Source organism: Streptomyces aurantiacus JA 4570 (assembly GCF_000414115.1).
GTDB lineage: Bacteria > Actinomycetota > Actinomycetes > Streptomycetales > Streptomycetaceae > Streptomyces > Streptomyces aurantiacus_A.
Window position 1 is genome coordinate 1 of record NZ_AOPZ01000063.1, and the last position, 53,617, is coordinate 53,617.

Sequence of the window (53,617 nt, forward strand, 5' to 3'; positions counted from 1 at the left end):
CTGTGTGTGGTGGGTGAGTTAGTGGGGCTCGGAGGGCTTGGAGAGTCGGCCCCTGCCGGGGCCTGGGGTGCGGGGGGAGGGGTCGTACCGGTGCGGGGGGCGAGCGGGGTGAGGTGGGTGCGCGCCCCTGACGGGGCGTGGTACAAACAGCGGGCGATGCTTTGGTGAGCGTTTCGTCTTGTCGGCCTTTCAGCGTGGCGACGAATTACCATTTCCGGTGACGGCACCACGTAAAACTCAGGTCTGATATCGAGACACGTACAGGCAGTATAGACGAACGCACGCGCCGATCCCCGAGCACACATCGAATTCCTCATGTCGCCACATGACGCCCCCTCAGGAACACAAAATCTGACTAGCCATCAGACACTCTCTAGTTCCACAAAAAACGTGCTCTCTTCCAATAGTTGAAACACAAGGGGCACCAAAGCAGGAAGGACCCTTTCGGGCCCATTCCTCTCAAAGGTTCGAGAATCTATCGGGATCACGCTTGACTTCTCTGCTCTATTGGACTTGAAGAATTCCCTTGCCTCATAGAGGAGTTCGAGCGTTAATCACCCTTTCCGGTATGTCTCGCTCTACAGCTTCCTGATGCTCGGTCAGGTGGTGGCTTGTTCTTCCCTCATGGTTGGCCTGAATGTGATTGTCTGCCACTGGGATCAAGTGCGATACTTTTATTTGTCAGGAGGTAGCGCTCCTGGCAAGCCAAAAGATCATCAACCGAAAGGAGAGCTGTCATGGCTCCCACGTTCGAGAACCTGTTCGTCACCCCGGCGCGTGTGGTCGTCCCGGAGGGCACCGCCCGGTACCAGGAAAAGCCGGAGGGCACCGAGGACCAGGGTCACCGCGACGAGAACTGAGGTCGCATCACCTCATGAACTGGCGGGCCCCGGGATTTACCCCGGGGCCCGCCCCCTTCGGATGGGAGGCATGTGATGATCAAGATCTCTGTTTCGCTCCGCGACTTGGCCGGAGAGTGGACCAATTCCGGCGCCCGGTGGTCCTGCGGCGCGAGTTGGATTGAGCCCTTCGTGCATCCGCTGTTGGAGGTCCTCACGGCGACCGATGGGACGTCGTGGGCGCTGACCGTGCGGGAGCGTCGGTCGGGAGTGTCCCGGGCCGGTGGTGATCCGCTGGTGATGTCGAGGCGTGGGCTGGAAGCCATGCTCGCTGAGTGGAGGGCGTGGCCGCTGGGGGCGGTCGTGCTGGTTGTGCGGGCTGACCGGCTCACGGTCAGTGCGGGAGCGGGGGGTGCGGCTCCGCTCCATCTGGTGTCGGCTGGTGGTCGCTTGGTTGCGTCGTGGGACCTGATGGACCTTCGGTCATTCGTTAGCAGTGAGCGGCTGGTGGGCCGTGAGGTGGCGCGGATTCTGTCGGGGCACTCTCGCTACGGGCACGACACGATGTTCGCGGGCGTTCATCTGCTGACAGTCGGGTCGGTGGCGGACTTCTCGGCGAGCGGGCTGGAGTTGCGGTATCCGGCTGCGGTGGGCCGGGATCAGCCGCGTGAGCTGGCCGAGGATGCGGACCCGGTAGCCGCGTTCGAGGAACTGCTGGCCTGGGTGTTGGAGCAGCGCCCGATGCGCGCGGACCGCGTGGCCGTTCAGCTCTCGGGTGGTCAGGACAGTGCCACGGTGGGGCTGTCGCTGGGCGCGCTGTATCCGGATGCGGTCACCGCGTGTGCGATGGAGTTGCCCAGCGCGGCAGGGGTGCAGCAGATGGAGCGGCGCGCCCTGTTGGCGGGGGCGTGTCGGTTAGCTGGGGACTGCACTGTTTCGGCCTTGGAGTATCTGCCGCTGCATCCTGCGGGGGCGCGTCGGGGCGGGCGGTGTTCGGTGTACGAGGAGCCGTATACCGAGCTGCTGGAGGCGTCGTTGGCTGCGGTCGTCGCGCGTGGCGTGGTCGCCGTGGTCACCGGGTTTGGGGGTGATGAGCTGATGGCGGTTGCGGGCCAGGGCTCGTCGCGTCCAGCTCGGGTGCGGGCGTGGCTGGGTCCGGCGGCGCGTGAGGCGGAAGCCGAGCGGGACGCGGGGATTGCCCCGGCGACGGCCGTGCCGGAAACGGCGCTGTTGGCGCTGCGTACGGTGAGTGCCCCGATGCTGCGGGCGGGGGTGTGGCCGGTGGCGCCGCTGACCGATCCGCACATGGTGCGGTTCACGCGTCAGTTGCCGGAGGTGTGGCGGGCGGATAAGGCGCTCATGCGGGAGCGGCTCATCCGTCACGGGCTGCCGTCCCGCGTTGTGCGGCCGGTGCTGCGCGAGACCTTCGCGGAGGTCATGGCGACTGCGGTGCACCGCTACGCTCCGGCGCTGCTGCGGGACATGGCTGCTGACTCTCCGCTCGTGGACGCCGGGTTCCTCGACGGCCGGGCGCTGTTGGCGGTGGCTGAGGACTGCGAGCGAGGAGTTCGGGGCGCGGCGGAGCATTCGGCGGTCTACACGCCGATCGCCCTGGATCTCGCGGTGCGGTCCCTTACGTAAGGGGGCTCACGGGGTGCTCGCCCGGTCGGACGGGCGAGCACCCCTGACCGGGGGGGGCGGTGCGGAGCAGCGCAGCATCTCGCCGCGTGAGCGGCGGCCGATGGCGGGCGCGGAGCGCACGGCGAGGCGATCTGTGCGGCGCGGAGCGCCGCAGCACCGGACCGCCGCGTAGCGGCGGCGCGTCGTGACTGCGGAGCAGGCCGCGCGCAAGAAACGGGGCGCGGGGGCCGTGCCGCGCGCTGCGCTGCGCGTCTGGGCAGCGCTCCACCGGCAAGCCGCTGCGTGGCCTGCTCCCTTGGGGCACGGAGCTCCCGGACTCCTGCTCGCGGAGGTTGGGGTCGGCTGCCGAGTCCGGCCAACTGCGCGCACCAGGCGGCCGTACTTCGGCTCCCTTGGCCCCGTTGATGTAGGCGCCGGGTGAAGCCCGGATCTGTGTGTTCGGGCACCGACGAGACGACAGGATGAGGATCGATGACTACTTCTTCGCAGGAACCTGCCGGTGCGCCTCAGACCGTGGCAGCGCCTGTGATGCGGCTGCGCTCGGATCCCTACGCCGAGGCGTCGGCGCGCATGACGACCTGGTCCATGGCGGCCCGGGTCCCTCGTACGGTGCGGGCCGCGCTGCGCCTGGGCTGGCGTACGGACCGGCGGGCTGTGGTGCTGTGGCTGGGCAGTCAGGTGCTCGCGGCTGCGGCCTCGGCCGGCGTCCTGGCGGCCACCGGTCGTTTGCTGCAGACCCTGCTGCCCGCCGGCAGTCAGGAGGGAGCCGTGGACGGCGCGGTACTGCGCGGGGCTCTGTCGACCGGGCTGGTGCTGGCCGGCGCCCTGGCCGTCAGGTACGGCCTGAATGCCACGGCGCAGCTGGCGGCCGCGCGGCTGGCGCCGAAAGTGGCGCGGGAGGCCGACCTCGAGGTGTTGGACGCTGCCGCTGGGGTGGAGCTGATGGCCTACGAGGATCCCGGCTTCGAGGATGCGCTCGAGGCGGCCGACAAAGGGGCGAATGCCACGCGCGAGTTGGTGATGGCGGCGCAGGCCCTGATCGCGGCAGCGGCGACGCTGGCGGGCTCGGCTGCCTACCTGGGCGTCCTGCATCCGGCGCTGCTGCCGCTGCTGGTGCTGGCGGTCGTCCCGCGGGGCTGGGGGGCGATCCGGGCCGCGCGGGTCGAACACGCGGCGGCGCACCGCATGCTGTCGGACAGCCGGCTCCGCAGTGTGTGGCGTTCCTACACCGCGGGCCGGGCCAGTGCGGACGAGGTGCGGGCCTCGACGATGGCCGACTTCCTGCTGGGCCGCTACCGGGCGGTGTCGCAGCGGCTGGAGGCCGAGGACCTGGCCGCGGCGCGGCAGGCGATGACGGTGCGGTGGCTCGGCGACGGCGGTGCCGCGCTGGGCTTGTGCCTGACCTGGGCCGCGCTGTTGTGGTTCGCGGTCGAGGGGGTGTTGCCGGCGGCAGCGGTGGGTGCGGCCGTCGTGGGCGTGCGGTCCTGCGCGGGGGCGCTGGATGCGTGGGTGCGCGCGGGGGCCCAGCTGTTTCGAACGGCGCTGTACCTGGAGGACTGGGCCGGGTTCCTGCGGCGCGCGGCCGAGCTGCGCGCCGTGCGCGGGCCGGCCGTGGTCGGGCCGGGCGGACCGGACGTGATCCGTGCGCGGCAGGTCAGCTTCACCTACCCCGGAGCTGCGGCACCTGCTGTGCACGGGGTGGACGTGGCACTGAGGCGGGGCGAGGTGGTGGCGCTGGTCGGGGAGAACGGCTCGGGCAAGACCACCTTGTCGAAGCTGCTCACCGGGCTGTACCTGCCGGGTACGGGGTCGGTGTCCTGGGACGGGGTGGACCTGGTCGGCGCGGATCCGCGGCGGGTGTGGCAGCAGGTGGGAGTGGTGCCACAGCAGTACACGCGCTGGCCGATGACGCTGCGGGACAACATCACCCTGGGGCAGGACCGCGGTGGCCGGGAGGCCGAGCATGCGGTAGCCGCGGCCGCCGAGGCCGCCGGCGCCCGCCAGTTGGCCGACGCGTTGCCGGATGGGTGGCAGACGCTGCTGGCCCGCTCGTGGTGGGGAGGGCAGGACCTGTCCGGCGGGCAGTGGCAGCGCATCGCGATCGCGCGCGCGTTCTTCCGGAACGCGCCGGTGCTCGTCCTGGACGAGCCGACCTCCGCGCTGGACGCGCGCGCCGAGCACCACGTCTTTCAGCGGCTGCGCCGCCTGGCGGCCGGGCGCACCACAGTGTTCGTCACGCACCGGCTGGCCAACGTGCGCCTGGCCGACCGCATCATCGTCCTGGAGAGCGGACGGATCGTCGAGGAAGGGGACTTCGACTCCCTGCTCGCGGCCGGCGGGCTGTTCGCCGAGCTGTACAAGCTGCAGCAGGATGATCCCGTTGCATCGCTCAAGGAGGAGGAACTCTCATCGTGATCCGCGCCGGCCGCGACCGTCAGGTCCGCAGGCTTGCCGACCTCGCCGCGAAGGCGGGGAAGACGGCGAAGTCGTTCAGCAACCAGAAGCTGCACCAGGTGCCCGGGCACCCCAAGCCGATCAGTTCTCCCGAGGCGCGGGTGCTGCTGTGGGACGGTGAGCAGGTCGACGCCTTCCACGCGGGCAAGCCCGTGCCGGCCTTGCCGACGAAGGAGAGCCGGGGTGATCTCCTGGACCGTAACGAGGCCGCCGAGTTGGCGGGCGTGGAGCCGCGGACGTGGGACCGGTATGGGAACCTGCCGCGCATGCGGCCGCGCCCGGACCCCGTCGTCGTGGCGGGGGTGGACCACTGGCGCCGCGGCGAGGTCCTGGACTGGCTCGCCGACCGCCCTGGCCCCGGGTCCTCCCCCGGCCGGCCCGTCGGCAGCCGCGAGGCGGCGCCTCGCAGCAGCATCGCCCCGCGGGCGGCACGGTTGTTGGAGCGCGAGCCGGCCATCACCGCCGCCGCGGCGGCGGCCGAGCTGAGCGTCACCGTCGACACCGCCCAGCGCGCCCTCGCCCGGGCCCGAGCAGACGCGGTACGCCGGCTACTTCAGGATGATGCCGAGTTGACCGCCGAAGGGATTCGCCAACGCCTCGGGTACCCGCTGTGGGCAGCCGAACGCACCTTGAAAGCAGCGAAGGAAGCGTCTGAAGGATCTGCTGCAGGCGGCCGGCCCACGAACACGTCGGTCCGCGGGGAGCAGGGTTAGCAGCCCTCCCAACCGGCCGCCGCTGAGGCGCCTGGCCGCCAAGGCGATCATCACACCCAAAGCCAAACGCCCACACCACACTAACCCTGATCAGTCACCTGGCCGCTTGAGAGGCCCACGCTGGACTCTTGTGGCCAACTCGTACACCGTCGAGGGAAGCGTGGTGCTGGCCGCATCGCCTCAGTGCCCATGAAGTCCGAGTGGTCGGGCACGGCCATCACCTTGGCAGCTCCGTGTCGAAGAACTTGACTACCGAGGTAACCAGCATGAGGGCATACACAGCGTTGATGCGTGAGTATTGGTTCCGGGAGACGCCGTGTGTGCTGGGGTGGCGGCCGAACGTGCGTGGGATCGGGTCGCCATTCTTGGGGTAGTACTTGGCGTGTGCGTACCAGACCGGTGCGAAAACACAGGCCACCTTGAACTTGTAGTCATCCAGCTTGAACTTGATTCCCTTGGACTTGAAATCATTGTTCGTGAGTGCAAGGCGCGTGGCCTTGTCGAAGTAGCGCTGGAGCACAGAGTCGAGCAGATTGGTGGCCAGGGCCTGGGCCGGATTGATGTGACCGGCGCGCAGGGCTTCCACGACGTCCAGGGCGAAGCTGCGGGCATCCTGCAGGGCCGGGTGCTCGACGTCCTCGAGAATGGTTTCGCAGTCGTTGGTGATGCCCTTCCAGCGCCGACCGACCGTGCGCCGGCGGGCGGCGGCATCCGGCGCATCCAGCAGGGCACGCACCGTCTCCGGTCCGGGCACCCACATGAGCGGAATGCCTTCCTCTACCAAGAGCTTCTCCAGGTCGTCGATCCCGGGGGCAGCTTCACGCAGGTTCTCCGGGTAAAGCCGCCTAATGGTGTCGCCGACCGACGCGAGGACGTCGTGCCACGGCGGCCGATAGGTCTCGGTGAACGGCTGCAATGCACGACGGACCGTGTCGTTGAAACCGGTCAGGGCAGCCATCTGCCTGCGTAGCCTGTCTGCCGCAGTTGTCATTGGGAATACCGAGGGGGGAACGCCAATCCGCGGGAGATAGGGACGCATTTGCATCAAGGGCGATTCAGCAAGCATCTTGCTGATCCACGTGTTCTGGGCAGGCGTATAGCCCTGGAAAGGCTTGAACGTCGCCGTAAAGAATCGCGACAGATCAATGAGCGCTCTGTCGTCCTCCGACGGCTCCTGGTCTTGGGACTCCTCGGGATCCTCACTGTCTGTCATGACCCGATCGTCCCACGCAACAACACCGCCTCGGGGGAAGCATTTTGCCCCGGAGTCTCGGTTGGCCTGCGGCCGCCACGGAGGGCATCGACGGTCAGGCCGATCCAGGGAACCCCGTTGAGCGGGCAGGCATGCCCAGCGACCTCGCCGAGGAGCACCCGACAAGCGGCGATGCCTCAGGCCCACGCGTGGCAGATGAGACAGAGCTGCCAGGCAGGCCGGGGGTTGCTACTGGGCTGAGGGCTGCTGCTCCCCGTGGCCGTGCCCGCATCGCTATGGCTGGCTGGGGAGGGGCGGCAAGTCCCATGCTTCCCGAAACTGCTGGATCATGAGGCGTGCGCTGGCCGGTGACACGCTCAGCTCCATCCGTGCCGTGGCCAGCCGCTGCAGGTTGCCGTGGTCCTTCTCCACGTGCTGCTCGCGCCGTTGGGTAAAGGACGGGGGCGTGAAGACCTGGAGGAGGGTGAGCACGAACAAGGCGTAGGTGGATAGTTCTTCCCAGTGCGCGCTTGCTTCGTCAGTGTCCGGGCTGGTGGGGACGACGGCAAGCCGGGTGACTTCTGTTTCGGCCGTCAGGAGTTGTTGTCGCGGGGCGCGTTGGTCGTCGTCCTGGTGCAGGATCGATGTCGCCTCGCGGAGGCGGTGGAGGGTCTGGCCCCACTCGGCGGTGCGGTCGTGTGTGCCGAGGAGCACGCGGAAGCTGGACAGGGTGTGGGCGAATTCCTCGAGCAGGAGGTGGCGGGCGAGCGTGGGTAAGTCGGTCTGGTCGGTGCGGTGCCGTAACTCGACGAGCTTGCGGGTGTAGCGGATGAGGTCGCGCGGGATGCCGCCGGCCAGGGCGTGGACGAGGGCGACGAAAGGGTCGGTCACGCCCGGTAGACGCGTCTGGAGGAGTTGCTGCGCTTCTTCGAGGGTGCGAGGTTCGACATGCAGGACGTCCTCGAGGGAGCTGTCGCTGACGTCTCGCGTCGGCATGCCTCTGCGGATGAAGGTGGCACCGATGTCTTCGGATACGGACAGCAGGAAGTACACGTTGGGTATGTCGAAGATGGCCTTGATCTCTGACAGGAAGTCGCGGGCTTGTTGGGCTGACCCGAGGCGGTCGAGCTCGTCGATGCCGATGAAGACCTTCCAGCCGTCCCGGCGCTCCTCTGCGCTGATGCGGGTGAGGAGGTCGCGGAACTGGGCGACCAGTTCCGGGTACGTCAGGGTGCGCGACGAGGCCCCGGTGGTGCGGGTGAGCAAGAGGCCGGCCAGCCGCGGCACGCCGATGGTGGCCGATGCTCCTGTGATCTGGACGTGCTGGAGCAGGTGCAGGTAGTTGTGACAGTCCTTGATCAGCAACCGCAGACGTCGGCTCGCGAGCCATCGGAGGACCCGCGGACGCCTCCTGTAGAGGATGGCGAGGCCGGTGATGGCCGCGGCAGCCTGCGTGAGGGCCTGGTGGTTGCGTGCGAAGCCGTGGGCCCAGGAGAGAGCCGGATCGCTCCAGCCCTGGGCTGTGGAGCGTGCGTCCGAGGTGATCCACGCGTAGACGTCCTGAGCAACACTGCTCATGCCGAAAGCCAGGAGGGCTAGCCCTGTTGCCAGCCAGATCAGGGCCGGCAAGGAGCGGATCAGCCTGCGTGTGACGTCAACGGGCCGCGAGCGGACGAGGAAGAGCCCACGTCCCCGGCGCCCGTAGAGGGTCAGGTAGCGGCGGCAGACGTCTTGAAAGAGGCTGAGCAGGAATTCCTCAGGCCGGTAGTTGGCCGGGGTCTGGACAACGACGTGGAAATGGAAGTTCGTATGGGGGTACCGCAGGCGTGCTCCACATGCCTTCTTGAGCAACGTCGTTTTGCCCACCCCGCGGGGGCCGCAGATGGCGATCGCGCCGCCATCCATCTGATCCAGCTTGCGCTGCAGGTCAGTCTCCGTCTGGTTGGCCACCCAGTACTGCGGGTCGTTGGCGCTGACGAGACCAGCCATTCCTTCAATGACCAGGAGCGACTCGTGGTCAGGCCCCAGCAGCCGGGCGATCTCCCTGCGCATGACGGGGATGAGGGTCCGCCGCAACCTGTGTCTGCGCCTGGACCACCGATAGGTCTCCAGCTCCGCAGTGAGGGCGGCGGGAACCCAGTGAATCACTGCTAAGGCTACGGAAAGGATCTGGATGAAGTTATCGCGGTTTCGCTTCTCGCTGTACCAGACGTACGCGACAGTTCCCGGGAAAGCTAGAAGGGGAAGCGATACCCACCACTGGATATTCACCGCTGCCCCAATGATCCAGTGAAGGAGAGCGAAAACGAATAGTATTCCGAGGAAGGCATCGTACTCGCATTTTTGTGCGCCCTGTTGGAGGCTCGCTAGCCTCTCATCGCTGACCTTTCCTGGGGTTTCCACTAAAGAGTATGAAGGGTCCAGGCGAAGCACGTCGGCTACGACGTGGGGTTCCCGCATGACCGAGAGTAGGCTATCGCCGTCGACGTCCTTCTTGAGATTCAGGTACGGAAGGACCTGCGGGCTGTAGAGCGCCGGGAACAGAGCATTGCCGTAGCCCCGTTGCGCGCAGCGGGGGACCGTGGGGTTCCCTCTCCACCAGTAGAGCACCGGTTGTCCCGCCCTTTCACCTAGTCGTGCAGGTTTGCGCTAGCGGGGTGAACGGGGCGAGGCAGCAGGTTGCGCAGGAGTTCGGCGGTTTCGGCTTCCATGTCGGCGCCGCCGAGGAGTTGTTCGTTGATGCGGGCCAGTCGGGCGGCCGCGTCGCGCAGCGCGTCGAGATCGTCTGCGGCGTGGTGGGCGAGGAAGACCTGGCGGTGCAGGATCTCGCTCTCCTCAGCGGCGAGCATGCCCCGGTGGGCGGCCCACAGGGCGGCGGGGATGTCACCTGCTTCTCGTCGGCGTGAGGAGAGTTCGTACGCGACGTCGACGATCGCCGAGACCATCTCCTGGATGGCGGGCTCGGCCCAGGCGTAGCGCTGGGGATCGATCCCGGTGAAGGGTCGGCCGCGGACCAGGGCAAGCGCGCGGCGCAGCATGAGGTCGCCGTCTTCGTCATGGCGGGCCAGGCCGGCGCGGGCCAGACGTTGGAAGCGGGTCCAGTCGCAGGTGACGGTGGGTCCCAGGCGGTAGCGGCTGTCTCCGGTGTCCTGGACGCGCGGCAGATGGGCCTTGCCGTCGGGGTCCTTGCCCAGCCACGAGCGGGTTCGGGAGATGACCGCGTTGCGCATCTCCTTGCCGACCAGGCGGCCGGGCCAGAGGGCCTCGTCGATGGCGTGGTGGTCGACGCCGGGGTTGAGGGCGAGGAACGCGGTCAGCTCGATGCCGACGCTGCGGCGGCTGGAGTCGATCCGGCCGGTCGCGCCGTCGATGCCGATGGGTCCCAGCAGCAGGACGGAGGGTGCGTCTTCTGCGGGTTCGGCGGCTGGTTGGGGCGGTGTGGTGTCGGGTGCGTGCGCTGCCGCGGGTGCGGGGATGGTTGCCTGGTCGGCGTGTGTGCCGGTGGCGGGGGCCGGTGCGGGCAGGGTGATGTGGACCGCCGTGGCCTCCGGCGGAGCGCAGGGGCTGGTCGGAGCAGCCATGGAGCCTGTGGGGTCGGGGGCCGGAGCGTCGGCTTCGTCGTTCGTGCTGCCTGGCTGCGCGTTCTGTTTCGGCTCGGCGGGGTCGTCATGGAGGAAGCCGATGTCCAGGACTTCGGCGAGGGTGGGGCCGGTGGGGAGTTTCTCCTCCTGGCCCTGCTCGCCTTCCTCGTCGGGGTAGGGCTCTGCCGTGCTGGGGGCGGCGTTGTCGGCCTGGCTGCGGGGCTGTGGCTCGTCGGGCTCGGCGGTGGTGGTGAGTTCGAGGTCGGCGTATTCGGCGGGCAGGCCGTCCTCGTCCGCTGCCGCGGTGGGCACTGGTCCGGTTCCGTAGTCGGGTTCCTGGTGCTCGTGCTCGGCGTCGTCGTCCTGGCCTTCGTCGTGTGGGCCGTCGGGGTCGGATCGGGTCCAGTCGGGGGCGGGGACGTCGGTGTCGCTGGCGGCGAGGGTGAGCAGTTCGACGGCGTCGGCGTAGTGGTCATCACTCAGGCCCTGCAGCTTCACGGGGAGGTTGGAACCGGGCAGGGCGATGGTGTGGTCGGGGCCCTGGCAGTCGAGGGTCCATGCCAGGTCCGGGAGTTCGGCGGAGGGCTCGGCGGTGATGACGGCGCCGGCCGCGCGGGGCTCGTCGGTGAGGGTGGCGAAGAGCTCGCTTCGCTCGCTGCTGTCCGGCAGGGCTTCGGCGAGCAGGATGTGCGGTGTCCAGGCGCCGCCAGCGTCGTCCATGAGGCGGGCGGTGCGCAGACTGTCCGCGCCGATGGCGGCCAGAGTGCGGCGCTGGTCGTCTGTGTGGCTGGTCAGTTCGGCGGTGGCGGTGGCGAGGTCGTCGATGCGGACGACTCGCGCGGGGGCGGCGGCGTCGAGGCCGGGCGCAGTACCGGCCAGGGCGGTGACTTCGAGGTGGCCGGGCAGCGGCGTGCTGGTCAGCTCGACAGCGATGGCTTGCAGGACGTGGCGGGCGAAGTCGCTGTCGCCCGCCAGGTTCAGAATGCCCACGTGTTCGAGGTCGACCAGGACGAGGTGGCCGGCGCCATCCCAGCCGATGGAGACGAGGGCCGGGTACGGGGCCTCGGCGTCCTGGAGCTGTTGGACGTCGGCGAGGCTGGGGCTGGAGACGGAGCAGACCCAGACATCCTCGCGGCCGGCCGCGGCGGTGAAGGGCTTCATGGGTGTGGTGTCTGCGGCGAGGTGCAGTTCCACCTTGGCTTCGTGGAGCACGACGGCCTCGAGGACGGGCAGGTCGCGGTCGGCGGCGGCGAGGTTGAGGGCGAGGGAGCGCAGGGCGGTGCTCAGCAGGTCGAAGCCGCTGGGGCGCTGGGCGGCGCGCAGGCCTTGTTCGGTGGCGGCGGCGCGGCCGACGGGCATGGGGATGCGGCGGCCGGGACGGCGGCGGCGCTGCTGCAGCATCCGGCGGGTGGCCAGGGTGGTGACCAGCGCGGCCGCCAGGGCTCCGGCGCCGGCCCACACGGCCACCGGTGCGAGGGCGGCGTCGCTGTCGCTGGCGGGCTGGGCGGCGGGCGGTGCGGTGCGGGAAGGCGTGGCGGTATCCGCAGAGGGGGCGGGTGTGGCGGGCGGGGTTGGCTTGCCGGCCTCGGTGTCCTTGTCGGGTGTCTTGTCCGGCGCCGGTTTCTCGCCGGGCTTGTCCTTCGATGTGTCCGGCGCCGGCGGGTCGTTGTGGTCGGGCGTGGCGGGGGCCTCGTCGGCCGGGTCGCTGGGGGGCAGGTCGAGTTTCTGGCCCGGCACGATCAGGTTGGGGTCGGTGAAGCGGGTGCCGCCGGGCTGGAGTTCGCCCTTGTTCTCCTCGAAGATGGCCGGCCAGTCGGTGGGGTCGCCGTAGCGGTCGGCGATGTCCCACAGGTTGCCGTCGTCCTGCACGGTGACACGCGCGGGCCGGTCGGTGTCGTCCGCGCGGTCTGCGCGCGGCGTCGAGCGGCCGGTCTGGCTGGTCTCGGCGGCTTCCGTCGTGGCTGCACGGCCGGTTTCGTCGGCCGTGTTGGAGGCTGACGGGGCCGGAGCGGGGTCGGTGGGGGGTTCGAGGCGGGCGTCGGCGGGGAGCTTGAGGACGGTGCCCTTGGGCACGTAGCTGTCGCCGGTGGTGAGTTCGGGGATGCCCGGGTTGAGGGCGGCGATGTCCTTCCAGCGCTGCCAGTCGCCGAGGTACTTCTCGGCCAGGCCGGCCGGGGATTCGGTCGCCGAGGACACCGTGTGCCGGGGCCAGTTGGCGTCATCCTTGTCCCGCCCGGCCTGGTCGTCGGATTGAGCGGCGGGCGCGGCGGGACTGTGCGGACCGGGGGCGGCCGTGGCCGCGGCGACGGTGGGCGCGGTGGCCGCGGACGCGGCGGTGGGGGCCAGCAGCACGATGCCGCCGATGAGGGCAGAGGCGAAGCGCTGCATGCTGCCCAGGCCCTTGATGCGCGGGGCGGCACGCCGGCGGGCCAGGGCGATGGTCTCGATGAGGGTGGCGGCGGCGAAGGCGGCCCAAGCGACCCAGCCGATGCCGGTGAGGGCGGTGAGGAAGAGTCGGCCGTCGTCGGGCTGGGTCAGGACGTCCAGCCCGCCGGGCAGTTCCATGACGCCGAACGTGAGCAGCAGCACGGGCGTTGCGGCGATGACAGCGGCGAGCACGGCGAGGCCGAGCAGCGCGCGGACCAGGGCGGCAAGGGTACGCAAGATGCGTGGGGCCATGGCTCAGTCTCCCGCTTGGGTTTTCAGGTGCGCGGTCGCGGTGCCGGTCACGGAGATGGAGCCCTGGCCGACGAGTTGGGCGAACATTGTTTGGTAGGTGTCGTGGACGGTGACCGTCATGGTCGTGCCGCCCTCGGAGATGGCGACGGAGCCGTCGACGCCGCGGGCGGCGAGGTAGTCCTCAGCGGCGCTCTGTGCCGCGCCGGGGTCGATGGTGATCGCGGTGCCTTCGATGGCCTGGCCTGGGTCGATTTGCTGGCCCGCGGTGCGGGCGGCCTCCTGGGCGAGGCTGGTGGCCCGGTTGCTGGCGTTCAGGGCACCGCCGCCGTCCACGAGCAGGCCCATCACCAGCAGGATCGCGACGCCGGTGAGGGCGAAGAACAGCGACATGCTGCCCTGGTCAGTGCGGGCCGCGAGGGCCGCGTTTCGGTGGCGGATCCAGGTGGCGGGGGTCATCAGCGGGCCCGGTACGTGTCGATGGGACTGGTCCAGGAGGCGGAGAGGGTCTTGGCGCCGGGCAGACCGGGCAGGGCGATGTCGGACAGCGGCGCGGTGCAGGAGATGGTCGCGGTCACGGTGGCGGCTTCGCCGACGGCGGTGGCGTAGCCGGAGGTGTCGATGGCGACCTGGGAGGCGCGGCAGGTGATGCCCTCGCCGGTGAGGCTGCGGTCCACGGCGGCCTGTGCTTTGGCCTGGGCACTGCCGGCGTCGCGTTCGAGTGAGGCGGCGCGGGCGGCGGCGTGCGCGGCCGCGTCCACGGCGCCTTCGGCGTCAGTGACCCGTCCGAACGCAATCATCAAACCAAGGAGGGCAATGAGGACGGGGGCGAGGATGGCGGTCTCCAGTGCGTAGGAGCCCTGGTCATCCTTCGGGTCCCAGCGGGTGCAGCGGCGCGGGAGTGCGCGAGGGCGGCGGGTCATGGCGTGGTCCAGCGTTCGATGGGCCCGTCGGCGTGCTGGGTGACGTCCAGGTCCAGGCCCGGGACCAGGGTGGCGACGGAGCCGGTGACGGTGATGCGGATCTGCTGGGCGCTGCTGCCGGACGAGGAGACCTGGGCGCCGCGGACCGAGCCGCCGTAGCGGGAGAGGTACTGCTGGGCCTGGGCGACGCCGTCGCCGCTGGTGGCGCCGAACTGCCGCCCTGCGTCCACGCCGTGTCGGGCAGCGGACTGCGCCACCTTGCGAGCGTGGTAGTAGAGGCCCACCTGGATGATGGTGAAAGCCAGCAGGAGGACGACCACGGCCAGTGTGGCCAGCTCCACGCTGCCCACGCCGCGGTCATCGCGCCGGCGGGCGGCCGGCGGGCGCCTGCTGTGCTTCAGGCGCCGCATGGTGATGTCATGCCTCTCCCCCATGGTTCGTCGTGTCCGGTGCTCGGTTTCAGCCGCCGTTGATGATGCCGATCTTCTCGCCGAGCTTGGTCCGCAGGGCGGCGACGAGCAGGCCCGCTCCGACGAGGAGGGCGCCGGCGATCACGGCGAGCTCGGTGCTGGTGGCTCCGGCATCGCGGGCGGCGCGCAACTGCGCGTAGCGGCCGCGGATCCATGCGGCGAGCAGTTGGATGTCCATGGGCGTTCTCCTTCGTGCTGGTGGTCAACTGGCGAGGATGGTGGCGACGACGGGGATCATCACGAAGGCCAGCATGAGGATCACGCCGAAGGTCACGGGCAGGACCATGCTCGCGCTGGCTTCGTTCGCTTGGGCTTTGGCGTCACTGATCAGGGCGATACGCAGTTGTCGGGCCTGGGCCTGCAGGGTGGTGTAGACGGCGGCGCCTTCACCGGCGAGGGCGAGAGTGTCGGCGGGCCTGGTGAGTTCGGGGATGTCGAGTTCGTCGCCGAGCTGGCGCAGGGCGTCCCAGGGAGTGACGCCGGCGAGTTCCGCTTGATCGAAAACGACCCGCATGCGTTCGAAGATCCAGCCGTCGCCGACGTCGGCGGTGTCGGTCAGGGCCTGGCCGGCGCCGGAGTTCGCGATCCGGGCCAGGGCGACGCGTTCCAGGTAGGAAGCTGCGGCGTGGCGGACCACGAGGCGGGCGGCCGCGGCGTCACGTTTGACGTCCCGGCCCGGGCTCAGCCAGAACACCACGGCCATGAGCAGCGACAGGCCGGTGGGCAGGAGGAAGGGCAGGGGGGCTCCGCCCAGGGCGAGGGTCGCCTGGAGCAGTTGTGGGGAGAGCAGCCCGAACAGGGTGAACAGCACGCGTCGGCCGAGGTGTTCGGCCGGGGAGATCCGCAGCAGGGCCAGGTCCTTGTGGGGCAGCCGGATCCGCAGCCCGAAATCGGCCAGGAGGCGGGCGCCGAGTTTCTCCGCGAGCGTGCCGGCCGCCGTGGTGGGGACGGCGCCGGTCAAGGCGGCGGGGTAGTTGCGGGCATTCAGCCGGTCCAAGGCACTGGCGAGGTCAGGCTTGGCGGGCACGGCGGCGCGTACGGCGAGGCCGATGAAGATGCCGCAGGCAGCGGCCGGCAGCACCGCGGTCATGGGGATCATCGCGGCGCCTCCCCCAGGGGGCTGGTGGCGGTCAGGTGGGTGGGCATCGGGTCCAGCAGGCGGGGGTCGGGCTGGGTGTGGGCGATGCGGCGCAGCCACGCAAGCGTCCACACGAAGAGCCCGCCCAGCCCGGTCAGGACGAGCTGGCCCAGCGGTGAGCCGTACCAGCCGGACCAGGCTGGGTTGAGCATGCAGCCGGTGACGACGACGCAGATGACGACGGAGACCTGTCGGGATGCCTTGCGGACCGAGGCCCGGTCGGCCTCGACGTCGCGGGCGTCGGCGGCCTGCTGGTGGATGGTCACGGCCAGTTGCTCCAGGGCGTCGGCCAGGCCCGGTCCTTTGTAGACGGCGTGGGATTGGAAGAGCAGCACCACGTGATCGCTCACGCCGTCGGCGAGTTCGTCGGCGAACAGGCGCAGGGCGAGGTCTGCGTCCATGCCGGCGCGCAGTCGTTCGGCGAGTGCGCGCACCTCCCTCGCGAGGGGGGCGGGGGCGGCTTTGGCTGAGGCCCGGATGGTCTGGGTCAGGGAGATCCCGGCCGTGTGCACGCCGGCGAGGTGATTGAGCCACTGGCCGAGCGCCTCCAGGCGCTCGATGCGGGCCTGCGCGGCGACGCCGGGGTGCAGCACGAAGGGCAGGCCGAGCACGGCTGCGCCGGCGAGCAGGCCCTGGACGGGCCAGCCCGTGTACGCCCACACGACCAGCGTGACAGCGGCGGCCGCCATGACCAGGTAGCGCCAGCGGCTCCGCCATCCCTCGGGCAGACCGGCCTTGGCGCGGCGGAAGCGGGTGGCCAGCTGTGAGGGTGGCTTGATGGGGTCGGGCTCGCGGCCGCGCAGTTCACGCACGGCGGCGGCCAGGGCGAGCACCATCGCCACGGCGCTGATCGCGGCGAGCAAGGAGTACTGGGCGAGGGTCACGTCGCCACCCCCTGCGGGTGCTGGCCGCGCAACAGGTGCAGGGGCGGGCCCCAGGCGCCGGTGGCGTTGTCGGTCAGCCACTGGCGGGCGAACAGGCCGGTGAGCTCGAGGTCCTCGATGAAGGACGGCATGTTCTGGAAGACCGCGCGCGGCTCGTCCGGGGTGGGAGCGAACAGGGTGGTGATGGTGGGGCGTCCGGCCTCGCCGACGACGTCGTGGACCTCGTAGATGTGGGAGACATAGCGGTGCTTGCGGCCGCCGATGCCGGTTTCGTCGCGGTAGGTGAGGTAGACGACGACGTCGATGGATGAGGCGATGAGGTGGTGAGCGGCCTCGGTGGCCATGCCGGCCTCCGTGCACAGCTGCACCAGGCGGCTGACGATCGCGTGCGGGCGCCTCACGTGGATCGTGCACATCGAGCCGGAGCCGCCCGCGGACATGGCCTGGAGCATCGGCAGGATCTCGGTGGAGCGGACCTCACCGACGATGACGCGGGTGGCGTTGTAGCGCAGGGCGGTCGCGAACATGTCGGAGATCGAGATGGCGCCGGCCGTGGCTCCGGCGCGGACTTCGCCGTTGGACTGGCGGGCTTCGAAGGCGAACGTGACCGGGCCCGGCTTGGGTCCGGGTTCATCGAGGTAGAGCTCGCGGTCGGATTCGAGGGTCACCAGGCGCTCGGCCTCGGGGACCGCGCGTCCCAGGGCGCGCAGCAGGGTGGTCTTGCCCGCGCCCATGTCCCCGACGACCAGCACGTTCAGGCGGGCGTGCACGCAGGAGAGGAGGAACCGCTCGAGCAGGGGGTTGACCGCTGCCCACTGGACGAGTTCAGCCAGGCCATGGTCCTTGATGCGGTGCTTGCGGATGACCACCGAGGGGCGGCTGGTCAGCAGGGAGGCGGTAACGCGGGAGCCGTCGGGCATGCGGAAGCCGACCATGGGGGTTGCCTGGGTCAGGGAGCGCTCGCCGTGCCCGCTGATGGCGGCCATGCGGTTGACCCACGCGATCAGTTCGTCGTGGGAGTCGGCGACCTTGTCGATGGTCCGGCGGGGCTTGTCGTAGTACTCCACGTGCGCTTGCAGCCCGTCGACCATGACGTCCTCGACGCCTTCTTCGTCGAGCAGCGACTGCAGGCGCCCGCCCCGGTACATCGCGTCGAACACCGCGGTGGCAACGCGCGCCTCGTCGTCCTCGGACAGGGGGGTGTTGCCTTGCGCGTACTTCGTGGCCCAGGAGGCGACGGCGTCCGAGGTCAGCTTCCGGGCCAGGGCGCGCCGGTCGGCCGGGTCGAGGGTGCGCTGGGGGTCCTGGCTGCTCAGCTCGGCGGAGACTTCGGACTGCAGGGCCTCGATCACCTCCCAGGCCACCGGCAGTTGTCCGGGCAGGCCGGCCAGGCGCGGCACCGCGCCAGCGCTGCCCACCGAACTAGGGGCGGCAGGCCGCGGGGGCGTACGGGCGGCACCGGGGATGCGGGCGGGTGGTTCGGTGGCTCGGCGGGCGATGCCCTTGCTCAGAACGTTGGCGAGTTCGTCGCGGCCCAGGGCGGGCGGGTGGCCGTGGGCGGGCCGGTGGTGGGTGTCAGCCACGGCGTCCTCCAGTAGTTCTGCTCTGCAGCCGGCGCAGCACCCCGGTGACCTGCTCGTTGGCCGGGGCGGGGAATTCCTGCTGGATGCGGCGCCGTTGGGCGTGCGCGGCCAGCTGCTCGGCGGCGGTGCGGGCGTGCCGCAGTAGGTCACTGCGGGCGTAGCCGCGCGGCGGGCTACCGCCGTCGATCAGGTAGTCGGCGACCGGTGCGTCCCACGGCAGGGCGGCCAGGACCGGTACCTCCAGGGCGTCGGCGATCTGGTGGGTGGTGTAGCCGCGGCCGCCGCGGACGTTTTCCCGCTCGATCACCAGCAGTGCCAGGGCGCTCGCGCCGGTGCCGGCGTCGTCGAGTTCGGCGCGCAGCGGGCCGATGATGTGGGAGGTCAGCGCGAGTGCTGCCTTGGTGTTGCGGGTGACCAGGAGGACCAGGTCGGCCTGCTGGATGAGCGGGGCGGGGGTGAGGGTGGTGTGCAGGCGGCCGCTGGTGAAGGTGAGGCGGCCGGCGTCGACGAACACGTCGTGTCCGGCCTCGTGGGCCAGGACGTGGAAGATGTCGGACAGCGCGGGCCAGGTGCGTTCCAGGGAGGCGGCCTGGGCGGGGTCGGTCAGGCCGGGCAGGACCCGGCGGTGCCCGGCCTCGTCGATCGACCACAGGTGTGAGGCGACGGCGTGCGCGAGAGCCTCGCTGCCGACCCGGGCGGCGGCAGCCAGGTGGTAGAGGCCGAACCCGGCGGTGAACTGCTCCTCGAGGAACCCGGCGCGCAGCGTCCCGCCCTTGGGGTCGCATTCGGCCAGCACGCTGGGTCGTGGCGAGGCCAGAGTGAGGGCGAGGGCGCTGCTGGTGACGCCCGTGGAGGCGGCGCTGGCAAGGACCGTGACAGGCATGATCAGTTGCTCCGCGGTTCACGCACGAGGGCGATGCGGCCTGCGGCGGAGTGCGTGGCCAGCCGCGGGCCGTCAGCCTGGTCCACGGCGAGGTTGACGACGATGGTGCCGCTGGCGTCGGGCCGGGAGATGGACACCACGGTCGCGTCGACCGACGACGGCTCGTCGGCCTCGTCCTTGGTGCTGTCCGGCTCATCTCCTTGGGCGGGCGTGGTCACCGCCAGCACCTTGTCGCCCGGCGCGAGCGTCCCGTCGGGGGCCTGCCCGCGCTTGACCTGGACGCCGACCTGCTGCTCGTCGTCGCCCAGTCCGCTGCCGGCTGCGAGCTGCCCGGACACCAGCAGGCCGCCCTTGCGCAGGTCGGTGGCCGCTCGCTTGCCGATCACGGTGGCTTTGTCGCGTGCCGGGATGGGTGTCAGTGCCGCATCGGCAGACACCTCAGCGACCGTGACGTCGGCGGGCTTGAGGGGCTGCCCGGCCGGCACGTCCCGGGCCACCGCCAGCACCTTGCTGCGATCGCCGGCCGAGGTGACCGCGGCGGCCGCGCCCAGCGCGCACACCACGGCCAGCACCACGCACAGAGCCGCCGCCCACCACCTGCGGTCGCGCTTGACGGGCGGTGCTGTCGTTGTCGGCAGCTCCGCCCGGGTGGCGGGGCGCGGGATCGGAGGGGCTGCTGGGGTTTCCATGGCGGACGTGCCTCGCTCTTCTCGCTCTTTCGTGCGGTGGTTAGTTGAGGACCTGGACCTCGGCCACGTTGATGTCGACGTCGCTGGTGCGCGTCTCACTGAGCTCGCCGCTCTCACCGCCGCCATCGACTTCCCAGTCGACTTGCCAGGTCGAGGTCGCGCTCACGTGAAAGCGGCCGCCGGGCTCGGTGGAGGACGGCTTGCTGTAGCGGTGGCCGCAGTCCGGGGAGTTCCTCTTGCCGTACGAGGTCTTGTACGGGGTGCCGGCCGTGGTGCAGGTGACGGACGCTCCGTCGCCCATGCTCCACACGATCCGCTTAACGCGCGCGGTCGCGGTGACGGTCACGCCGCCCGCAGAGGCGGACGCGCTGTTGGGGCCGTAGGTCTCGGCGGACTTGGTGGTCCACATCCACACCGGCATGCCGACCACGCCCTTACCGCCCGGCCTCGGCGTGATGCCGATGTCCGGGCCGCGCAACGTCATCTTGTCCAGGGCTTCCTGGGCAAGCTGCGCGGGGTCGACGGTAGCGACCGGAGCGGTCTCGGCCCAGAACGTCTGCGGCCCGCCCGCCAGAGCGCCGGCAGCCGCAGCCCCGGCCGCAGCCAGCGGGCACACCCGTGTGTAGATCGCTCCCTTACCCGGCGAGCGCCCCTCCCACAGGCTGCTGCTCGCCGGCGGCTGAGGATCCATCTTCGTGACGATGCAGGGCCCCGCCCCCGCGGGCGGCCCTGCCTTACCGGACGAGCGCTTCCCACGACGCCCGCTGTCTCGCCCTCCGCCCCCACCAGGGGACCCACCCACTCCTGCGGACACGCACACCTCGATGACGGTGCACTCTCCGACCTTGCCCGTGGGCTTGGGATCAGGGTTCGCGGACGCGGCTGGCGACAGCACACAGCCCGCCAGCAGGGCAGCGCCCGTGAGCGGAACCAGATGCTTCAGCATGCCTTGTCTTCCGGCTTCACTTCCAAGATCACCCACTGCTTGTCCCAGCGCTCCGCGGTCACACGACTCACGTACTTGATCCGCCGCTCCTTCGGCAGCACAATCTCCTCGCGCGTTTTGCGGTCGATCGGCTTCCACTCGGCGACATCCACGCAGTCCGTGATCTGCGCGAAGGGGACCTTTTTACCCAAGTCCAGGCGACTGACCTTCGGGGCAAGGTCAGGCTTGCCCTTGATGATCTGCCCGGCAGACTTGAGCCTCACCAGGTCAGCCTGCGCCATCCCCAGCGCGTTCCCCTTGGCGTAAGTCTTCAGCTTCGTGCCGGACATGCTGCCCTTGGCGTATGCGGTGGTCTTCTCGTTCCAGTACGAGCGATAGGCGGCCAGGAGCTCGCCCTTGGCGCCGTCCGAGGCATCGGAGGGGGACGGCGATGCCGCAGGCTTCGATGACGTGGCCGTGGCGCGGGGCTTCTCGGGACTTTCTCCGCCGTCTGAGTCGCTGCAGGCGGTGAGCGAACCAAGCGCGGCCAGGACACCGACAGCCGCCACGAAATTACGGCGGCGAACGGCCGTGCTGCTTTGGGCGTGGCGTGTCACATTCTCTCCCGGTCGACGTGCAGGTACGGACGGCTGTAGCGGGCAGCCCTGCCAACATCCGCTCGCCGGGACCTGGCAGAGCTGCACTGATGCGCATTTTGTAGCCAAGAGATTACGCATATGCCAGCCAAGTTCCCAGCTCCTTTGAGAAGATATCGATCACAACTCGGGTCGAATCAGGGCACGTTGGGGTAGCAGAGTCGACAAGTTGCTCTATGCACATGCGACTAGGCCGCCGTACAGGCGGCTTTGCGGCCGACCGCGCCGTAGCCCATGACCTCCGTGATCTCGGTGGAGTCGTCCGGGTGCCATTCGAAGAGCGGCACGAGACCGGGCTCGACGATGTCCATGCCGTCGAAGAACCGCAGCAGCTGCTCGATGGTCCGGGGCTGGTAGGGCAGGGCTCCGGGAGCTGAGGAGTAGATCTCGCACGCGGCGATGATGGCCGGCGTCGGGATGTCGTGGCTGAGCATGAGGCAGCTGCCCGGAGCGAGGTGCTCGAGGAGGCCCCCGACGATGCCGTGTGCCTCTTCGTCCGAGAAGTGCCCCAGGACACTGCTGAAGGTCAGCATCACGGGCTTGGCGAGGTCGAAGGTCTCGGTGACGTGGCTCATGATGACGTCGGTGTCGCGCATGTCGGCGTCGATGTAGCTGCTCAGGGGCGGGTCTTGGTAGGCGCCCTGATGGGCCAGGACGACGGGGTCGTTGTCGACGTAGAGCACACGCGCGTCGGGCTGGTGGTGGCTGACGATCTGGTGAATGTCCGGCTCCAGCGGAAGGCCGGCGCCGAGATCCAGGTACTGGGTAACCCCGGCCTCGGCGGCGGCCCAGCGAACAGTACGGCGCAAAAACTGGCGGGCGGAGCGGGCATCGGCGGTGATGCCGGGCGCCATCGCCTCGACCGCGGCGACAGCTTGCCGGTCGCGCTCGTAGTTGTCCTTGCCCCCCTGGGCGGCGTTCCAGAAACGTGCACTGCTCACTTCGCCGTCAGCGGCGGCCGGCTGATCGGGGCTGTGCGCTATGTCGCTCATGTGGCTGGGCTCCTCAGAGGTCGGTGAGTTCGGGCGTCAGGGTGCTCGGGCGCATGCTGCTCCCGGGCAGGGTGATCGGTACCTGTACGCAGGTGATGTCCATGGCCTGGCGCCAGGTGTCGCTCTCGCGCGGCTTGGTGACGATGGTGGTGCCGGTGATCTGGTCGACGACGATGTAGTCGCCAAGATCAGCTTCTCCTCCACCGAGACGGATCAGGCGGGCGGGCGGGGCGTTGGTGAGCGGATGCGGGAAGCTGCCCAGCGGCACGATCTGGATGGTGCGCAGTGGCTGCTCCAGGATTCCGCGCAGTGCCAGGAGTTGGTCTCGCATCACACTGGCGGAGCCCACCTTGGTGTGGAGCGCGGCTGCGGACATCAGGGCCCAGATGCGCGTTCCGCGCTCGGCGACGCGGCGCTGGCGCTGGCGCAGCAGCTCGACGGTCAAGTCGAGGTCGCTGTCTGCAGCGTGGGGGTTCTGACGGCGGTGCACGGCGCGGGCGTATTCAGGAGTCTGGAGCAGGTCGGGGATGGTGGCCGGTGCCCACATCCGGATCAAGGAGGCGGCGCTCTCCAGCCCGATCCACTCCTGGACGTCACGGGGCATGACGCGGTGATACTTCTGGTGCCACCAGCCCGGTCGCGCGGCGGCCTGGGCGGTGCGCTTCATCTCGGTCAGGCGCGCTCCGCTGACCCCGTAGAGGACGAGCAGCTTCTCCACCTGGTCGAGGTCCAGGCTCTGCTCCGCGCCCTCGATCCGTCGGATCGTGGCCGTGCTCACGCCGATCCCACCAGCCGCGGAGTCGAGGCTCATGCCCGCCAGGTCCTCGCGCAGGCGGCGTAACCGTCGGGCGAACAACCGCTGTTCCGGCGTCGGGGCCGGGCGAGGCGCTTGCGCCACGAGCGGCTCCCTCCTGCTGACCTACCTGGTGTCTCTATCGGCACAGGCATACGTCTGCCCCGATCATCATGCGCGAAAATTGCACGCATGAGGGCGACCGTACACCGTACGACGCACGCATGGGAGGCCCTTGTGCCAGCGGACCACATACTCGCGACGAGGCGGCAATGAGGGCCAACAGCACAGGGTGATTAGGGAGTTCCATCGTGACCGGCCTGGCCTGAGAGCCTGATCTCAATCCTCAGTTGATCTCGTGCGGGTGCCTCACTGGTCGTCGTAGCGACCGGCAGCCCTGGCGAACCGCCGGAACCCTGATGGACCGCGAGCCCGAGGTGATCTGGATGGCCTCGCGACCGGACGAACGGCCGACCGCATTAGCCCCAGGGTGTACACCCGTGGGCCAATACCCTCGCGAGACATCAAACGGTGGGCCAATGCCGTGCGGGAGGGGCCCGTGACAGCGTTCCCTCGGTGCCCACGGACTGGCCGTCGCGGCACGGTTGACGCTCCGTCACCACGGGAGGGCCCATGACCACCACGCCGTTCACCAGCCGGAAGGCCATGACGCGCCGCAGCGTGCTCGGAGCCGCCCTGGCCGCCGGGACCACCGTGCCGCTTGCCGCCGTCGCCGACCGGGCCGCAGCCAGCTCGGCAACGGCGCGGCTCATGCTGCCTGTGCCCACCGGGCCGCACCCGGTGGGCATGGTCGAGCTGCACCTCGTCGACCGGTCGCGTCCGGACGACCTTGCGGGCCCCGGGCACTTCCGCGAGGTGATGGCCACCGTCTGGTACCCCGCCCGGGACGTCCAGCGGTACCCGGTGGCGCCCTGGATGCCGGCCGGCGCACTTCAGGCGTTCCTCGCCGACGCCGGGTTCAGCGATCTGGCCCCCCTGGGGCCGCTCTCTGCCGGCCACGCGGGCGCTCCGGTGCGGCAACCGGGCCGACGGCTGCCCGTGGTCATGTTCTCGCACGGCGCGCACAGCCACCAGGGCGATCACACCGTCATGGTCCAGGAGCTCGCCAGCCACGGATACGCGGCTGTGACGGTGGCTCACCAGTACGACACGTACACCGAGTTCCCCGACGGTCGGATCGCCGTCCCGGTCGACGACGAGCAGGCGCCGACGCGGCCCGGGGACTTCGCCGCCGACCTGCGCTTCGTCCTCGACTGCGTCGAGCAGCTCGCTGCCGGAGGCAATCCCGACGTCGATCACAGGGAGCTGCCGGCCGGACTGCTCGGCGCCCTCGACCCGCGGCGCATGGGCGCGTTCGGCTGGTCGAAGGGCGGGACGGCCACCGCCTGTGCCACTCTCGCGGACGAGCGCATCCGGGCCGGGCTGAGCCTCGACAGCCCGATGCAGATGAACCCGCCGCTGACCGGCGACTTGGACCGGCCGTTCATGATGATGTCCGCCGAGTTCACCCGGGCCACGGATCCCGCAGTCGCCGCATTCTGGTCGCACCTTCGGGACTGGCGGCTGAACATCCAGGCCCAGGGTGCCGTCCACGTCTCGTACGGCGACAATGAGGCGCTGTTCCCCCAGGTGGCGAAGCTGCTCGGATGGAGCAGGCAGCAGCTCCAGGACGTGATCGGCACCCTCGATCCCGACCAGGCGGTGAAGATCCAGCAGGCATACCCGCTCGCGTTCTTCGACAAGCATCTGCGCCGCCGTCGGGGACACCTGCTCGACGGGCCTTCCCCAGCCTTCCCGGCAGTGACGTTCCTCCCCTGAGCTTGAGCTTTATGGTCCAACCTCAGTTTGGAAGCTCTGGGACGATACAGGGGCGTCAACTTGCCCCCTTCCCATGGAGGTCCGTCTTGAGCTCGTCTGAGTCCGATCAGACTTCCGAACTGCTGCTCCGTGCCGTCGAGTCACTTCGGGCTGGGACTCCCGTTGACATTGCGGTGCTTCGCGGCCCGCTCGCGGAGTTGCTGGAAGATGCCGCAGGTGGAGATACCGAAGGTGTCTTCGATCCCTATGCCGAGGCGGTGGCTCAGGCGGTGCTTGGCCAGTCAGCTTGACGCGGTGCGTCGTGTTCGATCGGTTGCGCCACTCTCGCATCTACGACCTGTTGCAGGCAGGACTCCGAAGTACTACGGCAGCAGGCGGGTGGCACCGACCGGGCCGGTTGGTCTCCATAGAGCCGATCGTCAGGTGGCGCGCGAATCTCTCCTTCTTCGCCACTCAGTCTGTCGGTCACTACCCGGAGGGGTCTGTTGACCGGATTCCCTCTGGGGAGCTGCCGGCGCGGGGACCAGGATGGTCGTGGCTGTCTGTAATGGGGGAACGTTTGACCATCAGGATTCACTTCACGCTGCAGGATGTGGCCCGTATTCGGATCGCTGACGACGGCCCGCGTCCGATGATCGAGCTGACGAGTGCCATACGGCGTCTCCAAGCGCACGACCATCCGGTTCATCTTGGCGCGTGGCGGGGTCGGGCACGTGCAGAGCTGTCTCCCGGCTCGCGCATGGTGCTCGCCCTGATCCCACGCGCCGGCTGGATGCCTGCTTTTGTGGCTGACTCCAGAGCAGGCACGCCACAGGAGTTGCTGGCACAGGTCCGCTCCACCCCTCGCACCGTACTGAGAGAGAGCCTGCAGCACGGCGCACAAACCCGCCAGCTCCCTGCTTGGGCACGGCAGCTACCGGATGACCCCGTTCTGCTGGAGCAGTTCTGCGACGAACTCGAGCACGTCCACGAGCGTGTGCTGGCTCCGTGCTGGAACCAGGTCAGCGCATGGGCAAGGGCGGATCTGGCGACGCGCACCCGGCAACTGGCCGCCGGGGGAATCGACACGCTGCTGGGCACCTTATGCCCGGGCCGGATTCGATGGCGGCCGCCTGTCCTGGAGGTGGGATTGTCGTCCGGCCTGGACGGTGACCTGTATCTGCAGGGCCGTGGGCTGCTGCTTGCACCCGGATTCTTCGGGATGGAAGGCCCCGCGATCACGTCCTTCAACGCACCGCAACCTGCTCTGATCTACCCGGCCGCCACGGGGCAAATGCTTCACAGACTTGCCCTCTCCGCAACGGCAGTTCCCCCATGGACCATGGAGCCACCACAGATCGCAACAGCTCTGGCCGCGCTGCTGGGGCACACCCGATCCGCTGTTCTCGTGACCATCGCTCAGCAGCCCGGCTGCTCCAACACGCAACTCGCCGCCATGGTGGGCGTGACCAAAGCCAGCGCCAGCGAACACGCCACCACACTGCGCCGGGCCGGATTGATCCACACCGTGCGGGACCGCAACAGGGCCCTTCACAGCCCCACCCACGTTGGGCTCGACCTCCTCAACACGGCCTATATGCGGCCGTGAACGCTCGTCGCAGTGCAGGTTCGGGCACATCCGAACCTTCTTGGGTTCTCCCGCCCTGCGTGGCCTACTGGGGCCGGGCCGCAGGGGCTCAGGCGTACCGGATGAGAGGGATCCATGAAGCGACGCATACTCGGGCTGCTGGCCGCAGCCTTCAGCACAGTGCTCATCTTCACGACCCCGGCCTCGGCACACGACACGGACGACTGGGCACGGACCCAGCAGGGAGCGCCCGACGGGTGGGCCCACCGAACCGCGAAGAGCTATGCCGGCGGTGTTGAGCAGGAGACCGAGATCTACTGGCAGAACAACGGCGAAGTGTGGATTCAAGGGAAGGTGTGGGACAGGGCAACCGACGGCTACTGCGCGACTATCCAGATCCGCTACGAGATCTCCGAGAAGCCGGGAGAGTGGGCGGGCCACTGGCACTACCGCCCGGTCGGCGGTGCCCTCGACTGCGCTAGGGGCGAACCGGGACCCCAGTACAGCCACAAATACTATGCGCGCAACTTGACCCGGTATGTGCAGGCACGGGCCTGTCACGCCAACTCAGCTGGCAAGATCATCGAGTGCGAGCGCAACTGGCACTAGCCTCGATCTTGCATGAGGGTCCGTCAGCTTGCTGGTGGACCCTTTGCGTTTCGTCGTCCACGACGGCGCACAGCAGCACGACGGCGCCGAGCCCCATCAGTGAGCTGACCCCGTACAGCAGTCGTTCCACGGGATCGCCGCGGGGCGCCCGGTGCCGGCCCGTCGCGCTCACGGCACTTCCTCCCGCCCGGCGCTCTGCTTGTCCTGCTCGCTGCGGTGCATGTGTGCCAGGCAGCGCACCTGCCAGGCCAGTTCTCGCAGATGGTCGTATGCGGACTGCGTCAGGCGCGGGCTGGAATTCTCGAGAAGGAATCGGCCTGCGCGCCGCATCTGGTCCTGAACATCGGGGTGCGTGGAGCGCTGCAGCACCTCGGAGGTGTAGAGCGTGCTGAGGTCCACCAACAGCGCGTCGACCATGGCCTGCACCATGGACGGATCGTTCGGGTCGACCAGGTCCAGAGCCTTGCCGCACCGCTGGATCGTGGCGCTCACGTGCACCTCGCAGGCGGTCTCGTCCTTCACAGCTCGGCCGCCTTCAGGGACTCGGAGGTCGCGAGCAGCGCGCTCAGGTACGCGGGATCGCACAGGTCACCAGGCGCCGCGAGCGGAACCACCCAGTGCGCCTGCAGGGATAGCTGGCCGGGGCGGGGTACGCCGAGGTAGGTGTCCGTGCTGAGGCGCTCCTCCGCGCCGTCCCACGCGGCGGCGTTTGGTGAGATGAGCACGTAGTACGGGCCCATGCTGCTCCGGAGGTCCCGGATGACCGGGCCTTCGAGCCAGTCGCGCAGGGAGGAGGCGACTATTTGCGGGTCGTTGCTGCCCACGGCGGCGTGGACTCGTTGGGCGGGGACACGGACGGCGTCGAAGCGGCGCCCGAGAGGGAGCAGGGCCACGCCATGTTCCGACCATGCTCCATAGACCGCCACCGGGTTGGGGTCGGCCCTGGCGAGCCATTCGGTGATCCGTTGTCTGTCGTTGAGCGTGGTCATCGGGACACCCTCACGGTCATGGTGATCTGCCTCACACGTGTGACCGTATGCAGTCCCTGCCGGGTTCACCCGGACTGACAGTTCGGGTGAACCACAGGCTCGCCAGCTAGACGAGGCCCATCCGTACGGCAAGTTGCTCGGCTTGCCGTGCGTGCATCGCTCGGGCCCGGCGGATCACCGTGAGCACCAGTTGCCGGGCCAGCGGCGTGCGGGCGAGGTCTTCCGGGGCGACGGCTTCCAGGCTGAGCAGGGAGAGAAGCGCGGCGGCGTCGTCTCGGCGCTGGCTGTGGCAGGCCGCCACTTCCAGGCCGAAGGTGAACTCCCGCTCCAGCGACGGCAGTCCGCTGATGTCGATGGCGTCCGCTGTGTGCAGGGCCTCGCCGGTCTCTCCTGCCTCCATCTCGATGGACAGGGCGTGTAGGGCGATGTTCGTCGCCCCGAACACTGTCCAGCCGACGTTGCTGTCGTCGGGCACCGCGCGCGCCGCGGGGGCCGCCTGCTGGACCAGCCGTTCTCGCGCCTCCCACCAGCGGCGCCGTCGGGCCGCCCCGAGTACGGCCACCAGTTGGAGCGCGCCGCCCATCGCCTGGCGCTCCACCTCCGGCAGTTGAGCGGTGGCGACTTGCTCGGCCGCCCGCAGCGCCAGTTCCTCCGCCTCGGCCGGCTGGTTGGCGGCGAGGAGCACGTGGCCAAGGTTCCACTGTGCGGTGGCAATGCGAAGCGGGTCGTCAGCGTCCTCGGCGGCCCGCATCGCTCGGTCGGCTGCGAGGGTGGCGAGGTCGACGCGGCCAGTGCGACGCAGGTATGAACGGAGCAAGCAGTACAGATCGGCCGCGGTGCGCAAGACAGCGCGCCGTTCGGCGGTTTCGGCGCCCGCGCGTGCCGTGCGCAGGGCGTGCTCCACGTCGGCGACCAGTTCGGGCAGCGTCTCGGCGGCTCTGGTGAACCGCTCGCCGCTGGTCTGCCAGTTGTGCCACGCGGCCTCCACCCGGTCCCTCAGCGCGCCTGCGGTCGCAGGGGTGGCGCTGCGCGCCGGCCCGTAGCCGAGGAGCGCGCGGCCCACCGCGGTCTCGGGGCTGTCGGCCGTCTCCCCCTCGGGCGGCGGCTGTTCGGAGAGCAGGGCTGCGGTCGGGACGCCGAGTTCCTGCGCGAGGGCGTACAGAATCGGAAGGGAGGGGACCTTGAGGCCGCGTTCGATCTGTGACAGGTAGTCCGGAGTGATGCCGACCAGTCCGGCGACCGCTAGTTTCGGCGTCAGGTCGGGGTGGTCGCCGCGGGATGCGGACTGCAGCAGCTCGGCGCAGACGACCAGGGTGGCCGCACGGCCTTGGGGGGTGTCCAGGAGTTCTTTGAGCTCGCGGTAGATGCGTCCGGAGGTTGCTGGCACGAGTTGGGCGTAGGCGTAGAGCATGGCGGCGTCGTAGTCGCGGGGGGCCATGCCCCAGCCCTCCCAGTCGAGCAGGGTGGCACCGGTGGTGAGGTTGGCGGCGTGGAAGTCGGCGTTCGCGTCCATGTCGTGCCCGAGCCGCACGCTGTGGTGCGGCAGTTCGGCCAGGTGCGCGGCGACGGCCTGGCGGGCATGGTCGCTGCCGCTGCCGGTGGGCGCGAGGCCGAGGATGTCGGGGTAGCGGTCCTCGGTCGCGCCGTGCAAGAAGTCGCCCTCTCCCAGCGAGCGGCTCCGATCGGTGACGGCCGGGGCGGCCGCGGGGTCGATCTCCGGGAACAGGACCGTCGCGGCCCGGCCCTCCGTGGCGAGGTCGAGGCCGAACCACGTGGCGAACTGGTCGGGGAAGACCTGCACCTTCCTCTCCCGGTGCCCGTCCGGCTCCCACAGCCGCCTGCCTGCGCCGGTCCTCGAGCAAGGTGCGGGTGACGTCGAGGTGCTGCGTGGGGTGCAGGGCCTGACCGGCCTGAACGCGACTGCGGGCGATGTCGAACCAGCCGAGCGCGTCGAGGAGGCCGAGGCCGATCGCGGCGGCCGAGGGCCAGGGCAGAACGTCCAGCTGTCCGGCCGGGGTGGGGCGGACGAAGATGCGGTCGTTGCCCAGCAGTTGCCAGCCGCGGTTGGCCAGGGCAAGCGCGGTGGTGGTCTTGCCGGCGCCCTTGGAGCCGAAGGTCAGGACGGTCTGCCCGTCGCGGACGGCGGCCGAAGCGTGCAGCAGGGCCCAGCCGTCGGCCAGAGCAGTCCGCGCAGCGCGTCGCGGGCGATGCGGGCCGACGCCAGAGCGACCTGGTCGACGTCGGGGCCGTGGACGGTGAGGCGGCCGGCGGCCGTGTGGTGCTGGTACGCGAGCTGCGGGGTGGGGCTGACGGCGGTTATCGTGCCGGTGTCGTCGTGGGCGACGAGCGTCTGGGCTCGGGCGTAGGCGGTCTTCTCGTGCGGGCACAGTTCGACCAGGTCGCGCAGCCTGGTGTACGCGTCGTGGTCGACGTCGGCGGCCAGCAGGGGCCCGGTCCACGCGGAGGCGGACGGGACCTCGAACGCCTTCCACCAGGAGCCGAAGTAGCGGCGGTTGTAGTCCGTGACGGTGTCGCTGTTGGAGACGAGGGTGAGGTGGTGGTTCGCGGCGTGCAGCCGGAGCGCGGGCATGCTGTTCACAAGGTCCTTCCCACGAGGACGGACGCTCCCGCCGGGCGGCGTGCTGCTCCGGGCCCTGGCCCTGCCCGTTCCGGCTACCCCGCGTGCGCCGGTGCGCTGTCAATCGAGTCCCACGGAATTTGTCGGCGGTCCAGGCCGAGCGGATTAGGCCAGGCGCCGCCGGACGGTCGAGTCTCTCCGAACCCGGTAGTCGCAGACGAGCACGCATCAGTCCCGATCCTCCTGCAACTTCAACATCTCAGAAAAGCACCCGGCTCGGTCGATCAGCTCGTCGTAGGTGCCCGCCTCGGAAATACGGCCCTGGTCGAGCACGACGATCCGGTCGGCGAGGCGGGTGTTGGCCAGACGGTGGGTAATGAACACTGTCGCCCGCCCAGCGGCGAGGGCCTTGAGCCGCATGTAGATCCGGTGCTCGGCGCGGGCGTCGAGTGCGGCGGTCGGCTCGTCCATCACCAGCACGGGGGCGTCGCGGTGGAAGGCGCGGGCGACCGCGACGCGTTGCCACTGCCCACCGGAGAGGTCGTGTCCTCCCCACCAGGAGCGGGCCAGCGAGGTGTCCAGGCCGTTGGGCAGGGCGGCGATGACGGTGTCAGCGCCTGCTGCCTCGGCGGCAATATGGACGGCAGCGTCGCCTTCGGGGCGGGGCTGGCCGAGGGTGATGTTCTCCCGGGCGGCCAGTGGCCAGCGTGTGTAGTCCTGTGGGACCAGCGCGACTTTGGCGAGGGCACTGGCCGGGTCGGCGTCGGCCAGGTCCACGCCGTCCCACCGCACGGAGCCCGTGGTGGGGAGGAAGAGCCCCGTCAGCACCCTGGCGAGGGTGGTCTTGCCGGCGCCGTTCTCGCCGACCAGCGCGATGACCTCGCCGCGCTTGAGGTCCAAGCTGACGCCGTCCAGCGCGGGCCGGTCGGCGCCGGGATAGGTGAAGGAGACGTCCGTGGCGGTGATGAGCTGGGGTCCGTCGTCGGCGACCTGGGTGGTGCCGCGGCGAGTTGTCCACGGCTTGGCCACGGTCAAGAAGCGGGCCCAGTCGTCCAGGGACAGGGAGGTGCGGAACAGCCGGGCTCCGGCCCGCACTGTTGTGGCCAGGGCTGCCCCGGAGGTCCGCACGGCCAAAGCCGCGGCCCCGGCGGCGGCCAGCTCCATGCGCCCGGTGGATACGAGCAGCACGAGCACGCCCCAGGTCGCGGCGGTACCGACCGCGGTGAGCGCGTCGCCGATGCCCTGTACCACCAGGGCCTGGCGCGTCGCCTTGAGTTGTTCGGCTTCCAGGCGGCCGGAGACGATGCGGTACTGGCGGATGAGGAAGCCGCCCATGGTGCCTGCGCGGACCTCATCGGCGGTGTTCCGCTCGGTGGTGTAGGAGCGGAAGACGTTGCGCAGGCGGGAGTCGGCGAGGTTGCGGTGGTGCGCGGTGTGCTCGATCCGCGCTCCCCGTACGGCGCCCCACGCGCAGGGGATGACCGACGCGAGCAGCAGGGGCAGCATCACCGGGTGCAGCACGGTGACGACCGTTGCCGCAGCGGCCATCTGTGCTGCGGCGGAAGTCAGGAGCTGGGCGTCGCGGATGAGGTCGCCGGTCTTCTCCGCGCCGTCGGAGGCGGCGGCGTGGGCGTCCTCGAAGTCCGGGTCCTCGTAGGCGACAAGTTCGGCGGCCTCGGCGGCGGTGATGACCTCAAGGTCCGCCTCGCGTACGGCCTTCGGCGCGAGCTGGGCAGCGGACGCCCGGGCGGCGGCGTCCAGCAGATAGCGCCCAGAAGAGGAGAGGGCGAGCACGATCACGGCGGTCAGGTTCTCGTGCAGCCCGGCGGCGATGTCGTCAGCGGTAAACACGGCGGCCAGCACCCGGGTCGTGGCCGCGAGCGCGGTCGCGGTGAGCGCGGCAGCGCCGATCTGGCAGGCGAGCAGGGTCACAACGGCGCGGCGGTCGGTGCGCCAGCCGAGCCGGGCGGCCTGTCCGAGCGTGCGGGGCAGGCGGCGAGCTATTGCCCGCGTGGACAGGTTGGCACTCGCCTCGAAGTGCCGGTCGGAGGCCAGGCGCATGACCGGCGGCTGGCTCATGGCGTCGGGCGTGGAGGATTCGGAAGAACTCACGAGCCCCATCAGGGAGCCGAACCGAGCGGGCGGGCAACGGGATTGTGCCTCGCGCTCCGTATCGCCCCTGGTCGCCCCGATCGAAGGTCAGCAACACCACCGAGTTTTCACCCGTTCGAGTGAGGCCGTGGTCCGGGATGGGGAGGCTCGTGCTAGCCCCGGACCACGGCAGCCCCGGGGCCGTCTACGGCACGGACAGGACCGGCATCCACGGCCGGTCGACCGCGTCGCCGATGTCCCGGCCGACTGCCCCTTCGGGCACTTCGGCCCAGGCGTGGGCGGCGTCGGGCAGGAACCGGGCGCCGAGCACCCAGCGGGCCCGGCGGCCGGTCAGGGCGGTCGCGATGACGGTGGCGAGGCTGATCTCCATGCACGCGATTCGCCCCGGCCACCACGGCGGAATCACCGCCTGTACCGCTGTGGAGAGGGCTTCGAGGCGGGCGAGTCGTGCGTACGGCAGGCCGTGCAGCAGCCGGACTGCGGCGATCTGCCAGCGCAGGGGCAGTCGGCTCAGCGTCAGGGAGAGCGCGAGCGCGACGGCGGCCACCATGCGGTCGCGCCACGGCGCAGTGGGCCGGGCGGCGGGGACCATGACCGTCATCGATGCCACCTCCGCCGCCTGCGGTCGGTGTCGATGAGCACGTCGGCGTCCACCAGTTCGTCGACGAACGCGGCGATCCGGCCGCCGATGGTCCGCGGGTCCTGGCCGGTGGGCACGGCGATCTCGTCGGCGAGCCCGGCCGTGCCGCCGCGGACGGTGATGGCCTGCCAGATCCGGGAGGCGTCCCCATCGAGCATCAGCCACGTGCCTCGCCGGGTGTCGAGCACCGCTGTGCCGTACTGGTCGGTGGCGTGGTGGATGTGGTCGGCGGGGGTCAGCATGGCGTCTCCAGCGCAGTGTTCTGGCCGGTCAGCCACCAGCAGGCCACGGTCAGCTGGTGCAGGTCGGCGATCAGTGTGGCGCTCTGGCCGCGGGCCGCCTGCGCCAGAGTAGAGCGGACGGCCGTGAGGTCGATGAGCGCGTCATCGACGAGCGGGCTCGATGCGATCAGCTCGTCGAGCCGGTCTTGGTGGCGGGCGAGCCCGGCGATGCGCTGGGCCGTGAACGAGCCCTTCGAGCGGCGGGAGGTCAGCCAGTCGGGTAGCTGCGGGAGCGCGGCCCGCAGCAGCGGCTTGTAGGTCATCAGCCCGCGCCGGGCATGGGCCGGGACGGCGAACGCGGCGCGGACGACCTGGTTGTCGAGGTACGGGTACACCGGCGTCACGCCGAGTGCGTCAGCGCACGGGGCCCAGCCGCGGGCGGAGGCGCCCACCGACCGCAGAGCCGCCCACTGGTCGAACTCGTCCGCGCGCTCCGGCTGCTGGTCGCTGGCGGCCTGCCGAAGGAGTGCGGCGACCTGGTGGCGGCCGTGTTCGGTCAGCCATGACGCTCCCGCCCCAAGACGGCACCATGACCAGCCGTTCACCGCGGCATCCGCAGTGACGGGGGCACGCTCCAGGGCTTGGGCGGCGCGGTCGAGGGAGCCGGACCGGCCGAGGGCGGCGGCCTCTTTGAGAGCCTTCCAGTACGGGCCCGGAGCGGTGTTGCGCAGCCGGGTGAAGGCCACGACCTGGCGGTGGGCCTCGCGGCGGCGGCCGTCCTGCAGCAGGCGGACCCAGCAGGAGCTGGAGGCGTCCAGCACGATGTCCCCGCCGTGCCCGGTCAGATGCAGCGGCAGCCCGGCCACCGGATCTAGGTAGCAGGCGTCCATCGCGTACATCGCCGCATCCAGCACCGGCTCCTCCCCGGTCGGCTGCCCGGCCGGGAAGCCGAACGGCAGTTGCTCGTCACTGCCGGCAGCCACCGTGTGCGTGATGCCGGCGTGCTCGGCGACGCGGGCGGCGTAGGCCATGTCCTCGCCGCTGGTATAGGCGTCGGTGTAGGTCACGGCGTGCACGCGCCCGGCCTTGGCGGCGAGGACGACGGACGCCGAGGAGTCCAGGCCGCCGGACAGGTCCGCCCCCACCGCACCGGCCGCGGTCTCGACGCGGTGCTGGACGGCGTCGGTGAGCGCCTGCCCGAACCGGGCGGCGCCCTCGTGCAGCTCGGCCACCGGCTCGACACCGCTGATGTCGATGAGTCGTGGCGGTGCTCCGGGCGCGAGCAGGAGGCCGAATCCGCCGGGTACGAGGCGGATCTCCTCGTAGACGGTGAGGTGGGGCCAGTGGTGCTCGCCGACTGTGAGCCGGGCCGCCAACAGCGGCAGGTCCGGCGCAAGCGGGCGACCGAGACGGCTGGCCGCGGTCGCCCACGCCGTGCCCTTGCTGCGCAGCGTGTAGTAGACGGCCCGGATGCCGGCCAGGTCCCCGCAGACGAAGCGGTACTGCCCGTTGTCCGCGACCACCCAGTACGAGCCCGGCCACCGGGTCAGTTCGGTCCACCGGCCCGCGCGCACGGCTGACAGAGCGGCGTGCAGCTCCTGCTCGGTGACCTGGAAGTCGCCAACCACCGCCAGGCTGACCGGTCCTTGGGAAACCGTCCGCACCCGCGCACGCGGGGCTCGCCGGACCCCGTCGAGTCCTTCGAGTTCTGTTCCGTTCCCGGCGGCGGTGCCGCCGGTCATCCACTCCCGTTCCATCTGTTCGCCTCCCCTGTGACGTGCCCGGGGGCCGGCCGCCATGCGGCCGGCCCCCGGGGTGCTCGGTCAGGTCCTGCGGGCTTGTCAGCCCTCGAAGTAGTTGTCCTTGTCCGAGTCGTTGAACGTCTGGCGGCCCTGGGTGAGGGTGGCCACCGGGTGGGCGCTGATCTGCGGCGCGAAACCGCCGCCGCTCGGCGCGGTGCTGGGCTTGGACGCGGCGGACTTGGTGGTGACGGTGGTCTGCTCGGCCATGGCCGGCCTCCCTTGTCGTCGGTTGGATGTGGAGGTGTGCTGCCTCCATGTCACCGCGACCGAAGATCTGTTCCCAGAGGCGGAGTTGGGGACTTGCTGGGAGTAGATCTGGGAGCAAGTTGGGACGCGTCTGGGACCCGTCAGCCCGCCTGGAGAAGGTTGAGCACGGCCCGCTGGTAGACGGCGTACACCGTGGGGAGTTCCGCGAGGCGGGCGCGCTCGTCGATGCCGTGCAGTCCCTCGTACGCCAGGCCGAACCCGGCGGTCGCCGGGATACCCTTGCCCACCCCGGCCAGCAGGTTGCCGATGTTCGACGGGCCCGCGGTCTTCGCCCGCACCGTCAGCCCGGCGTCGACTGCGGCGCCCAGCAGGGCGGCGGCGGGCTGCTCGTCCTCGGCCAGGCGGAAGGGCGGCCAGGTGGCCACCGGGCTGATCTCCGTCGGCTTCGGGGCCGGCAGTTCCGCGTCCAGCTCGGTGACCGCCTTGCGGACCAGCGTCTCGGCGTCGTGAGCGTCGAAGGCCGGGGTGGTGCGCACATCGACGTTCAGCTCGCACCGGTCCGGGGTGACCGAGAAGCCCTGGCCGCCGTGGAAGGACGTCACCGACAGCTTCGGCGGCAGCGGGAACCCGGACCCCTCATCCACACCGGGCAGTTCGGCTGCGTCCAGGAGGCGCACGAGGTGGGCGGCGCGGGAGATCGCCCCCACGACCGTGCGGCTGGACCCGGAGTGGCCGGAAGGGGCGTGCACAGCGATAGTGGCCCGCCACAGTCCCCGGCCGCCGACCACCACGTCGTCCAGGCCCGGGTAGCCGATCATCACTCCGGCCGGGTGGGCTGCGTTCTGGTCGGCGAGGTAGGCGCGAGCGCCGCCGAAATCTCCGGTGTGCTCGTCGACGTCCAGCAGCACGGCGAGCCCGCCGTGCAGGTCCGCGGCGCGGGGCGCGAGGTCGGCAGCGATGTGGCAGAACATCGCCGCGGCGAGCTTGGAGTCGGCCGCACCCCGGCCCAGCAGCCAGCCGTCGACGATGTCGCCGCAGGTCGGCGGGAAGGACCAGGCGGTCTCCTCGCCGTAGGGGGCGGTGTCTACGCAGGCGTCCAGCGTCCACCAGGAGCCCGGCCGCCCGCCGGGGATCTCCACCAGCAGCCCGACCAGCTTTCCGGCGTCGTCGTGCAGGCGCCGGTGCGGCAGGTCGCGGGTGGAGAGCCAGTCCTCCAGCACGCCAAGGACGGGCCCGTAGTCGTCGATCCCGGCACGGCTGGGACGGCGGATCAGTTCCTGGGCCAGCTCGGCCACGGATGCCGCGCGGGCCCCGGCCGCCTGCTGAAGGTTCTCGCTCAATGCTTCTCCCCACCATGTGTCAGTTGTGCCGCACCGGCAGTGCGCGAACGGCCTCCGTCGTTTCCACCGGCCGCGCGGAGGCGCACGCCTCCCGTCCATGGTGGACCAGCCCCACCGCCGCCTCGCGGCTGAGGAGGACGCCGCAGTCGAACCCCTCCGCGCCGTGGAAGGACGGCAGTGGCACCACCGCGGCGGTCTCGGAGGCGACGAAGAAGCGTTCCAGCGCCTCGGCCGACTCCACCATCCCGATGTGGAGCGTTTTGACGCCGTTGCGGCGTGCGGCCGGATCGCGCAGCTCCAGCAGTCGCGTGAGGTGGTCGGCGAGCGCAGGGTGCCGTGGTGGCCCGTAGAGCACCCGGTAGTGGATCAGGTCCGGGTGCTGGGCCACGGCCGTCTCGATCGCTGCCAGATACGCCTTCTCCCGGCTCCGCGAGCCAGTGACGATCAGCTGCTCACGGGCCCCGGCGACGACGCCCACCATCGCCTCGACCAGATCCGTCCAGCGGGCGAGCACCTTGACTACCACGGCCGTGCCGGAGGTCTCCAGCACGCTGGTGGCCGCGCCGTCCTGGTGGGCGAAGAGGACCTCGGGGCGTTCCCTGTACACCTGACACAGCCCGGCCCGGTTCCGCTTGCCCGTACGGCGTCGGCCGGACTCCCACGCGCTCATCAAACTCGCGTCCGTCGCACCGCCGGTGATCATGTTGAGGGTATCGGCGGCCTCCTCCAGCGTCATGTTCCGCGCCACCCGGGCCCGCTTGAGCGCCGACTCGGTACTGCCCACAGACACCGCCCCCTCCGCTTGCGCCGCCGTGTGTCCGCAGTTTTCCCGCCCACCGGCGGTTTAGCGAGGCCAGGTCCAGCCGTCCGATTCGCAGGGTTGCGCGGTCGGGCAGGACGATGCGCCACTACAGGCAGCCGTGTTGGCCCCACAGAGAAGCTTGCTCCGGACTCATCTCGTGTTCGTTCGGTAGAAGGCCTTGCCACCGTGTGGTTGCACGCCCAGCGCCTTGTACAGCGCCATCGCGGGCGGGTTGTCGGTGTCCGCAGTCCACTCGATCCGGGAGCAGCCAAGCCTCTCCGCGTCATCCCGCAGCGCGGCCATCAGCGCGCGGGCCACCCCGCGACGCCGTGCCGACGCCCTGACGTACAGCTCTTTCAGGTACAGGCTGGTGTCTGCTCCGGCCGCTGGCCACAGCAGGGAGTACGAGGCGAGACCGAGCACCTCGCCCCCGTCGCGGGCCAAGAGCACGTGGGCCACTGGCCGCTCGTCGAACAGCGCAGTCCGTATCTGCCCCAGGTCGCCGGGCGCTGGGGCACCGCCGTAGTACTCCTCGATTTCTCCGAGGATCACCGAGATGACCTCTGCGTCATTCTCCGTCGCCGTGCTGATCTCCACGCCCGCGCTCCGTCGTCCTCGGGGGCAGTGCCAGGATCTCGCGCAGCGCCCGCACCTCATGCACCTCCCGTGCACCAGGCGGCACCCTAGTTATGACATCCCGTGCGCGGTAGAGGATCAGCGCGGTGCGGTGGTCGGGCTCCAACTCGATGATGGTGTGGGCCGCCTGATCGGCAGCGGCGGCCGGGTCCCCCTCGAGGGCAGTGCACATCGCGGTGTCGAGGGCGACCAGGGCTCGGTCCATCTGCTCGGACATCGGGTACAAGGCTGCGGCCCTGGCCAGTTCCTCGCGAGCACGGGCAGTCTCGCCGAGGTGGGTGAGAGCGTCGCCCGCGTGGAACCGCAGTTGGGACTCGCTGTACCCAAACGCGGATCCGATCCTCTCGGCATCGGGGAGCTTCTCGAGCGCGGTCTCCGCCGCCACCAGGGCCCGCATCGCTGCCTCGCCGTTTCCGAGCCGCGCGTAAGCGCGCGCCTCCAGCGGCGCGGCGAGTGGAGGACCAACGCACGGCATGCCACTGGCGATGCGCTGCGCCCTGTCCGTCAGTTCGACGGCCCCGTACAAGTCGCCGCCGTAGTAGGCCTGGTACGCCTCTTGCGCATACACCCACGACAGAGTGGCTCGATCGTCGGCTGCCGCGGCGGCCTTGCGGGCGGTCCGCCACCAGGACACTGCCCGCCCGTCGCCGATCTTGAGGAAGGTGAGGGCCGTCAGTCCGGACATGCGGGCCGCGGCGACGAGGAGGCGGCGGCGGGCCGGGGTGGTGTGCCGGTGTGTGAGGAGGACACGCAAGTCCTGGAAGTCGGCGAGCAGTTCGGGAAGGTGTTGGCCCTCAGGCCGGTAGCGAGTGCCCCGTCCGTGCCGATCCACCGCCCACTCGACCTCCTCGAGGGAACTGTCTGTAAGGGGGCCTGCGGCGAGGAGATCGTGCAAGCCGCGCTGAAGAGCGTCGGCCTGTTCGAGGACAGTCGTACCGGGGCGGGTGTCCGCGAGGGCGATGAGTTCCCCGTGCGCACCGAGGGCGTCGTCGAGGGCGCGCGCGGTCTGCGGTGCGGGGTGCCGACGGCCCTTCTCCAGATCGCTGATGTACGACTTCCCGCAGGATGCGAGCGCGGCCACGTCGCGCAGGCTGCGGCTACCCCTGATACGGCGTAGTGCTTCGCCGAAGGAATCGCTCATCTGCACTCCCGCGTGTCCGCCCTGTCCGCAGCAGCGCGGACAGCAGCGGACAGTGTGGATCTTTTGCTCGCTCTGCGTACCGGCAACGCTACCGATGCAGGTCATGCGTCGTCAGGCGAACGGCGCGACCCCGGCGGCCGAGCTACCGGCCCCGGGGCATGGCCGACTAGCAAGGAGCCGACGTGACCGACGATAAGGGCCCCCGGCCAGACCCGGGAAGCAGCGCACGGGAGCAGACACCCGACAGAGGAGCCATCGCCGACTGGCTCGCCCGCGCCCACCCCAACCCCCGCGAGGCAGTGGCGGAATGGGCCACCCGGGGCGTCACCCTGCTGCCGCTCGGCGTGCGGTTCGACGCGGTACGCGTCCCGGCGTCGCGCATCCACAGCTCCGTGTGCAGCGAAGACCCGAAGACGGTGGCCGCCGCCCTCGACGACTGGCTGTGCGGGCCGGTCGTCCGCGACCTGCGGGCGTCCAGCGGCGACTACTACGTACTCGTGGCACCAGGAGCCGAGTGGCACGGCGAGGAACAGCGCCTCGGCAAGGGCAGCTTCCTCGTCATCCCCCGCATCGGCAACCTCTCGATGATCACGCACTGGGTCGTGCCCCCGCGCCACCCCGGAAACCTGTGCTCCACCGCCCGCCTGCGCGCGCTGCTCACGCTCGCCGACACCCTGAGGACCGTCGAACCATGACCGCCACCGACCAGGACGTGACGCGCGCCGAAACGCTGTACGGGGTCTACCGCGCGCACCTCGACACCTGCCCTCGCCGGCACATCGGCATCCTGGCCGACTGCACCGAGGGCGCCCGCCTGCTCAGCGCCGTCCACGCCGCTCGCCTCGCCACCGGCAGGCGGCAGTGATGCGCGACGTGACCGACGCCGTACGCATCTTCCTCGCGCCTCCTGAGAACACGCTCACCGTTGAGCAGCGCTCGGGCTACGTCTGCACCTGGTGCCCGACGGTGCTCGCGCCCGGCAAGGGCGTGAGCCTCGGCGGCACCGACACATGGCACCCTCACGCCTGTAGGCCCTGCCACGCGATCCAGGGGCAGGCACTGGCCGCATACCTCGACTGGAACGACCACGTCACGGACTGCGTGATCTGCCGCACTGGCCCCTGCGAGACATCGCTGACCCTGCGGCACGCGACGGTTAAGGCACGAGAGCGAGCGGGGTGGCAGCCGGCCTACTGCACGTCCTGCCAGAACAGCTTCGCTCCTGGAGAGGCGTTCGTACCGCACATGTGGATCGGAACGTCCAGCGTGGTGCTGTCCTTCCTGCACACGGGACCGTGCATCTACCCGTTCCTCTCGTCGCACGGCGGGGACGTCGGCCCGCACAGCGGCTAGCGCTCGGCTGGTCACGAGCGCAGACCATCACCGAGATCGCGCACCTCTACCGCGCCGCGGGCCTGCGGCCGCGCGGGCTGACGGATGCCCGGCTCTGCCGCTGGGAACACGACGATGAGTGGCCCGATGACGAGTACACCGTGATGCTGTGCGCCGTGTACGGCGCCCGGCCCGACCAGCTCGCCCTGGACCGCCGTCGCGTTCCCTGGGACTCGGTCGTGATCCGGTACGGTCGGGCCCACACCGCCACCGACGACGGGCACGGCCCGGACGGACAGGAGTCGATGCGGATGACCACCGACGCGGGACTGCCAGCGGTAGCCGAGAGCGTCCGCCTCGCGCTCCTGGAGAGCCCAGAGGGCGGCCCGCTCGTCGTAGATCTGGCCGAGGCGGTCGTCGAGCACTTCGCCCTCAACTACAGCAAGCACCCCCCACACGCCCTCTTCGTACAAGTCCGCGATGTCCGCCAGCTCCTGACGCCCGTGGTGAAGAGCGGTCACGCAAACACCGGGGTGCTACGGCAGGTGGGCTGGCTCTCCGCTCTGCTGGGCAACCTCGCCTACCACCTGGACGACGTCAGCGGTGCGCGCGTACACCTCACCGCTGCGGCGGCCTACGGTGCGGGCGCCGGTGAGCGGCGCCTCGAAGCCTGGGCTTCCGGCGCACAGAGCATGGTCGCCCGCAGCTGCGGGCGCATCACGGCCGCCGTCGAGCACGCCGAACGCGGAGCCGCCGCAGCGCCTGAAGGGCTCGTGCGTGCCCAACTCCATGCCTGGGCCCTGCTGCCCGCCCTCGCGGCCGCCGGCCGGGGCGACGACGCCGACCACGCTCTCGCCACAGCTCTCAACGAACTCGAAGCAGCCGCACGGGCTGAGGCACCTGGGCGGTTTGGCTTCGATGCCGCTGAACTCGCCCTCCACCAGGCCGACGCGTTCGTCGTCCTCGGTCGGACCGCCGCAGCCCGCACCAGCGCTGAGGCATCCCTCGCCGCATGCGCCGCCGACACCCCCAGCTGGGCCGCAGCCTCCCTCACCCTCGCTCAGGCAGAATCCACCAGCGCCCCGCAGGACGCGGTCCAGCGAGCCCACGACGTGCTCGACCGCGTCCCCGCCACTCGCCTCCGCTCCACCGCTCGGACCCGACTCTGGCACCTGAACGGCATGCTCACCGGTGTCGGCGGACCCGTCGCGGGTGATCTCATGGAACGGCTGCGGATGTTGCCTGCATCCATCGACGCCCACGGACAGGCGCTCACCAGCTGACAGCTCATTCTTGTACCTCTGGTAGGCCGTGCTTTTGAACGTCCCGCTTGCCTCGTGGTGTCTGGCCCGCACGCTCGCCGAGTTGTCGGAGTCGTCCACCTACGGCCCACCAAGAGGGCGATCCTCCGCCTCAGTGTGTGGTGCCGACGGAGGCGTAGTTGGACTAGGACTTCGGCCGGACGACGGTTGGGGCACGGTCGACCGCATCAAGGCGCAGGGCCGCTCGGTCATGTCGACGGCGCACGAAAACCTGCCCTGGCCATCTCCAAGGCATTCTCGAGGGCAGCGACGGCCGCTGTGCCATAGACCCGTACCGCCTCGCTTTCACCGCACAGCCGTGCATACGTCAGCACGTGCGTCCGGTCTGATGCTGCTGCCTGCCGCAGCTCGGTCAGGTCCCAGGCATCCTCCGGTACCTCCTCGAGCGAGGGGTATTCCTCGCCGCACGACCGCGAGGGCACGTCCTTCACCGTTTGGCATGCCTGTTGGAACTCGTCATTGGGGCTGGCACTGTGTCGCAGCGCCTCGTCGTAGTCGGGCCCGTATGCGTCGGCGCTGCGCGTTTCCGCCTGATCCTGCCGAAGCAGCGCCGCGGCGATGACCCGGTGCGGGGAGCGGGGCCGCCAGCCGCGTACCCCAAGTTCCTGCCCGAGTTGGTGCAGCCAGCGCGCGATCTGGGGCCGTGACCAGTCCTTGGCGATCAAGTCGAGAAGTACCCACGACAGCTCGTTGTGGGTGGCGCCCTGGATCCAGTTGACCAACGGGCGGACCGACACCGCCATCCGCCGTGCCCGCTCGATCCGCGGCGCCGTGATGCGGTGCCCCAGAATCGTCAGCCTTCGCTTCTTTCGGCGGCGAGGTGGATGTTCGGCTGGCCGCGCCTGCGCGGTAGAAGATCCTTTACCTATCTCTACCTTCACCTGGCTCTCTTTCTTAACCAAGGTGAGGGAAGGGGTCTCAGGGGGGCAGGTGCCCGGGTTGTCCACAGCAGGGTTATCCACAGGTTTCGGCTGGTGACGGAGGTCCACGATGACTCGAGCGGTGTACCCGGTGCCGACGAGGCGGTGGCCCAGGGCCCGGTCGTAGACGGGCGGGATGACCGCGGCGTAGACGGTCGCAGTGCCGGCATACCCGCCGAGGCGGAGTGCTGCCCGGATGTTGGTGCGGCTGCCGTGCTCAACCCACGCCAGAGAGCCCATTTGCCGCAGGTAGGACACATGCCGCGTGATGGTGGCCCGGGACACGCCGAGGCGGCTCACCATCGCGTCCAGGCCGTACCGAACGTGCCCGGTATCGAAGTCCATCCGCTGCGCCAGGTCGGCGGCGACCGTGAGCGTCGTCTGGGACGCACGCGGGTGCAGGCCGGCGCCCACCAGCCACTCGACCGAGGCCAGCCATCGGCGCGGCCCGGACCGCCGCGACCTGGTTCGGGTCACTTCCTGCTCGGGGGCAGGAACCAACGTCCCTGCCAGCACCACCGGGGCGTTGGCCGCGCGGCTCGGGCACCCGCGCGCTGCGGTGCCGTGCGCGGGGCCGACTTCGCTGCCTGCTGCGGCGGTGTGGTGAAGCGAGGTGTCCGTGACCGGGACGGTCTTGGACACATCGGGGCATGCCGTCAGGTTGATGTGGCGGCACGCCGACGCGTGCTGCATTATGTCTCCTGTCTTCGAAGCTCGCGCTTTGGGGAAAACGGAGCCCCGGTGACGGGTGCTTCTGGTTCGTGGAGAACCTGATCTGTCCGGCCTGGGGAGGCTCGGACACTTCGCCTGACAGGGGTTTGGCCCTGGTAGATGGCGGTGGCAGTTCGGCCGGATGGCCCGGTGGGGACCGGGCCTCATGGCCAGGGACGGCAGCGGATGGCCTGGGGAAGGCGCCGCAGGATCCGCCCCTTTAGTTGGCTACGTCATCCAGCCCTCCTTGAGGGGGCCGGAGCGCGGCCGCATGCCCATCGGCATACGCGGGTTCGCCAGGGGGCCGGAGCTGACACGGCCCGCGTCTGGCGGAGCTTGTTGTGTCCCAGGGGACGGATACGGGTACGCTGCATCGCAGCGAGACCTTTCTTTCTGTGTGTCTGTATGTCTCGTGTGTGCGAGACCTGTTCGTCCTTGAGCTTCCTCGCACCGACTCGGCCCCCCGTGGCGTGAATTCAGGTTGTGCCGACCTGAAGCCATGCGGGGCCTTCGTCGTGTCCGAGAGGCCGCCTCCCGTGCTCGGGTGAACGCACGGAGCAGCGCGGCACCACCCTAGTCCCCTCGCGTAGCGCTCCGTTACACGTTCCACGTGCTCATCTCCCGTGTCGCTCATCTGTTCTTGACGCGGTGTCGCCCTCGCTCTTCTGGTTCAACGTGGGCGTGCGGCGTGCGGTGACGTGTGCTCAGGACGCGATGCGGTGCTCGCGGGCGACCGGGGAGTCCGCGGCGTGGACGGGAGGCCCTCCCGCAGGGCGGGTGCGGCGGGGCTGGAGGAGGAGGTCGTCTATCGTGCCGTGGCCGCCGGTCTGGTGCTGCCAGCCCTCCAGTACGTGGTGGATGACCGAGCGGGCCGCCATCTGGTATTCGGCCGTGCACTGCTCGTCCTGGGCCAGTGCGGCAAGGCGGCGGGTGTGGCAGAAGGCGCCCATGAGCTCGGCGATCAGTGGTGAGAACAGGCGCGGCAGCGCGGTCAGGTCCGCGCAGGCCGGTGGTACGCAGGTGGGCGCGGGCACGGCGGCGGGGGCTGGCTTGCGGTTTCGGCGGAAGCGGAGGTGCATGGGGATCTCTCCGATCGTCAGTGCGGGAGTTGGGCGGTGATCTGGTCGAGCAGTGCGCGCAGGCGGGCGGTGTGCTGGGTCGCCCACAGGCGTGCCTGCTGGTCGCTGACGGTGGCGCCGTTCGGCAGGGTGACCGGGCCCGGCGGTATGCCGAGCCGGTGTGCGGTTTCCACGTGCCGGACGGCGGCGGCCAGTTCGGTGAGCGCGGTGGCCGGGGCCTGGTCGTGGACAAGGGTGAGGGCGGCAGAGCGGTCGCCGGGGCCGGCGGTCATGCGGCCGCGCCCTGGCCGGCCGGGGCGGGCGGGCGCAGCCATGCCTCGGTTGGTGTGGCGGCGCCGAGGACGGGGGTGAAGACGGGGGCGAAGGGGCCGTGGCGCTGGAGCTGGCCCAGGGTGGTGACGCCGGCGCGCAGGGCGGTGGTGGTGAGAGCGGGGTCGCTGGCGGCGAGGCTGCGCAGGTCGGCGATGCGCCGGGCGAGGCGGGCGTCGGAGGCGCCGGTGAGGACGATCAGCAGGCGGGGGAAGGCCGGGTAGCGGTAGCGCCAGGCCGGCATGCTCGTGGTGCGCCGGCCCGCGCGGGCGCCGCGGCCGGTGGGCTGCTGCGGGGTGTAGGCGTGGTAGGCAGCGTAGGCGTGAAGCTTCTGCGCGAGGCGGGCGATGGTCATCTGGGTGCGGTCGACTTCGATGAAGAAGGTGAGCAGGGTGCGCTGGCGGGCCCGGGGGTCGGTGTGGACGTAGTTGAGGACGGCGTCCGGGATCAGACGGAGGTCCTCGCCGGGCCGGGCGTCGTCGCGGTAGTAGTGGGCGGTCTCGGGGGACCAGTCGAGCGGTCCGCATTCGTGGTCCAGGCGCCGGGCCCAGTCCACGAAGGCCAGACCGGTGTCAACGGTGGCCAGGGTGTGCTCTTGTAGAGGGCCCAGAGCGGCCTCGGGGCTCATCCGGTAGGAGCGTTGTGGGAGGAGTCCCGCCGATTCGACGGCGGTTGCTCCCTTCTCGGTGAGCCACCACAAGAGCTCCGTCTGCCCGGACTGGCGACGGCCGACGGTCTCGGCGAGTCCGGCTTTGCGCAGGGTGTGGAGCTGGCGGCGCATGTACTCGGTGCGGGCGTGGTGCGGGGCGATGAGCTGGTGCAGCTGGCGGGTGGAGACCAGGCGGTGCTGGTAGAGGACGTGGGCGGCCTGCTGGGCGAGCTGTCCCAGGCCGGTGGGCCCGGTGTGCGGGTAGGGCATCCTGGTGCTCCCTGCGTCAGTCGAGGAAGGTGGTGGGGTCGCCGGTGCCGCCGGGAGCGCCTGGGGGCCGTCCGCCGGTGTGATGGGCGAGGAGGACGTCGTCCAGGACCTCGAGGTCGGCGAGGATCTCGCCGACGGGCCGGCGACGGAGGTTGGTGTCGATCGCCTCGTCCAGGTCGCCGATGCCGTCGGGGTTGTTGTAGTGGGCGTACAGCTCCTCGATGGGCAGGCCGCGGACGCGGAACGGCTTGGTCGGCGTGCCGTTGAGGTTGATCGACATGATGTAGTGGTACTTGGGCAGTTCGGTGATGGTCTCCGGCGTGACGTGCCCGTTCCACCGCCGGGCCACGAAGGCGGCTTCGTCGTAGTCGGCCGCGCAGGTCGACAGCAGGCTCTGGTTCTGCAGCAGCGACTGCCGGGTGATCGCGGACAGGCGCAGCACCATCTGCGTCATGCCGACGAAGCGGACCTCGTACTTGCGCAGCTGCTCGGCGATGGCGGCGAGGAATCCCTTGCTGGAGGAGTCCAGGGCGGTCAGCTCATCCCCCCAGGCCCAGAAGGTCTTCCGCTCTTCGCGCGCGGTGTCCTGGCGGGAGAGGCCGGCGCGGTGCAGGTCGTGGATGAGCAGGCAGGCGACGAGGGCGTCGCTCTCGCTGCCGGACGGGCAGACGAAGACGACGCGGTTGGTGTCCATGGCGGTGCGGACGTCGTAGGCCGAGCGCGGGCTGCCGAAGAATGCCTGCAGGGCCGGGGAAGTGTCGAGCCGGTCGATGGCGTAGGTGACGGTCGGCACGGCGTCGTTGGCGAGCTTGGGGAAGGTCTTCTCCCAGTAGTCGCGCACCCGCTGCGGCAGTTTCGGCAGCAGTTGTTCACGCCAGTCCGCGTCGGTCAGCCAGCTCCGGATCTGGAACAGGGTGGCCTGCGCTTCGGGGTGTCCGGCCTGGACGGCCTGGTGGTTGAGCAGGGTCAGGGTTTGGGCGGTGCGGGCCAAGATGGTGCGGGCCCGCGGGGCGTTGTCGCCCCAGTCCTGGGCCGCGGCGATGCCCTCGGTGACGGAGCGGACGAGGTCCTTCACCGCGCTCAGCGGGCGGCCCTCCATGGACAGCGGGTTCCACGACGCCACGCGTTGGTCCGGCTCGGCGTGAGCCAGGTTGATCTCCCACACCCGCGGTGCGATGTGCGGGTGGGCCAGGTATGCCTTGGCCCTCGCCCATGCCTCGCCGTGCGGGTCGAGGAACCAGGTGCCGTATCCGCAGTGAGCCATCGCGATGCACTGCCCCAGCGCGGCCTCGGTCTTGCCGTGCCCGGACTTGCCCAGCTTCAGGCCGAAGAGCAAGTCCTTGACGCGGGCTGCGGCGATGCGTTCCCGGCCGTCGGAGTAGGTGACGGCGCCGAGCGGGACCAGGTGGCGCTGGCCGGTGTAGACGGGCAGGTCCGACGGTGCCGGCGGGACCAGGCCGCCGGAGCGCACCACGCTGGAGGCGTGGCACTTCACCGTCGGCGGCTTGAGGAAGCCGGCGAGTTCCGGGACGGTCAGCCACTGCCGGCGGCGGGGCGCGAACTCGCCGCTGGTGAACCGCCGGTCGAAGCGGGCGATGTGCCGGCGGGTCCGTGGGCGGCGGGGCTTGAGGTAGTTCTCCCCGGAGGTGGCGGCGAAGGCGGCCAGCAACTGGTTCATGCGGGCCAGCGCCGCCTGGGGGTGCGCGGCCTCGGTACGCAGCAGGATCTGCACCGCGAACACTGCGCCGACTGCCAGCTCGAACTTGCCGACGCCCTCGCGCAGGTCCGTCATGCGCGGCAGGCGCTCGCCGCGGGCGCCGCTGACCGTCTTGCCGCCGGACCAGGCCGCACTGAACGAGCCCACCACCCCTCCCCCGCCGCCCAGTCCTCCGGTCAGGCGCTCGCCGTAGGCGGAGGGGCCGCGGCGGCTGGACCGTGCGAGGAGGCGGCGACGACGCCGGGCGAGGTGTCGCTCGCGGACGGGGACCAGGTCCAGCACTACGTCGGCGCGCTCGCTGTCCTTGGTGCGTACGGCAGCCATTGCGACGGCCAGTTGCTGCAGCGGGTCCGGGGTCAGACCGAGCGATGCCAGCGGCTTCTGGTCGGACAGGGCCAGCGTCAGCTCGACGCGCTGCACATAGCGCGGCGAAGTCGAGCGCCGCTCGGCCGCGGGCTTGGCGAAGTCGACGGCGGCGGTCACGACGCTCCCAGGGGCGGGGCAGGGAAGCGGACCGGCGTGATGTCTTTGCGTGCATGGTGGGCGCGGACTTCGACCTCAGCGAAGCCGGGCATGGCCAGGACGGCAGCCGCCGCCGCCGGGCCCTCGAGGTAGCAGCGCATTTTGCCGTCCTCGGCGCTGTAGCGCAGCCGGGCGGCCGAGCCGCGGGCCGGGACGCCGCCGGCGGCGAAGTGGACGCGGCCCATCTGCCGCGCCCAGCGGCCCACTTCCCCTTCCCCCGGATCGAAGGTGGAGGTGGGCACGAGTTCCACGGTGACCCGGTCGGCGAGGCAAGCCCGGACCAGCCGAGCGCGCCGCGCCTTCCACCCGATCCACACGGCCATACCCGTCAGTACGGCGGCTGACAGATATAGCGCAGCGGGAGCGAGCCAGTGGTCGGCCTCGATGAAGACGTCGGCTCCCGACCGGCCGGCGAGGTTCATGTCCGCCGCCCGCCGGTCGTCGAGAACGCGGGGGTGTCCTGCACGGTGGCCTCCTGATCGGTGCGGGGAAATCTCCCTTCACACGGACCAAGTCAGACCACGAGGCTGATTCAGACATCACTCACGGAGCTTTGCCCGGTCTTTACGTTGGGTTCGCGCTCTCACGGCGCATGGCCGCTCCCGCTCAACCCGGTCTCACCAGGTCAGGGAGTCAGCAGCTTCACCAGCGGTATGCCACAGCAGTGGGGCGGCCGCACCGGCTGGGGCGGTATTGCTACGCGCACTCAGCCGGTGCCCGCACCTGGAGCGCGATGCGCTCTAGCGCAATGAGGACGTCCTGAGGATCGTTCCTCATGAACGTGACGTTCATGAGGAACGTGCAGAGGAACTGTTCAGGTTGCGCGCCTCAGCTCCACCACGACGCTCTCGCCCGTCGCCTTCGGGCTGAGGCGGTAGTAGCTGATGTGAGCCAGCCGTTCGGACTCCTCGAGCCAGCCGGCCTTGATGATCTGTCGGCGGGTCCGGGAAAAGACGGTCGGAGACATCCCGAGCAGCTTGGCCAGCTCAGCGGCGGTCTCAACCACCGTCCCCGCCCTGTCGGTTGGGTGCATCGCATAGAGCATGACGATGAGCCGCTGATTGGCGGTCATGCCGGCAGTGTCCTGGAACAACTGAAGCATCTTGCGCTTGTCGTCGCCGTTCACTTTGCCTCCCAACGAGCAGGGGTGGACTCATCGAATCCGGGGATGTTCGGCGGGTTGCAGGTCTTAACGGCTTCGCGCTGCTCGATCCCGGTCCCGTGGAATGAAATGTACGGGCTGATTCGGTAGAAGTTGTAGTTGCCGATGCGCCCTCGGATGATGAGGATGCGGTGCTTGGCGAGCTTCCGGTTGATCTTGCCCACGGCGTCCGCCGTCATGCCGACGCGCCTGCCGATGTCGGCCCCCGTAGCTCGGAGAGGCTCGAGGCCCTCCGGGGAGACCCCGATCCACCACAGCACCAGAAACTTCTGCGACGGCGTGAACGCCTTGCTTTCGGTGATCGCCTCGACGCGCGCCTTGTCGACCTGCGTGTGCCTGCCGGAGAAGGCATACGGGGCGTATGGGACGACCTCGCCGGTCTCGGCGTCCACGAGCCTGCGTACTGCTCCCAACGGGCCCTCCCTGCCGGGGAATTGATCCAACGTGCATGAGTACCGGCCTCCAGGCCGACCAGATGAACTTAACGTACATGAGCAGGAAGTTGATGTACCCGGCCCTCAGGACGTGTCGCGTGTCGTCCGTGCAGGGTTCTGTCCGGACCTGTCGGCGACACAGACCAGACCTTCACTAATGAACGTGGCGTTCATCTACCGTGATCCTGTGAGCCGTGTAGCAGTTCTTGAGAGCGTGGTCCGCTGTCGAGGGAACTGTTCACTCAGTCCTCAGAAACCTCATCCGCTGTCTGCAGGACACTCATGGCTGTCTCCTGAACCGCATGCCAGATCTGTCGATCTTGCTTTGACGGGTATTTGTGCAGGTCAAAGGGTGTATTAGGCTGGTTCTCTCTTACCTGTCACAGGAGGCCCTCCTCGGCGCCCGCCCCTGCTCACCGTGGGGCATCGGCCCGAGTCGGCGTCTTCCCCTGTACTCCGATGCGGATTCAGGCTCCACCTTCTTGTGCTCATCACCAAGGGCGCGTCTTCCTTCACCTGGTTGAGCCAGTGGCAGGACGCAACGCGGCCGCGCACGAGCGCACGGGGGCGACAACCTGCCGGACAGGAACTACACAAGGGGCCCGGAACCCAACGCCGTCTGCGTCCCGCTCGCAGGATGCACCCCGCACCGTTCTCAACCTCAGCCACCGAAAGTCAGCCACGGCGATGCCCTCGCCCGACGGAGCTGGCGCGCGTATGCCTCCAGCAACCCCGTTCCGGTCTCAGCCACGCTGTCCCTTTCAAACCCCACACAGGCATTCAGTCGCCAATGGCGCGTCCTGCCCCGGCGGGGCACCGCAGGCCCCCCAGGGCCGAGGAGCTACCGACCCCCCGCGCCTCCCCGAACAAGAGCCCTAAATCGTGGGCCCAGGCGGTGCGGTGAGTGCGAGCAGGGGCATTGTCAGCGGCCGCTGCCACTATCCGGGCATGCCGCTCATCAGCCGGGAGTACGCACGTTCTCTCTTCGCCGAGCTCACCCAGCGGTCCGCAGTGCCGCTGGACCCCGACGAGCTTCTTCACATGCCAGGCATGGGGCACCACGGTCACGTGTTCTTCGGCGACATCGGGCTCCGCTGCTACAAGCACAAGGCACGCTGGATGTATGACGAGCGAGACATCCGCCGCACCGGGCAGAGACTGGCCGAGCTGCCCCTGAATTTGGATGACGCCGTAGATGTGCGGTTGCCCGCATACCGCGATGTGGGTGTGTGCGAGAACGAAGGTCTCTCCCGCCCGGATTGGCGGCGCCAGTTGGTGTCCTGGATGTTCGGGCAGGCCCGCCTCAAGGCGCAGGACGGGGTCCCGTACGAAGAATGGGACGGCTCGTGGAAGCACATCGGACCGAACGGACTGCCCGGGGATCTGACGTGGGAGGAGTTCGTGGAGACCAGCAGCTGGCATCGGCACTCTCAGAACATCGCCGGGACGCGGCCGCTGCAGTTGCTCAGTTGGTCTGGCAAGAACTGGCTCTTGCCGAGGGCGTACGTCGAGCTCCTGGACCGCTTCGAGGAAGCGGAAGAGGAACTCGTCGCCCGAGCCCGGCTGTGCTCCTCCTGCGGCTCCCTGGGCCCCTACTGGGGTGGCTGGAGGCGATCAACCAGGACGGGCTACGTCACCATGTGCCCACCCTGCTCTGGTACGTCCCTCCGTCCGTACCCCGGCCATCTGCACGGCGTGCAGTATGCCTCGTCCCGGCCGCGCAGAACGAAGGCCGACGACTACCTGTGCTGCCTATGCAGGGAGAGCCCGGCGACATCGTGGGACCACTGCCACGATCATGGCTTTGTGCGCGGGCCGCTCTGCAGCAGCTGCAACACCTACGAGGGCAAGGCCCACCCGTACGACTTCCTCCAGGAAGCGGACAACGCGCTGCACTTGCTGGAGTGCCGGAGGTGCCGAGACGACCGGACCCTCCCACGGCGGTTCCACCCGGGCGTCGTCCTTGCGCATCTGGAACGGTCCGAGCGGCACGGGCGCTGCTCGCAGGAGCCGTACGTCCAGGACTTGGAGCGCACGCACGGGGTGTACCGGTTCGAGCTGTACTGCGGCCGACATGCGGCGGCCAGGTGGACGAGGGACGTCACGGCGGCCGAAGCCGCAGCCTTTGTGAGGACTTTCATCGACACGGCCCTCACCCAGCAGGAAGGCCGGTTGCTTCCAGAGATCGAGTAGGGCGCGCACCCGCATGCCTCACCACGAGCCATGTGATCGTGTTTGGTCAGGCCACGCGACGTACGGCGAGGACCTTTCCCTGGTCGGTGATCTTGCCGACCTCGATGACGCGGCCCGGCCGCGGGGCATGGACGAGCAGGCCGTCGCCGATGGCCATGGCGACGTGGCGGGGGCTGCTGGTGCTGCCGCCGCTGAAGAGGAGGTCCCCGGGCTGCGGCGCGGTGGCGGATCCCGGCCTGCCTTCGGTGACTTGGGCGTAGGTGGTGCGGCCGAGTTGGATGCCGGCGATGCCGTAGGCGCGTTGCATCAGTGAGGAGCAGTCGCAGCGTTCGGTGGGGCTGGTGCCCAGCGGTTTGGTGCAGCTGCCGCCCCACTGGTAGTGGCCGCCGAGCTGTTTGAGGGCCCACTGGATCGCGATGCGGGCTTTGGGGTTGGCGTTGGCGGGGATCCGGTAGCCCTTGGGGAGCTTGCCGGCCTCGATGGTGCCGTACTGGCTTCCGTCCGGTCCGGCGCCGCATCCGGCCAGTGCGCCCGCTGTGCCGCTGCCGGGGCCCAGCGGCTGGGCGGGGGCGGTGCCGAGCCGTGGTGCGATGGCGCGCTGCAGGGCGGTGGCGAGGGGTTCGTGTTTGGCGTAGGCGTCGGGGGTGCCCGACTTCTGGACCTTCTGCGCGGCGGCGGTGACCGGCATGCGCTCCCAGCCTTTCACCGACTTCAGGGCCCGGTAGAAGCGGGTGCTCGCGTACACCGGGTCCATGATCTGCTGGCGGCTGCCCCACCCCATCGAGGGCCGCTGCTGGAAGAGGCCGACGGAGTCGCGGTCGCCGTGGCTGATGTTGCGCAGCCCGGATTCCTGCAGCGCGGTGGCCAGCGCGATGACCTGTCCGCGCGCGGGGACGCCGAGCTCGGCGCCGGTGGCGACGATCACCTTGGCGGCGGGGATCTGTTCCTTGGGGGCCGGCAGGCCCGACACCTTGATGTCGCTGGGGCTGTGTGCGAGGACGTCGTTGACCTGCCGGGCGACTTGGGTGGCGTCGACGTCGGCTCCGGCCTGCGTGCCGGGCGCGCACGCGGCGCTCTGGGCCTGCTGGGCGGCCGCGGCGGCGGAGGTGCCGCTCACGTGTGCGGCCACCCCGCCCATGAACACCACGGCCAGGCCCGCCAGTCCGCCGGCGGCCGCCAGCGCGATGTAGCGGCGTTTCACGGCGTGCCTCCCGGCGGGGTGGGGCGGCCGCCCCGGTCCAGGCGCTGGCGGAGCTGCTGTTGGCGGGGTGAGGCCGGCGGCTGCGGGGGCTGGGGGTGGCGGGGTTGGTGACGGGGCACACGCGGCGTGGCCGGGCGGGGACTTCGCGCGCCGGGGCGGTGAGCGGGTCGCGGCGGGGCAGGCCGGGGCCCTCTCCCGCCTGGACTGCCCGGAGCACCGGGCCGCGGTCCTGCCGGGGCGCCGGGCGGCGAGGCTGGGCTGTTCGGCCAGACCGGAAGAGC

Annotated in this window: 50 protein-coding genes; 12 read left to right on the forward strand and 38 right to left on the reverse strand. The window is 70.1% G+C overall.

What is annotated here, in order from left to right:
- The first annotated feature begins 737 nt into the window (after nucleotides 1–737).
- From STRAU_RS43470 to STRAU_RS07780, 4 genes are all read left to right on the forward strand, one after another.
- On the forward strand, nucleotides 738–860 hold the full coding sequence (locus STRAU_RS43470) for a hypothetical protein (RefSeq protein WP_016639706.1): 123 nt from the start codon (nucleotides 738–740) through the stop codon (nucleotides 858–860).
- A gap of 75 nt (nucleotides 861–935) precedes the next feature.
- Nucleotides 936–2,480 carry an asparagine synthase-related protein gene (locus STRAU_RS44415; RefSeq protein WP_037658077.1) on the forward strand — a complete coding sequence of 515 codons (1,545 nt, stop codon included), beginning with the start codon at nucleotides 936–938 and terminating at the stop codon, nucleotides 2,478–2,480.
- Between the two features lie 471 nt (nucleotides 2,481–2,951).
- The gene (locus STRAU_RS07775) at nucleotides 2,952–4,895 is read left to right on the forward strand and encodes an ATP-binding cassette domain-containing protein (protein ID WP_063890332.1); all 1,944 of its coding nucleotides are present in this window, start codon (nucleotides 2,952–2,954) and stop codon (nucleotides 4,893–4,895) included.
- Nucleotides 4,892–5,647, forward strand: a complete 756-nt coding sequence (locus STRAU_RS07780) for a hypothetical protein (protein WP_016639710.1) — start codon at nucleotides 4,892–4,894, stop codon at nucleotides 5,645–5,647. The genes STRAU_RS07775 and STRAU_RS07780 overlap by 4 nt, the downstream gene beginning before the upstream one ends.
- A 217-nt stretch (nucleotides 5,648–5,864) precedes the next feature.
- On the opposite strand, the gene STRAU_RS07785 is transcribed toward STRAU_RS07780, so the two are convergent.
- The 16 genes from STRAU_RS07785 to STRAU_RS07860 all read right to left on the reverse strand — a co-directional run bounded on the left by STRAU_RS07785 (nucleotide 5,865) and on the right by STRAU_RS07860 (nucleotide 23,137).
- The gene (locus STRAU_RS07785; RefSeq protein ID WP_158692029.1) at nucleotides 5,865–6,860 is read right to left on the reverse strand and encodes a hypothetical protein; all 996 of its coding nucleotides are present in this window, start codon (nucleotides 6,858–6,860) and stop codon (nucleotides 5,865–5,867) included.
- Between the two features lie 273 nt (nucleotides 6,861–7,133).
- Nucleotides 7,134–8,891 (reverse strand): P-loop NTPase fold protein, encoded by a 1,758-nt coding sequence (locus STRAU_RS07790; RefSeq protein WP_158692030.1) that lies wholly within the window; start codon nucleotides 8,889–8,891, stop codon nucleotides 7,134–7,136.
- A 578-nt stretch (nucleotides 8,892–9,469) separates the two neighbouring features.
- The gene (locus STRAU_RS07795) at nucleotides 9,470–13,099 is read right to left on the reverse strand and encodes a LysM peptidoglycan-binding domain-containing protein (RefSeq protein ID WP_037658081.1); all 3,630 of its coding nucleotides are present in this window, start codon (nucleotides 13,097–13,099) and stop codon (nucleotides 9,470–9,472) included.
- A gap of 3 nt (nucleotides 13,100–13,102) precedes the next feature.
- Nucleotides 13,103–13,555: a TadE/TadG family type IV pilus assembly protein gene (locus STRAU_RS07800; protein ID WP_016639714.1), complete on the reverse strand. Its 453-nt coding sequence runs from the start codon at nucleotides 13,553–13,555 to the stop codon at nucleotides 13,103–13,105.
- A complete protein-coding gene (locus STRAU_RS07805) occupies nucleotides 13,555–14,019 on the reverse strand; it encodes a TadE/TadG family type IV pilus assembly protein (RefSeq protein ID WP_016639715.1) in 465 nt (154 codons plus the stop codon). The genes STRAU_RS07800 and STRAU_RS07805 overlap by 1 nt, the downstream gene beginning before the upstream one ends.
- Nucleotides 14,016–14,453: a TadE family protein gene (locus STRAU_RS07810; protein WP_078621021.1), complete on the reverse strand. Its 438-nt coding sequence runs from the start codon at nucleotides 14,451–14,453 to the stop codon at nucleotides 14,016–14,018. Before STRAU_RS07810 ends, STRAU_RS07805 begins: the two co-directional genes overlap by 4 nt.
- 25 nt (nucleotides 14,454–14,478) lie before the next feature.
- A complete protein-coding gene (locus STRAU_RS07815; protein ID WP_016639717.1) occupies nucleotides 14,479–14,667 on the reverse strand; it encodes a hypothetical protein in 189 nt (62 codons plus the stop codon).
- Nucleotides 14,668–14,691: 24 nt separating this feature from the next.
- A complete protein-coding gene (locus STRAU_RS07820; RefSeq protein ID WP_016639718.1) occupies nucleotides 14,692–15,588 on the reverse strand; it encodes a type II secretion system F family protein in 897 nt (298 codons plus the stop codon).
- Nucleotides 15,585–16,511 carry a type II secretion system F family protein gene (locus tag STRAU_RS07825; RefSeq protein ID WP_016639719.1) on the reverse strand — a complete coding sequence of 309 codons (927 nt, stop codon included), beginning with the start codon at nucleotides 16,509–16,511 and terminating at the stop codon, nucleotides 15,585–15,587. Before STRAU_RS07825 ends, STRAU_RS07820 begins: the two co-directional genes overlap by 4 nt.
- Nucleotides 16,508–18,094, reverse strand: coding sequence for a TadA family conjugal transfer-associated ATPase (locus STRAU_RS07830; RefSeq protein WP_037658083.1), 1,587 nt, complete (start codon nucleotides 18,092–18,094; stop codon nucleotides 16,508–16,510). Before STRAU_RS07830 ends, STRAU_RS07825 begins: the two co-directional genes overlap by 4 nt.
- Nucleotides 18,087–18,977, reverse strand: a complete 891-nt coding sequence (locus STRAU_RS07835) for a CpaE/TadZ family protein (protein ID WP_037658085.1) — start codon at nucleotides 18,975–18,977, stop codon at nucleotides 18,087–18,089. Before STRAU_RS07835 ends, STRAU_RS07830 begins: the two co-directional genes overlap by 8 nt.
- Before the next feature lie 2 nt (nucleotides 18,978–18,979).
- Entirely contained in the window at nucleotides 18,980–19,552 is a 573-nt protein-coding gene (locus STRAU_RS07840) for an SAF domain-containing protein (protein WP_259299844.1), read from the reverse strand.
- A 154-nt stretch (nucleotides 19,553–19,706) separates the two neighbouring features.
- The gene (locus STRAU_RS07845; protein ID WP_259299845.1) at nucleotides 19,707–20,357 is read right to left on the reverse strand and encodes an ATP/GTP-binding protein; all 651 of its coding nucleotides are present in this window, start codon (nucleotides 20,355–20,357) and stop codon (nucleotides 19,707–19,709) included.
- 248 nt (nucleotides 20,358–20,605) lie between these two features.
- Entirely contained in the window at nucleotides 20,606–21,208 is a 603-nt protein-coding gene (locus tag STRAU_RS38865; protein WP_158692031.1) for a hypothetical protein, read from the reverse strand.
- 227 nt (nucleotides 21,209–21,435) lie between these two features.
- A complete protein-coding gene (locus STRAU_RS07855; RefSeq protein WP_016639725.1) occupies nucleotides 21,436–22,239 on the reverse strand; it encodes an SAM-dependent methyltransferase in 804 nt (267 codons plus the stop codon).
- Nucleotides 22,240–22,252: 13 nt separating this feature from the next.
- On the reverse strand, nucleotides 22,253–23,137 hold the full coding sequence (locus STRAU_RS07860) for a helix-turn-helix domain-containing protein (protein WP_016639726.1): 885 nt from the start codon (nucleotides 23,135–23,137) through the stop codon (nucleotides 22,253–22,255).
- 528 nt (nucleotides 23,138–23,665) lie between these two features.
- Between STRAU_RS07860 and STRAU_RS07865 the strand changes: the two genes are divergently transcribed.
- The 3 genes from STRAU_RS07865 to STRAU_RS07875 all read left to right on the forward strand — a co-directional run bounded on the left by STRAU_RS07865 (nucleotide 23,666) and on the right by STRAU_RS07875 (nucleotide 27,047).
- Nucleotides 23,666–24,871 carry an alpha/beta hydrolase family protein gene (locus STRAU_RS07865; RefSeq protein WP_016639727.1) on the forward strand — a complete coding sequence of 402 codons (1,206 nt, stop codon included), beginning with the start codon at nucleotides 23,666–23,668 and terminating at the stop codon, nucleotides 24,869–24,871.
- A gap of 559 nt (nucleotides 24,872–25,430) precedes the next feature.
- Nucleotides 25,431–26,459: an ArsR/SmtB family transcription factor gene (locus STRAU_RS07870; RefSeq protein ID WP_106967844.1), complete on the forward strand. Its 1,029-nt coding sequence runs from the start codon at nucleotides 25,431–25,433 to the stop codon at nucleotides 26,457–26,459.
- A 114-nt stretch (nucleotides 26,460–26,573) separates the two neighbouring features.
- On the forward strand, nucleotides 26,574–27,047 hold the full coding sequence (locus tag STRAU_RS07875; protein WP_037658110.1) for a hypothetical protein: 474 nt from the start codon (nucleotides 26,574–26,576) through the stop codon (nucleotides 27,045–27,047).
- Nucleotides 27,048–27,215: 168 nt separating this feature from the next.
- Here STRAU_RS07875 and STRAU_RS07880 read toward each other — a convergent pair whose 3' ends face one another.
- The 13 genes from STRAU_RS07880 to STRAU_RS07935 form a co-directional block, all read right to left on the reverse strand.
- The gene (locus STRAU_RS07880) at nucleotides 27,216–27,569 is read right to left on the reverse strand and encodes a hypothetical protein (RefSeq protein WP_016639730.1); all 354 of its coding nucleotides are present in this window, start codon (nucleotides 27,567–27,569) and stop codon (nucleotides 27,216–27,218) included.
- Nucleotides 27,566–28,036 carry a hypothetical protein gene (locus STRAU_RS38870; protein ID WP_016639731.1) on the reverse strand — a complete coding sequence of 157 codons (471 nt, stop codon included), beginning with the start codon at nucleotides 28,034–28,036 and terminating at the stop codon, nucleotides 27,566–27,568. Before STRAU_RS38870 ends, STRAU_RS07880 begins: the two co-directional genes overlap by 4 nt.
- A gap of 106 nt (nucleotides 28,037–28,142) precedes the next feature.
- Nucleotides 28,143–29,837, reverse strand: a complete 1,695-nt coding sequence (locus tag STRAU_RS07890) for a transcriptional regulator (RefSeq protein ID WP_016639732.1) — start codon at nucleotides 29,835–29,837, stop codon at nucleotides 28,143–28,145.
- A gap of 315 nt (nucleotides 29,838–30,152) precedes the next feature.
- Nucleotides 30,153–30,626 carry a hypothetical protein gene (locus tag STRAU_RS44420; protein ID WP_063890333.1) on the reverse strand — a complete coding sequence of 158 codons (474 nt, stop codon included), beginning with the start codon at nucleotides 30,624–30,626 and terminating at the stop codon, nucleotides 30,153–30,155.
- A 216-nt stretch (nucleotides 30,627–30,842) separates the two neighbouring features.
- Nucleotides 30,843–32,735, reverse strand: a complete 1,893-nt coding sequence (locus STRAU_RS07900; RefSeq protein WP_037658088.1) for an ATP-binding cassette domain-containing protein — start codon at nucleotides 32,733–32,735, stop codon at nucleotides 30,843–30,845.
- Nucleotides 32,736–32,910: 175 nt separating this feature from the next.
- Nucleotides 32,911–33,327 carry a lasso peptide biosynthesis B2 protein gene (locus STRAU_RS07905; RefSeq protein ID WP_016639736.1) on the reverse strand — a complete coding sequence of 139 codons (417 nt, stop codon included), beginning with the start codon at nucleotides 33,325–33,327 and terminating at the stop codon, nucleotides 32,911–32,913.
- Nucleotides 33,324–33,608 carry a PqqD family protein gene (locus tag STRAU_RS07910; protein ID WP_016639737.1) on the reverse strand — a complete coding sequence of 95 codons (285 nt, stop codon included), beginning with the start codon at nucleotides 33,606–33,608 and terminating at the stop codon, nucleotides 33,324–33,326. The genes STRAU_RS07905 and STRAU_RS07910 overlap by 4 nt, the downstream gene beginning before the upstream one ends.
- Nucleotides 33,602–35,344, reverse strand: a complete 1,743-nt coding sequence (locus tag STRAU_RS07915; protein WP_016639738.1) for an asparagine synthase-related protein — start codon at nucleotides 35,342–35,344, stop codon at nucleotides 33,602–33,604. The genes STRAU_RS07910 and STRAU_RS07915 overlap by 7 nt, the downstream gene beginning before the upstream one ends.
- Nucleotides 35,345–35,428: 84 nt before the next feature.
- A complete protein-coding gene (locus tag STRAU_RS42295) occupies nucleotides 35,429–35,596 on the reverse strand; it encodes a hypothetical protein (protein WP_016639739.1) in 168 nt (55 codons plus the stop codon).
- 140 nt (nucleotides 35,597–35,736) lie between these two features.
- Nucleotides 35,737–36,936: a M20 family metallopeptidase gene (locus STRAU_RS07920; protein WP_016639740.1), complete on the reverse strand. Its 1,200-nt coding sequence runs from the start codon at nucleotides 36,934–36,936 to the stop codon at nucleotides 35,737–35,739.
- 19 nt (nucleotides 36,937–36,955) lie between these two features.
- A complete protein-coding gene (locus STRAU_RS07925) occupies nucleotides 36,956–37,726 on the reverse strand; it encodes a helix-turn-helix domain-containing protein (protein ID WP_259299847.1) in 771 nt (256 codons plus the stop codon).
- A gap of 162 nt (nucleotides 37,727–37,888) precedes the next feature.
- Nucleotides 37,889–38,335: a GNAT family N-acetyltransferase gene (locus STRAU_RS07930; RefSeq protein WP_016639742.1), complete on the reverse strand. Its 447-nt coding sequence runs from the start codon at nucleotides 38,333–38,335 to the stop codon at nucleotides 37,889–37,891.
- A complete protein-coding gene (locus STRAU_RS07935; RefSeq protein ID WP_259299848.1) occupies nucleotides 38,307–39,455 on the reverse strand; it encodes a helix-turn-helix domain-containing protein in 1,149 nt (382 codons plus the stop codon). Before STRAU_RS07935 ends, STRAU_RS07930 begins: the two co-directional genes overlap by 29 nt.
- A gap of 242 nt (nucleotides 39,456–39,697) precedes the next feature.
- On the opposite strand from STRAU_RS07935, the gene STRAU_RS38875 reads away from it, so the two are divergent.
- From STRAU_RS38875 to STRAU_RS42300, 4 genes are read left to right on the forward strand one after another with little or no spacing between them, the layout of a single operon-like run.
- Complete coding sequence (locus STRAU_RS38875) at nucleotides 39,698–40,210, forward strand: hypothetical protein (protein WP_259299849.1); 513 nt, start codon at nucleotides 39,698–39,700, stop codon at nucleotides 40,208–40,210.
- A complete protein-coding gene (locus STRAU_RS42880; protein WP_016639745.1) occupies nucleotides 40,207–40,380 on the forward strand; it encodes a hypothetical protein in 174 nt (57 codons plus the stop codon). Before STRAU_RS38875 ends, STRAU_RS42880 begins: the two co-directional genes overlap by 4 nt.
- On the forward strand, nucleotides 40,380–40,868 hold the full coding sequence (locus STRAU_RS07945; protein WP_016639746.1) for a hypothetical protein: 489 nt from the start codon (nucleotides 40,380–40,382) through the stop codon (nucleotides 40,866–40,868). Before STRAU_RS42880 ends, STRAU_RS07945 begins: the two co-directional genes overlap by 1 nt.
- Nucleotides 40,811–42,130 (forward strand): hypothetical protein, encoded by a 1,320-nt coding sequence (locus STRAU_RS42300; RefSeq protein WP_063890335.1) that lies wholly within the window; start codon nucleotides 40,811–40,813, stop codon nucleotides 42,128–42,130. The genes STRAU_RS07945 and STRAU_RS42300 overlap by 58 nt, the downstream gene beginning before the upstream one ends.
- Nucleotides 42,131–42,357: 227 nt before the next feature.
- Here STRAU_RS42300 and STRAU_RS38880 read toward each other — a convergent pair whose 3' ends face one another.
- The 8 genes from STRAU_RS38880 to STRAU_RS07990 form a co-directional block, all read right to left on the reverse strand.
- Nucleotides 42,358–43,782 (reverse strand): hypothetical protein, encoded by a 1,425-nt coding sequence (locus STRAU_RS38880; protein ID WP_259299850.1) that lies wholly within the window; start codon nucleotides 43,780–43,782, stop codon nucleotides 42,358–42,360.
- Nucleotides 43,783–44,504: 722 nt separating this feature from the next.
- Nucleotides 44,505–44,879 (reverse strand): hypothetical protein, encoded by a 375-nt coding sequence (locus tag STRAU_RS07960; RefSeq protein WP_037658089.1) that lies wholly within the window; start codon nucleotides 44,877–44,879, stop codon nucleotides 44,505–44,507.
- 17 nt (nucleotides 44,880–44,896) lie between these two features.
- Nucleotides 44,897–45,151 carry a hypothetical protein gene (locus STRAU_RS07965; protein WP_016639750.1) on the reverse strand — a complete coding sequence of 85 codons (255 nt, stop codon included), beginning with the start codon at nucleotides 45,149–45,151 and terminating at the stop codon, nucleotides 44,897–44,899.
- Complete coding sequence (locus STRAU_RS07970) at nucleotides 45,148–46,107, reverse strand: replication-relaxation family protein (protein ID WP_016639751.1); 960 nt, start codon at nucleotides 46,105–46,107, stop codon at nucleotides 45,148–45,150. Before STRAU_RS07970 ends, STRAU_RS07965 begins: the two co-directional genes overlap by 4 nt.
- A 16-nt stretch (nucleotides 46,108–46,123) precedes the next feature.
- The gene (locus STRAU_RS07975; RefSeq protein WP_016639752.1) at nucleotides 46,124–48,307 is read right to left on the reverse strand and encodes a type IV secretory system conjugative DNA transfer family protein; all 2,184 of its coding nucleotides are present in this window, start codon (nucleotides 48,305–48,307) and stop codon (nucleotides 46,124–46,126) included.
- On the reverse strand, nucleotides 48,304–48,768 hold the full coding sequence (locus STRAU_RS07980; RefSeq protein ID WP_016639753.1) for a hypothetical protein: 465 nt from the start codon (nucleotides 48,766–48,768) through the stop codon (nucleotides 48,304–48,306). The genes STRAU_RS07975 and STRAU_RS07980 overlap by 4 nt, the downstream gene beginning before the upstream one ends.
- A 392-nt stretch (nucleotides 48,769–49,160) precedes the next feature.
- On the reverse strand, nucleotides 49,161–49,472 hold the full coding sequence (locus STRAU_RS07985) for a cyclic nucleotide-binding domain-containing protein (protein WP_016639754.1): 312 nt from the start codon (nucleotides 49,470–49,472) through the stop codon (nucleotides 49,161–49,163).
- Nucleotides 49,469–49,921, reverse strand: coding sequence for a MarR family transcriptional regulator (locus STRAU_RS07990; protein WP_037658095.1), 453 nt, complete (start codon nucleotides 49,919–49,921; stop codon nucleotides 49,469–49,471). The genes STRAU_RS07985 and STRAU_RS07990 overlap by 4 nt, the downstream gene beginning before the upstream one ends.
- Nucleotides 49,922–50,890: 969 nt before the next feature.
- Between STRAU_RS07990 and STRAU_RS38885 the strand changes: the two genes are divergently transcribed.
- Complete coding sequence (locus STRAU_RS38885; RefSeq protein WP_016639756.1) at nucleotides 50,891–52,135, forward strand: endonuclease domain-containing protein; 1,245 nt, start codon at nucleotides 50,891–50,893, stop codon at nucleotides 52,133–52,135.
- A gap of 46 nt (nucleotides 52,136–52,181) precedes the next feature.
- Here STRAU_RS38885 and STRAU_RS08000 read toward each other — a convergent pair whose 3' ends face one another.
- Nucleotides 52,182–53,273, reverse strand: coding sequence for a C40 family peptidase (locus tag STRAU_RS08000; RefSeq protein ID WP_052028993.1), 1,092 nt, complete (start codon nucleotides 53,271–53,273; stop codon nucleotides 52,182–52,184).
- Nucleotides 53,274–53,617: the final 344 nt, after the last annotated feature.

Bases quoted from the DNA above. Each gene is read 5' to 3' on its own strand.
- STRAU_RS43470 (WP_016639706.1), top strand. From the start codon at position 738: ATGGCTCCCACGTTCGAGAACCTGTTCGTCACCCCGGCGCGTGTGGTC.
- STRAU_RS44415 (WP_037658077.1), top strand. From the start codon at position 936: ATGATCAAGATCTCTGTTTCGCTCCGCGACTTGGCCGGAGAGTGGACC.
- STRAU_RS07775 (WP_063890332.1), top strand. From the start codon at position 2,952: ATGACTACTTCTTCGCAGGAACCTGCCGGTGCGCCTCAGACCGTGGCA.
- STRAU_RS07785 (WP_158692029.1), bottom strand. From the start codon at position 6,860: ATGACAGACAGTGAGGATCCCGAGGAGTCCCAAGACCAGGAGCCGTCG.
- STRAU_RS07790 (WP_158692030.1), bottom strand. From the start codon at position 8,891: ATGCGCAGGGAGATCGCCCGGCTGCTGGGGCCTGACCACGAGTCGCTC.
- STRAU_RS07795 (WP_037658081.1), bottom strand. From the start codon at position 13,099: ATGGCCCCACGCATCTTGCGTACCCTTGCCGCCCTGGTCCGCGCGCTG.
- STRAU_RS07800 (WP_016639714.1), bottom strand. From the start codon at position 13,555: ATGACCCCCGCCACCTGGATCCGCCACCGAAACGCGGCCCTCGCGGCC.
- STRAU_RS07805 (WP_016639715.1), bottom strand. From the start codon at position 14,019: ATGACCCGCCGCCCTCGCGCACTCCCGCGCCGCTGCACCCGCTGGGAC.
- STRAU_RS07810 (WP_078621021.1), bottom strand. From the start codon at position 14,453: ATGGGGGAGAGGCATGACATCACCATGCGGCGCCTGAAGCACAGCAGG.
- STRAU_RS07815 (WP_016639717.1), bottom strand. From the start codon at position 14,667: ATGGACATCCAACTGCTCGCCGCATGGATCCGCGGCCGCTACGCGCAG.
- STRAU_RS07820 (WP_016639718.1), bottom strand. From the start codon at position 15,588: ATGATCCCCATGACCGCGGTGCTGCCGGCCGCTGCCTGCGGCATCTTC.
- STRAU_RS07835 (WP_037658085.1), bottom strand. From the start codon at position 18,977: ATGCCTGTCACGGTCCTTGCCAGCGCCGCCTCCACGGGCGTCACCAGC.
- STRAU_RS07845 (WP_259299845.1), bottom strand. From the start codon at position 20,357: ATGGATCCTCAGCCGCCGGCGAGCAGCAGCCTGTGGGAGGGGCGCTCG.
- STRAU_RS07855 (WP_016639725.1), bottom strand. From the start codon at position 22,239: ATGAGCGACATAGCGCACAGCCCCGATCAGCCGGCCGCCGCTGACGGC.
- STRAU_RS07865 (WP_016639727.1), top strand. From the start codon at position 23,666: ATGACCACCACGCCGTTCACCAGCCGGAAGGCCATGACGCGCCGCAGC.
- STRAU_RS07875 (WP_037658110.1), top strand. From the start codon at position 26,574: ATGAAGCGACGCATACTCGGGCTGCTGGCCGCAGCCTTCAGCACAGTG.
- STRAU_RS38870 (WP_016639731.1), bottom strand. From the start codon at position 28,036: ATGACCACGCTCAACGACAGACAACGGATCACCGAATGGCTCGCCAGG.
- STRAU_RS44420 (WP_063890333.1), bottom strand. From the start codon at position 30,626: ATGCCCGCGCTCCGGCTGCACGCCGCGAACCACCACCTCACCCTCGTC.
- STRAU_RS07900 (WP_037658088.1), bottom strand. From the start codon at position 32,735: ATGGGGCTCGTGAGTTCTTCCGAATCCTCCACGCCCGACGCCATGAGC.
- STRAU_RS07905 (WP_016639736.1), bottom strand. From the start codon at position 33,327: ATGACGGTCATGGTCCCCGCCGCCCGGCCCACTGCGCCGTGGCGCGAC.
- STRAU_RS07910 (WP_016639737.1), bottom strand. From the start codon at position 33,608: ATGCTGACCCCCGCCGACCACATCCACCACGCCACCGACCAGTACGGC.
- STRAU_RS07915 (WP_016639738.1), bottom strand. From the start codon at position 35,344: ATGGAACGGGAGTGGATGACCGGCGGCACCGCCGCCGGGAACGGAACA.
- STRAU_RS42295 (WP_016639739.1), bottom strand. From the start codon at position 35,596: ATGGCCGAGCAGACCACCGTCACCACCAAGTCCGCCGCGTCCAAGCCC.
- STRAU_RS42880 (WP_016639745.1), top strand. From the start codon at position 40,207: ATGACCGCCACCGACCAGGACGTGACGCGCGCCGAAACGCTGTACGGG.
- STRAU_RS07945 (WP_016639746.1), top strand. From the start codon at position 40,380: ATGCGCGACGTGACCGACGCCGTACGCATCTTCCTCGCGCCTCCTGAG.
- STRAU_RS38880 (WP_259299850.1), bottom strand. From the start codon at position 43,782: ATGCAGCACGCGTCGGCGTGCCGCCACATCAACCTGACGGCATGCCCC.
- STRAU_RS07960 (WP_037658089.1), bottom strand. From the start codon at position 44,879: ATGCACCTCCGCTTCCGCCGAAACCGCAAGCCAGCCCCCGCCGCCGTG.
- STRAU_RS07965 (WP_016639750.1), bottom strand. From the start codon at position 45,151: ATGACCGCCGGCCCCGGCGACCGCTCTGCCGCCCTCACCCTTGTCCAC.
- STRAU_RS07970 (WP_016639751.1), bottom strand. From the start codon at position 46,107: ATGCCCTACCCGCACACCGGGCCCACCGGCCTGGGACAGCTCGCCCAG.
- STRAU_RS07980 (WP_016639753.1), bottom strand. From the start codon at position 48,768: ATGAACCTCGCCGGCCGGTCGGGAGCCGACGTCTTCATCGAGGCCGAC.
- STRAU_RS38885 (WP_016639756.1), top strand. From the start codon at position 50,891: ATGCCGCTCATCAGCCGGGAGTACGCACGTTCTCTCTTCGCCGAGCTC.
- STRAU_RS08000 (WP_052028993.1), bottom strand. From the start codon at position 53,273: ATGGGCGGGGTGGCCGCACACGTGAGCGGCACCTCCGCCGCCGCGGCC.